53 protein-coding genes (2 of these 53 cut by a window edge) are annotated in these 56,864 nt (G+C 59.9%); 22 read left to right on the forward strand and 31 right to left on the reverse strand.

The window, feature by feature from the left end; genetic code table 11:
* From F6R97_RS20995 to F6R97_RS21020, 6 genes are all read right to left on the reverse strand, one after another.
* On the reverse strand, nt 1-382 hold the start of the coding sequence (locus tag F6R97_RS20995; RefSeq protein ID WP_315867025.1) for a di-heme oxidoredictase family protein. 1,046 nt of this gene lie to the left of the window's left edge; only the first 382 of its 1,428 coding nucleotides appear in the window; the start codon lies at nt 380-382; its stop codon lies off the left edge, out of view.
* A 268-nt stretch (nt 383-650) separates the two neighbouring features.
* Entirely contained in the window at nt 651-1,994 is a 1,344-nt protein-coding gene (locus F6R97_RS21000; protein WP_315867026.1) for an imelysin family protein, read from the reverse strand.
* Nucleotides 1,995-2,202: 208 nt separating this feature from the next.
* On the reverse strand, nt 2,203-4,251 hold the full coding sequence (locus F6R97_RS21005) for a putative bifunctional diguanylate cyclase/phosphodiesterase (protein ID WP_038981897.1): 2,049 nt from the start codon (nt 4,249-4,251) through the stop codon (nt 2,203-2,205).
* Nucleotides 4,252-4,634: 383 nt separating this feature from the next.
* Nucleotides 4,635-5,231: a superoxide dismutase gene (locus tag F6R97_RS21010; RefSeq protein ID WP_007898423.1), complete on the reverse strand. Its 597-nt coding sequence runs from the start codon at nt 5,229-5,231 to the stop codon at nt 4,635-4,637.
* A 176-nt stretch (nt 5,232-5,407) separates the two neighbouring features.
* Complete coding sequence (locus F6R97_RS21015; protein ID WP_315867027.1) at nt 5,408-6,010, reverse strand: LysE/ArgO family amino acid transporter; 603 nt, start codon at nt 6,008-6,010, stop codon at nt 5,408-5,410.
* Nucleotides 6,011-6,015: 5 nt separating this feature from the next.
* Nucleotides 6,016-6,417 (reverse strand): ACT domain-containing protein, encoded by a 402-nt coding sequence (locus tag F6R97_RS21020; protein WP_038981899.1) that lies wholly within the window; start codon nt 6,415-6,417, stop codon nt 6,016-6,018.
* 96 nt (nt 6,418-6,513) lie between these two features.
* Here F6R97_RS21020 and F6R97_RS21025 point away from each other — a divergent pair, with 96 nt between their 5' ends.
* From F6R97_RS21025 to F6R97_RS21035, 3 genes are all read left to right on the forward strand, one after another.
* A complete protein-coding gene (locus F6R97_RS21025; protein WP_315867028.1) occupies nt 6,514-7,407 on the forward strand; it encodes a LysR family transcriptional regulator ArgP in 894 nt (297 codons plus the stop codon).
* Between the two features lie 61 nt (nt 7,408-7,468).
* The gene (locus F6R97_RS21030; protein WP_038981901.1) at nt 7,469-8,461 is read left to right on the forward strand and encodes an NAD-dependent epimerase/dehydratase family protein; all 993 of its coding nucleotides are present in this window, start codon (nt 7,469-7,471) and stop codon (nt 8,459-8,461) included.
* Nucleotides 8,462-8,577: 116 nt separating this feature from the next.
* Nucleotides 8,578-9,444: an ATPase gene (locus F6R97_RS21035; RefSeq protein ID WP_315867029.1), complete on the forward strand. Its 867-nt coding sequence runs from the start codon at nt 8,578-8,580 to the stop codon at nt 9,442-9,444.
* Between the two features lie 54 nt (nt 9,445-9,498).
* On the opposite strand, the gene F6R97_RS21040 is transcribed toward F6R97_RS21035, so the two are convergent.
* Together F6R97_RS21040 and pobA are read right to left on the reverse strand one after the other, a co-directional pair.
* A complete protein-coding gene (locus F6R97_RS21040) occupies nt 9,499-11,016 on the reverse strand; it encodes an MDR family MFS transporter (RefSeq protein WP_315867030.1) in 1,518 nt (505 codons plus the stop codon).
* A gap of 78 nt (nt 11,017-11,094) precedes the next feature.
* Nucleotides 11,095-12,279: a 4-hydroxybenzoate 3-monooxygenase gene (pobA, locus tag F6R97_RS21045; protein ID WP_409999806.1), complete on the reverse strand. Its 1,185-nt coding sequence runs from the start codon at nt 12,277-12,279 to the stop codon at nt 11,095-11,097.
* A 188-nt stretch (nt 12,280-12,467) separates the two neighbouring features.
* On the opposite strand from pobA, the gene F6R97_RS21050 reads away from it, so the two are divergent.
* The gene (locus F6R97_RS21050) at nt 12,468-13,379 is read left to right on the forward strand and encodes a helix-turn-helix domain-containing protein (protein ID WP_048395592.1); all 912 of its coding nucleotides are present in this window, start codon (nt 12,468-12,470) and stop codon (nt 13,377-13,379) included.
* A gap of 21 nt (nt 13,380-13,400) precedes the next feature.
* Here F6R97_RS21050 and F6R97_RS21055 read toward each other — a convergent pair whose 3' ends face one another.
* Nucleotides 13,401-13,577: a hypothetical protein gene (locus F6R97_RS21055; protein WP_167344819.1), complete on the reverse strand. Its 177-nt coding sequence runs from the start codon at nt 13,575-13,577 to the stop codon at nt 13,401-13,403.
* Nucleotides 13,578-13,768: 191 nt separating this feature from the next.
* A complete protein-coding gene (locus tag F6R97_RS21060) occupies nt 13,769-14,674 on the reverse strand; it encodes a LysR family transcriptional regulator (RefSeq protein WP_204369459.1) in 906 nt (301 codons plus the stop codon).
* 114 nt (nt 14,675-14,788) lie between these two features.
* Here F6R97_RS21060 and F6R97_RS21065 point away from each other — a divergent pair, with 114 nt between their 5' ends.
* Both F6R97_RS21065 and F6R97_RS21070 read left to right on the forward strand, forming a co-directional pair.
* Nucleotides 14,789-15,670, forward strand: coding sequence for an MBL fold metallo-hydrolase (locus F6R97_RS21065; protein WP_048395594.1), 882 nt, complete (start codon nt 14,789-14,791; stop codon nt 15,668-15,670).
* Nucleotides 15,671-15,861: 191 nt separating this feature from the next.
* Entirely contained in the window at nt 15,862-16,476 is a 615-nt protein-coding gene (locus F6R97_RS21070; protein ID WP_315867031.1) for an NAD(P)-dependent oxidoreductase, read from the forward strand.
* A 122-nt stretch (nt 16,477-16,598) separates the two neighbouring features.
* On the opposite strand, the gene F6R97_RS21075 is transcribed toward F6R97_RS21070, so the two are convergent.
* Nucleotides 16,599-17,480 carry a LysR substrate-binding domain-containing protein gene (locus F6R97_RS21075; protein WP_315867032.1) on the reverse strand — a complete coding sequence of 294 codons (882 nt, stop codon included), beginning with the start codon at nt 17,478-17,480 and terminating at the stop codon, nt 16,599-16,601.
* A 159-nt stretch (nt 17,481-17,639) separates the two neighbouring features.
* Here F6R97_RS21075 and F6R97_RS21080 point away from each other — a divergent pair, with 159 nt between their 5' ends.
* From F6R97_RS21080 to F6R97_RS21105, 6 genes are all read left to right on the forward strand, one after another.
* The gene (locus F6R97_RS21080) at nt 17,640-19,277 is read left to right on the forward strand and encodes a 5-guanidino-2-oxopentanoate decarboxylase (RefSeq protein ID WP_315867033.1); all 1,638 of its coding nucleotides are present in this window, start codon (nt 17,640-17,642) and stop codon (nt 19,275-19,277) included.
* Nucleotides 19,274-20,734 (forward strand): aldehyde dehydrogenase family protein, encoded by a 1,461-nt coding sequence (locus tag F6R97_RS21085; protein ID WP_315867034.1) that lies wholly within the window; start codon nt 19,274-19,276, stop codon nt 20,732-20,734. The genes F6R97_RS21080 and F6R97_RS21085 overlap by 4 nt, the downstream gene beginning before the upstream one ends.
* Before the next feature lie 218 nt (nt 20,735-20,952).
* Nucleotides 20,953-22,056, forward strand: coding sequence for an ABC transporter substrate-binding protein (locus F6R97_RS21090; protein WP_030128157.1), 1,104 nt, complete (start codon nt 20,953-20,955; stop codon nt 22,054-22,056).
* Nucleotides 22,057-22,200: 144 nt separating this feature from the next.
* Entirely contained in the window at nt 22,201-23,109 is a 909-nt protein-coding gene (locus F6R97_RS21095; protein WP_315867035.1) for an ABC transporter permease, read from the forward strand.
* Entirely contained in the window at nt 23,106-23,954 is an 849-nt protein-coding gene (locus tag F6R97_RS21100; protein ID WP_038981913.1) for an ABC transporter permease, read from the forward strand. Before F6R97_RS21095 ends, F6R97_RS21100 begins: the two co-directional genes overlap by 4 nt.
* A gap of 15 nt (nt 23,955-23,969) precedes the next feature.
* Nucleotides 23,970-25,025, forward strand: coding sequence for an ABC transporter ATP-binding protein (locus F6R97_RS21105; RefSeq protein ID WP_052967300.1), 1,056 nt, complete (start codon nt 23,970-23,972; stop codon nt 25,023-25,025).
* A gap of 130 nt (nt 25,026-25,155) precedes the next feature.
* Here the strand turns inward: F6R97_RS21105 and F6R97_RS21110 are convergent, their stop codons facing one another.
* Nucleotides 25,156-26,085: an AraC family transcriptional regulator gene (locus F6R97_RS21110; protein WP_315867036.1), complete on the reverse strand. Its 930-nt coding sequence runs from the start codon at nt 26,083-26,085 to the stop codon at nt 25,156-25,158.
* Nucleotides 26,086-26,502: 417 nt separating this feature from the next.
* Here F6R97_RS21110 and F6R97_RS21115 point away from each other — a divergent pair, with 417 nt between their 5' ends.
* On the forward strand, nt 26,503-26,856 hold the full coding sequence (locus F6R97_RS21115; protein ID WP_007898360.1) for a putative quinol monooxygenase: 354 nt from the start codon (nt 26,503-26,505) through the stop codon (nt 26,854-26,856).
* A gap of 41 nt (nt 26,857-26,897) precedes the next feature.
* Nucleotides 26,898-27,128, forward strand: a complete 231-nt coding sequence (locus tag F6R97_RS21120) for a hypothetical protein (protein ID WP_008010028.1) — start codon at nt 26,898-26,900, stop codon at nt 27,126-27,128.
* Here the strand turns inward: F6R97_RS21120 and F6R97_RS21125 are convergent, their stop codons facing one another.
* The 5 genes from F6R97_RS21125 to F6R97_RS21145 all read right to left on the reverse strand — a co-directional run bounded on the left by F6R97_RS21125 (nt 27,129) and on the right by F6R97_RS21145 (nt 34,455).
* Nucleotides 27,129-27,758, reverse strand: a complete 630-nt coding sequence (locus F6R97_RS21125; RefSeq protein WP_050682562.1) for a flavin reductase family protein — start codon at nt 27,756-27,758, stop codon at nt 27,129-27,131.
* Nucleotides 27,759-28,023: 265 nt separating this feature from the next.
* A complete protein-coding gene (locus F6R97_RS21130; protein WP_038981918.1) occupies nt 28,024-29,343 on the reverse strand; it encodes an MFS transporter in 1,320 nt (439 codons plus the stop codon).
* Between the two features lie 256 nt (nt 29,344-29,599).
* Nucleotides 29,600-30,934 carry a sigma-54-dependent transcriptional regulator gene (locus F6R97_RS21135; RefSeq protein WP_050682560.1) on the reverse strand — a complete coding sequence of 445 codons (1,335 nt, stop codon included), beginning with the start codon at nt 30,932-30,934 and terminating at the stop codon, nt 29,600-29,602.
* Nucleotides 30,934-32,694 carry an ATP-binding protein gene (locus tag F6R97_RS21140; protein WP_315867037.1) on the reverse strand — a complete coding sequence of 587 codons (1,761 nt, stop codon included), beginning with the start codon at nt 32,692-32,694 and terminating at the stop codon, nt 30,934-30,936. The genes F6R97_RS21135 and F6R97_RS21140 overlap by 1 nt, the downstream gene beginning before the upstream one ends.
* Before the next feature lie 237 nt (nt 32,695-32,931).
* A complete protein-coding gene (locus F6R97_RS21145; RefSeq protein WP_038981925.1) occupies nt 32,932-34,455 on the reverse strand; it encodes a fumarate hydratase in 1,524 nt (507 codons plus the stop codon).
* Nucleotides 34,456-34,926: 471 nt separating this feature from the next.
* Here F6R97_RS21145 and F6R97_RS21150 point away from each other — a divergent pair, with 471 nt between their 5' ends.
* Genes F6R97_RS21150 through F6R97_RS21160 form a run of 3 tightly spaced genes read left to right on the forward strand, consistent with a single transcriptional unit; the run spans nt 34,927 to nt 37,740 of the window.
* A complete protein-coding gene (locus F6R97_RS21150) occupies nt 34,927-36,033 on the forward strand; it encodes a sensor domain-containing diguanylate cyclase (protein WP_038981926.1) in 1,107 nt (368 codons plus the stop codon).
* On the forward strand, nt 36,026-36,961 hold the full coding sequence (locus tag F6R97_RS21155; RefSeq protein ID WP_038981927.1) for an iron-sulfur-binding ferredoxin reductase: 936 nt from the start codon (nt 36,026-36,028) through the stop codon (nt 36,959-36,961). The genes F6R97_RS21150 and F6R97_RS21155 overlap by 8 nt, the downstream gene beginning before the upstream one ends.
* Before the next feature lie 29 nt (nt 36,962-36,990).
* Entirely contained in the window at nt 36,991-37,740 is a 750-nt protein-coding gene (locus tag F6R97_RS21160; RefSeq protein WP_315867038.1) for an enoyl-CoA hydratase-related protein, read from the forward strand.
* Between the two features lie 206 nt (nt 37,741-37,946).
* Here F6R97_RS21160 and pyk read toward each other — a convergent pair whose 3' ends face one another.
* Nucleotides 37,947-39,398 (reverse strand): pyruvate kinase, encoded by a 1,452-nt coding sequence (gene pyk, locus F6R97_RS21165; RefSeq protein WP_048395611.1) that lies wholly within the window; start codon nt 39,396-39,398, stop codon nt 37,947-37,949.
* Between the two features lie 172 nt (nt 39,399-39,570).
* On the opposite strand from pyk, the gene F6R97_RS21170 reads away from it, so the two are divergent.
* Nucleotides 39,571-39,945, forward strand: coding sequence for a tetratricopeptide repeat protein (locus tag F6R97_RS21170; RefSeq protein WP_038981930.1), 375 nt, complete (start codon nt 39,571-39,573; stop codon nt 39,943-39,945).
* A 233-nt stretch (nt 39,946-40,178) separates the two neighbouring features.
* On the forward strand, nt 40,179-40,538 hold the full coding sequence (locus F6R97_RS21175) for a PilZ domain-containing protein (protein ID WP_038981931.1): 360 nt from the start codon (nt 40,179-40,181) through the stop codon (nt 40,536-40,538).
* Between the two features lie 156 nt (nt 40,539-40,694).
* Here the strand turns inward: F6R97_RS21175 and F6R97_RS21180 are convergent, their stop codons facing one another.
* The 8 genes from F6R97_RS21180 to F6R97_RS21215 form a co-directional block, all read right to left on the reverse strand.
* Nucleotides 40,695-41,081 (reverse strand): DUF6124 family protein, encoded by a 387-nt coding sequence (locus F6R97_RS21180; protein ID WP_050682556.1) that lies wholly within the window; start codon nt 41,079-41,081, stop codon nt 40,695-40,697.
* 303 nt (nt 41,082-41,384) lie between these two features.
* Nucleotides 41,385-41,633 carry a hypothetical protein gene (locus F6R97_RS21185; RefSeq protein ID WP_050682555.1) on the reverse strand — a complete coding sequence of 83 codons (249 nt, stop codon included), beginning with the start codon at nt 41,631-41,633 and terminating at the stop codon, nt 41,385-41,387.
* Between the two features lie 142 nt (nt 41,634-41,775).
* The gene (locus tag F6R97_RS21190; protein ID WP_050682554.1) at nt 41,776-43,107 is read right to left on the reverse strand and encodes a DUF58 domain-containing protein; all 1,332 of its coding nucleotides are present in this window, start codon (nt 43,105-43,107) and stop codon (nt 41,776-41,778) included.
* A 130-nt stretch (nt 43,108-43,237) separates the two neighbouring features.
* The gene (locus F6R97_RS21195; protein WP_038981936.1) at nt 43,238-44,239 is read right to left on the reverse strand and encodes an AAA family ATPase; all 1,002 of its coding nucleotides are present in this window, start codon (nt 44,237-44,239) and stop codon (nt 43,238-43,240) included.
* Nucleotides 44,236-45,399, reverse strand: a complete 1,164-nt coding sequence (locus F6R97_RS21200; RefSeq protein WP_315867039.1) for a DUF4350 domain-containing protein — start codon at nt 45,397-45,399, stop codon at nt 44,236-44,238. Before F6R97_RS21200 ends, F6R97_RS21195 begins: the two co-directional genes overlap by 4 nt.
* Complete coding sequence (locus F6R97_RS21205; RefSeq protein ID WP_315867040.1) at nt 45,396-46,940, reverse strand: DUF4129 domain-containing protein; 1,545 nt, start codon at nt 46,938-46,940, stop codon at nt 45,396-45,398. Before F6R97_RS21205 ends, F6R97_RS21200 begins: the two co-directional genes overlap by 4 nt.
* Complete coding sequence (locus F6R97_RS21210) at nt 46,927-47,904, reverse strand: stage II sporulation protein M (RefSeq protein WP_315867041.1); 978 nt, start codon at nt 47,902-47,904, stop codon at nt 46,927-46,929. The genes F6R97_RS21205 and F6R97_RS21210 overlap by 14 nt, the downstream gene beginning before the upstream one ends.
* Nucleotides 47,901-48,626, reverse strand: coding sequence for an RDD family protein (locus tag F6R97_RS21215; RefSeq protein WP_315867042.1), 726 nt, complete (start codon nt 48,624-48,626; stop codon nt 47,901-47,903). Before F6R97_RS21215 ends, F6R97_RS21210 begins: the two co-directional genes overlap by 4 nt.
* A 170-nt stretch (nt 48,627-48,796) precedes the next feature.
* Here F6R97_RS21215 and sbcB point away from each other — a divergent pair, with 170 nt between their 5' ends.
* Nucleotides 48,797-50,227 carry an exodeoxyribonuclease I gene (gene sbcB / locus F6R97_RS21220; protein WP_315867043.1) on the forward strand — a complete coding sequence of 477 codons (1,431 nt, stop codon included), beginning with the start codon at nt 48,797-48,799 and terminating at the stop codon, nt 50,225-50,227.
* Nucleotides 50,228-50,325: 98 nt separating this feature from the next.
* Here sbcB and mvaT read toward each other — a convergent pair whose 3' ends face one another.
* Nucleotides 50,326-50,703, reverse strand: a complete 378-nt coding sequence (gene mvaT, locus F6R97_RS21225) for a histone-like nucleoid-structuring protein MvaT (RefSeq protein ID WP_007903853.1) — start codon at nt 50,701-50,703, stop codon at nt 50,326-50,328.
* A 327-nt stretch (nt 50,704-51,030) separates the two neighbouring features.
* Here mvaT and purU point away from each other — a divergent pair, with 327 nt between their 5' ends.
* The gene (purU, locus tag F6R97_RS21230; RefSeq protein ID WP_007903852.1) at nt 51,031-51,879 is read left to right on the forward strand and encodes a formyltetrahydrofolate deformylase; all 849 of its coding nucleotides are present in this window, start codon (nt 51,031-51,033) and stop codon (nt 51,877-51,879) included.
* Nucleotides 51,880-52,023: 144 nt separating this feature from the next.
* Entirely contained in the window at nt 52,024-52,281 is a 258-nt protein-coding gene (locus F6R97_RS21235) for a hypothetical protein (protein WP_315867092.1), read from the forward strand.
* Between the two features lie 23 nt (nt 52,282-52,304).
* Here the strand turns inward: F6R97_RS21235 and F6R97_RS21240 are convergent, their stop codons facing one another.
* The 4 genes from F6R97_RS21240 to F6R97_RS21255 all read right to left on the reverse strand — a co-directional run.
* Nucleotides 52,305-53,300, reverse strand: a complete 996-nt coding sequence (locus F6R97_RS21240; RefSeq protein WP_048395626.1) for a YbhN family protein — start codon at nt 53,298-53,300, stop codon at nt 52,305-52,307.
* Nucleotides 53,297-54,073 carry a polysaccharide deacetylase family protein gene (locus tag F6R97_RS21245; protein ID WP_315867044.1) on the reverse strand — a complete coding sequence of 259 codons (777 nt, stop codon included), beginning with the start codon at nt 54,071-54,073 and terminating at the stop codon, nt 53,297-53,299. Before F6R97_RS21245 ends, F6R97_RS21240 begins: the two co-directional genes overlap by 4 nt.
* A complete protein-coding gene (locus F6R97_RS21250) occupies nt 54,066-55,187 on the reverse strand; it encodes a glycosyltransferase family 1 protein (RefSeq protein WP_315867045.1) in 1,122 nt (373 codons plus the stop codon). The genes F6R97_RS21245 and F6R97_RS21250 overlap by 8 nt, the downstream gene beginning before the upstream one ends.
* Before the next feature lie 219 nt (nt 55,188-55,406).
* On the reverse strand, nt 55,407-56,864 hold the 3' portion of the coding sequence (locus F6R97_RS21255; RefSeq protein ID WP_315867046.1) for a methyl-accepting chemotaxis protein. Its footprint extends 432 nt past the window's final position; the window shows 1,458 of its 1,890 coding nt (coding positions 433-1,890); its start codon lies off the right edge, out of view; it ends in the stop codon at nt 55,407-55,409.

The following is a 56,864-nucleotide window of genomic DNA, read 5'->3' on the forward strand; positions in this document are numbered from 1 at the left end:
GAATCGACAGACGCACCAGCATCGACACTGCGTTCGGCGCATCGGGCGCGGGCGGGTGACCACGCCCGTCCTTGATGTGGCAGTTCTGGCAGGCGTTGGTATTGAACAACGGGCCAAGGCCATCGCGGGCGGTGGTGGTCGACGGCGCGATCACCCAAGGGCTGCGAAAGAAACTGTTGCCGACGCTGAAATCGACGCGCCGTGACGGCGGCAGATTGGCGGACGGCAGGGAGAATGCGTTCTGATCGGTCTTGCGCACCGTTGCGCTGCCGCCGGACCGGGCTTCACCGGGTTCGGCCTGGGTAAAACGCGGGGCGTCATCGCAGGCACTCAGGCCCAGGGCCAGCAACAGTGCGGACAAGCGAAGAGGCAGCGAGGGCATCGGACATCCTGCAAGACGAGCAAAACAAGGGCGCAAAGTCTAACAGGGCAGGGGAGTTGGAATAAGAGGAATTATCGTTTGGTTGATGTGGGGCAGGGTTTCACTTGAGACCGAGTCGCGGCCATCGCGGGCAAGCCACGCTCCCACAGGTTCAGTGCAAGCCCCTGTGGGAGCGTGGCTTGCCCGCGATGAGGCCATCAGCATCACTCAAAAATCAGGCATAAAAAAAGGCGACCCTGAGGTCGCCTTATAACTCAGCCAGCGTTGATCAGAACTCGTGATCAGCGTTGTCCGGGTTCAGGTCGCTGATGCCCAGTTTGCCAGCGGCCGCTTCGATCGAACCGGTCTGCTTGACCAGCGAGGCGATGGCGTCGCGCACGATCTGGTTGCCGGCAGCGTTGCCCGCAGCGATCAGTTGGTCGTAGTGCTCGCCCTTGTTGGCGTGATCGACCATGACCTGAAGCTTGGCTTCGGTGGCGGCCAGGTCGGCTTTCAGCGCGGTGTCGGCAGCCGGATCGGCTTTGGCGACCAGCGACGACAGGCTGGCGCCAGTCATTTTGCTGCCGTCTACGCGGGTGTATTCGCCCAGGTACACGTTACGCACGCCTTTGGCGTCGTAGAAGTGCGAGTTGTGGGTGTTGTCGCTGAAGCAATCCTGTTCGTCTTCCGGGGAGTTGGCTTCCAGGGAAACCTTCATGCGCTCGCCCGCCAATTCGCCCAAGGACAGGCTGCCCATGCCGAACAGCATTTTGCGCAGGCCGGTTTCAGCCGGTTCCGCTTCCAAGGTGGCGCGGTAGTTGTCGGCCACGTTCGGCTTCCAGTTACCGACCATTTCTTGCAGGTCGTTGACCAGCAGTTGGGTCACGGATTTCAGGTAAGCGCGGCGACGATCATTGTGACCGCCGGTAGCGCCTTTGCCTTCCAGGAAGTCGGTAGCTGGACGGTTGCCGGCGCCAGGGCCGGTGCCGTTCAGGTCCTGGCCCCAGAGCAGGAATTCGATGGCGTGGTAGCCGGTGGCGACGTTGGCCTCGGAACCGCCCAGCTCGTTCAGGCTGGCGAGTTTTTCCGGGGTGATGTCTTTCACGTCGACCTTGTCTTCGCCGACCTGAACTTTAGTGTTGGCGATGATATTGGCGGTGGCGCCGGGGTTACCCAGTGCGTGCTCGTAGGATTTGTCGACGTAGTCGATCAGGCCTTCGTCCAGTGGCCAGGCATTCACCTGACCTTCCCAGTCGTCGATGATGGTGTTGCCGAAGCGGAACACTTCGCTCTGCAGGTAAGGCACGCGGGCCGCGACCCAGGCAGCCTTGGCGGCTTTCAGGGTGTCGGCGTTCGGCTTGGCGAGGAATGCGTCGACGGCGGTTTGCAGGGTTTTCGCGGTGGATTCGGCATCGCTGTAAACGGCGAAGACGATGTCGGCGTAGTGCGCAACCACAGCCTTGGCGGCGGCTTCATCAATTTTACCGGTAGCAGCAGGCGCAGCCGGGGCAGAGGTGCTGGCGGCCGGGGTCGGCGCTTGTGGAGCGGCAGCCTTGTCTTTGCCTTCGCCGCAACCGGCGAGGGAAATAGCGATGGCCAGCAGACTGGCGGTGGCCAGAGGCATACGAATCATGGCGAACATCCTGCTTCGGTGATTGATGGACGCGCGTGGAGGGCGCGCAAAACTGCGACATAATGCAAATCTTTCGCATTATGTGTAAAGGGTTGTGCTTGTAAATATTTCTTATTCACGGGGACACGTGAGGTAGATCAAAAGATCGTAGCCTCGTTTCACTCGGCAGCTCCTACAGAGTGAAACGAGGCTGCGATCTTTTGATCTTCTACAAAATAACCGCGTTACTGCGCTGCGCCTGTTTCAGATAGACACTCAATTCCCGTGCCGGCAGCGGTTTGCTGTAGTGATAACCCTGACCTTCGTGGCAGCCTTCGGAGATGATGTAGGCCTCTTGCTCGGCAGTTTCCACACCCTCGGCAATCACCTGCATGCCCAGGCTCTTGCCCAGCTGGATGATGGCGCGAACGATGGTCGCATCGTCGTCGTCATCAAGCAGATCCTGAACGAAGCTCTTGTCGATCTTGATCTTGTCCAGCGGCAGGCTTTTCAAATAGCTCAGTGATGAATAACCGGTGCCGAAGTCGTCGATGGCGATCAGCGCGCCGGAGCGACGCAGGCTCAGCAGATGCTGGGCGGCGGTGCTGATGTCTTCCATCAGGCCGGTTTCGGTGACTTCCAGCTCCAGGCTGCGCGGTGGCAGGCGGTACATTTGCAGCAGGTTGTTGACCACCCGCGGCAACTCGGCGTGGTGCAATTGCACGGTGGACAGGTTCACCGCCATGCGCAGGTCGAAACCCTGATCGTGCCATTCGCGCAATTGTTTACAGGCCTGATCCAGCACCCATTCGCCGATGGCGATGATGGTGCCGTTCTGCTCGGCCAGCGGGATAAACAGGTCCGGCGGCACCAGCCCGTGTTCGGGATGCTGCCAGCGAATCAACGCCTCGACGCCCACCACGCGATGATCGCGGTAGCTGATCTGCGGTTGATAAACGAGGTAGAACTGGTCGCGGATCAAGGCATCGCGCAAGTCTTTTTCCAACTCGCGGCGCCGCCGCATTTCCGTGTCGACGCTGGCGATATAGAACTGATAGCGGTTGCGCGAGCGAGTCTTGGCCAGGGTCATGGTCTGCTCGGCTTTTTGCAGCAACTTCTCGGTGCTGTCACCGTCCTCGGGGAACAGGGTGATGCCGATGGTGGCGCGCAGGCGAATTTCCTGATGATCGAGGGCGAAGGCCGCTTCCAGATCATCGAGAATGCTTTGGGCCAGTTCGGCCGCTTCATAGGGTTGTTCGATGTCGGCCTGGACCAGTGCGAACTGGTCGCCACCCAAACGGGCGAGGGCGCCGAGGCGACCGCTGTGAGCCCGCAGGCGATCGGCCAGGGCCAGCAGCAACTGGTCGCCGGTCTGATAGCTGAACTGTTCGTTGATGCCTTTGAAGTCATCGAGCCCGACACACAGCACCGCAACCCGACGCTGCAATTTGCCAGCGTCGACGAGGATTTTGTCCAGTTGTTGCTGCAATTGCTGGCGGTTCGGCAAACCGGTGAGGAAGTCGTACTGGGCCATGCGCAGCAGGCTGTTTTCCGCTTCGTGGCGCAGGTGAGTGTTGCGCTCGATGGATTCGAGCAACTGGTTGGCAGTGTTGATCCAGACGCCCAACTCGTTTCTCTCATGACCCTTGAGCTGCGGAATCTTGTGGGCGCTGGGCCGGTCCGGGTTGATTTCGGTCAGGTGCTCGATAATCCGCGACAGCGGTTTGGTCAGCAGCCAGTGATAGACCAGATACAGCACCAAAGCCATGGCCAGGGCGCGCAATACACCAGAGATGAAGATGATCACCGAGCTGACGATGAATCCCTTGCCGTAGGTGGCCGTGTCGAGAGTAATGCTCAGGTCGCCGTAGTACTCGCTGTAGGGGCCGCGGCCCACCAGTTGGGTGGTGAAGGTGCGTTCGTTGCCGAGGATCAGGTCAGTCAGCCAGCGGCTGTTGGAGTGCTGCAGTTCACGGGTTTTTTGCGCAAGCATGGCTTCGTTAGGATGGCCGATGGAGGCCATGCGCACGGCATCGTCCTGAAACAGGCCTTCGATCACCTGCATGCCCATTTCCCGGTCCAGGCTGTAGACGGCCTGGGTCGAGGGGTCGCGGAACATGTCGAGGATGCGCTGGGCATCGCTGGCTACGGCCTGACGTGTTTTATAGGCATCGAAAACGATCTGCGCGCAGCTCAAGACTACGCCGACGATCAATGCCGACAGGAGCACGACCCGGAGCAACTTCACCGACAAGCTGTTCTTGAGTTCCAGCTTCAAAGGGTTATTCCTTGTTCCGTGCGGGTAGCGTCAAGTTGCCATGAGTATTGGCAATCCCGTGATGTCAGTCAAAGGGACATTCCAACCCAGGGGATTTTGCCGGTAGCTTGGCCGATATGCTGTTGTTTTGAGTATTTGCCCTATTAGTACTGTGTCGGTTGTTGGGGGCCTCAACTTGAGGGGAGCGGGACAATTTTTCCTTGTGGTTGATGTTAGACCGCTGCGATGTGAGGGCAAGAGGGCGAATGCCACTCGTGTTGTGGGAAAGCGCCCTCCTACTGTAGGAGCGAGGCTTGCCCGCGAAGGCGGCTGTAGGGATGTACCCATTTCCCCTGCCCATAAAAAAACCCGGCAAAAGCCGGGTTTCTTGACTGGCGCGAAGCTTAAGCGGTGAAGGTTTTGCCTTCGAACTGCTCAGCCACGAACTTCCAGTTGACCAGGTTCCAGAACGCTTCGACGTACTTCGGACGAAGGTTGCGGTAGTCGATGTAGTAAGCGTGTTCCCAGACGTCGCAGGTCAGCAGCGGGGTGTCGCCGCTGGTCAGCGGGTTGCCGGCGCCGATGGTGCTGGCCAGGGCCAGGGAACCGTCAGCCTTTTTCACCAGCCAGCCCCAACCGGAACCGAAGGTGCCGATGGAGGTTTTGCTGAACTCTTCCTTGAACTTGTCGAACGAACCGAAAGCTGCGTTGATGGCATCCGCCAGCGCGCCGGTTGGTTGACCGCCGGCGTTTGGCGCCAGGCAGTTCCAGTAGAAAGTGTGGTTCCAGACCTGAGCGGCGTTGTTGAAGATACCGCCCGAGGAAGTCTTGACGATTTCTTCCAGGGTCTTGCCTTCGAACTCGGTGCCTGGCACCAGGTTGTTCAGGTTCACGACATAGGTGTTGTGGTGCTTGTCGTGGTGGTACTGCAGAGTTTCCTCTGAAATGTGCGGCTGCAGGGCATCGTGTGCGTAAGGCAGCGGCGGCAATTCGAAAGCCATGATGATTCTCCTAATCAGGTCAGTTGCGGTGAGCGCAAGGCCGATCACGGGCGGCCAGACATGCGCCGGGGAGTTTGTACTCTTTGCGGCGCAGGGATCGGATCATAGCACCGGGGGGGCGGCATAACCACGCAACAACTGTGTGGAATAGAGGTTCCAGAGCCTTTTGGAATAAATCATGAAGCGATGATTAACTGGAACGCTACGGTGAACATCATGACGGCGACCAACAGGTCGAGGATTCGCCAGGTGCTTGGCCGTGCCAGCCATGGTGCGAGCCATGCCGCGCCAAGGGCTAAAGTGAAAAACCACAACAATGACGCACTGGCCGCGCCCACCACATAAGCACCGGGCTCGGTCTGTTGTGCGCCGAGAGAACCGATCAGCAACACGGTGTCCAGATAAACGTGCGGGTTGAGCAGCGTCACCGCCAACGCACTGAGCAGCACCGCCCGCAGCGAGCGTACCGTCTGATTTTCACCCTGTTGCAGGCTTTGTTTCGAGCAAGCCCGACGCAACGCCAGGCTGCCGTACCACAGCAAAAACACTGCGCCACCCCAACGGGCGATGGCCAGCAGGGTCGGGTTTTGCGCCAGCACCGTCGCCAGGCCGAACACTCCGGCGGCCACCAGCAACGCATCGCAGGTCACGCAAAGCGCCGCCACCGGCAGGTGATGTTCACGCCGAAGGCTCTGCGCCAACACAAATGCATTCTGGGTGCCGATCGCCATGATCAGCCCCGCGGCCACCAACAGGCCGTTCACATAGCTTTGCCACATACGTATTACTCCGCGTTGGACGCCAGATCCCGCAGTACCTGCAGGGCGCGTTCGGCATCGGCTTGGCCGACGAACAAATGGTCGTGGTAATAGCCGGCGATCACGTTGCAACTGATGCCGGCCTGGCCCAATGCGGTGGCGAACGCGGCGGTCAGACCGACGGCTTCGAGGGCCGAGTGCACGTTCAAGGTGATCCAGGCGGCGACATAGTCGAAGCTGAAACCGGCCTTTTCAGCGTGGGAACGTTCCAGAATCACCGTCAGGCCTTCCCGCTCGCGAAAGCTGCCGACAATCTCAAGGCCGGCAGGCAGCTTGCCGTCGCGCAATGTGCAAAACACGTATTCGCCGTCGTTGAGTTGCGGGCTCATGCTGCGCAGCAGGGTTGCCAATGACGTTTCGCCAGCCATGTCGGTGATCCTTGTTCAAGAGTTCTTGCTGGCCATTCTCCAGTTGAAGGCTGTATAAGAAAAACCAATAGTACTGATCGCCCATTAGGAAAACTGATGTTCGACTACAAATTACTTTCCGCGCTCGCCGCCGTAATCGAGCAGGCCGGATTCGAACGTGCCGCGCAGGTGCTGGGGTTGTCCCAATCGGCCATCTCTCAGCGGATCAAACTGCTGGAGGCACGGGTCGGCCAACCGGTGCTGGTGCGGGTCACACCTCCGGCGCCGACGGAGATTGGCCGGCGATTGCTTAACCATGTGCAGCAGGTGCGATTGCTTGAGCGCGATCTACAAACGTTGGTCCCGGCGCTGGACGAAGAAGGCCTGCCGGAACGCCTGCGTATCGCGCTGAATGCCGACAGTCTTGCAACTTGGTGGGCCGAGGCGGTGGGCGACTTTTGCGCGGAACAACATCTGTTGCTCGACTTGGTAGTAGAAGACCAGACCGTTGGCCTTAAACGCATGCGCGCAGGCGAAGTGGCGGGGTGTGTCTGCGCCAGTGAACGGCCGGTGGCCGGAGCGCGCAGCGTTCTGTTGGGGGCGATGCGCTACCGTGCGATGGCGAGCCCGGCGTTCATTGCCCGGCATTTTCCCGAAGGTGTGCGCGCCGATCAGTTAGCGAAAACTCCGGCTTTGGTGTTTGGGCCGGACGATTTCCTACAGCATCGCTACCTCGCATCCCTCGGTGTGGATGGCGGTTTCGAACACCATTTATGCCCATCGTCCGAAGGCTTTCTTCGCCTCACGGAAGCAGGGCTTGGCTGGGGCCTGGTGCCTGAGTTGCAGGTGCGCGAGCAACTGGAGCGCGGTCAATTGCAGGAGCTTTTGCCAGATAAGCCGATCGATGTGCCGCTGTACTGGCATCATTGGCGCAATGGCGGTCAGCTGTTGGGGTTACTCACCGATCAATTGGTGGGCTCGTCGAAGCAATGGCTGGTGCCGTTGGACTGACGGGCAGCGTCAAGACCTCACGCCCTATGCAATATGCAAAACGAAATATTCGGAGCAATTCATGAAGATTCTGGTCACCGGCGCAAGCGGCTTCATTGGCGGACGCTTTGCGCGTTTCGCCCTGGAGCAGGGCCTGGACGTGCGGGTCAACGGTCGCCGGGCCGAAAGCGTCGAGCATCTGGTGCGCCGTGGCGCCGAGTTCATTCAGGGCGACTTGAGCGACCCGCAACTGGCGCGCGACCTGTGTTCAGGCGTCGAAGCCGTGGTCCATTGCGCCGGCGCTGTCGGTTTGTGGGGGCGGTATCAGGACTTTCATCAAGGCAACGTCGAAGTCACCGAGAACGTGGTCGAGGCCTGTCTGAAACAGCGCGTTCGGCGCCTGGTGCATTTGTCGTCGCCGTCGATCTACTTCGATGGCCGCGATCACCTGGGGTTGACTGAAGAACAGGTGCCCAAGCGCTTCAAACATCCCTATGCCGCGACCAAATACCTGGCCGAGCAAAAAGTCTTCGGTGCGCAGGAATTCGGCCTCGAAACCCTGGCCCTGCGCCCGCGTTTCGTGACGGGCGCCGGCGACATGAGCATTTTCCCCAGGCTGCTGAAAATGCAGCGCAAAGGGCGGTTGGCGATTATCGGCAATGGCCTGAACAAGGTCGATTTCACCAGCGTGCAAAACCTCAATGAAGCGTTGCTCAGCAGCTTGCTGGCCAGCGGTTCGGCCTTGGGCAAGGCCTACAACATCAGCAACGGAGCGCCGGTTCCGTTGTGGGATGTGGTCAATTACGTGATGCGCCAAATGGATGTCCCACAGGTTACCCGTTACCGTTCCTACGGTTTGGCCTACAGCCTTGCCGCGCTCAACGAGGGTGTGTGCAAGCTGTGGCCTGGTCGTCCCGAGCCGACACTGTCGCGGCTGGGCATGCAGGTCATGAACAAAAACTTCACCCTGGACATCAGTCGCGCACGGCATTATCTGGACTACGATCCGAAAGTCAGCCTCTGGACCGCCCTCGATGAATTCTGCGGCTGGTGGAAGGCTCAGGACATTCGCTGACACACAAGGGCGGCCCTGACTGAACCGAGTTCGGGGTTCAGGGTCAACCGGTGCGGCAGCGGGGGTTATACTTCGCCGCATCAAGCCATCACCGCGTTTTACAAAGGTTGACCCTAATGCCCATGCGTAACGATGCCAACGACGACTTCGACGATGTCCCGAGCCTGCGCGCCAACAGTCTCGATGACGATGATTTTCCGACCACCGCTCGCACTTCCGTGCATTCGCGCACCACACCGGTGGTCAAGGTCAAAGGCCCGAGCACCGGCCCTCTGTGGGCATTGGTCGGCGCGTTGTTCTTTGCCTTCGCCGGCCTTGCCTGGTGGAGTTTTCAGCAGATCTCGCTGATGGAACAGCAACTGGTGGCGACCCAGGAAAGTTTTGCGCGCATCAGTGAGGAAGCGGCGGGGCGCTTGCAGGACATTTCCGGCAAGGTCGTGGCCAGCCAGTCCAACGTCAGCACTGGCAGTGAAGCGTTGAAGCTGCAAATCAAACAGCTCGAAAGCAAACTACAGGACCAGAGCAAACAGCTGGAAAGCAAGCTTCAGGATCAGAGCAAGCAGCAGCAAGGCGTACTCGGCCAGACCTCCGATCTGGACAAGCGCCTGGCGCAAATGACCGCGCAAGCCACCGAACAACAAACCGCCAATGCTCAGTTGCAGGCTCAGGTCAAAGCCTTGAGCGGCGAACTGGCCGCGTTGAAGAACGCGCCGGACGATACCAGCCAATTCGACGCCCAACTCAAAAGCCTGGGCGCTGACATCGTTGCGCTGAAGAAACAAGGCAATCCAAGCGCCGCCATCGAGCGCCTGGAGCAAGACATGATCGTACTCAAAAGCCAACAGGACAACCGCCCGGCCGCCACACCAGGTGGCACCAACACCGCCGAGTTCGACGCCTTCCGCGGCCAGGTCACCCGCAACATCAACACCCTGCAGGCGCAGATCCAGAATCTGCAGCAACAGCTGCGCGCCCGGCCTTAATAGGGGCCTGTTGATCGTTCCCACGCTCTGCGTGGGAACGATCGGTCGGAGGGGTTAGCGAACCGTGTCCTCCCGCCCTCGCAATACTCTGTTCGGCATGGCAATCGCCGCTGCCAGCCCCAACAGCGACACCGCCGCGCTGACCATCAGCAAATGCCGGAAGGTCAGCAACAGCTCAGCGCGCAGGGCGTTTTGTGCATCCCCCGGTGCGGCGTTCAAACCATCGAGCAAGACATTCCCCGAATGGCCCTCGGCAATCAGCGATGAGCCGGCCAGATGCGCGAAACTCGAATCCTGCAACAACGCCAGCAGCAGCGCCGACATTAACGCCACACCCACCGCGCCACCCAGGGAACGGAACAGATTCGTCGTGCTGGTTGCGACGCCGATATCCCGTTGTTCCACCGAGTTTTGTGTACCCACCAACGATGTCGGGAACTGCATACCGCTGGCGATCCCACTGAGCAACATGAACAGGCTGCTCAGCACAAACGCCTGAGGCGCACTGAACGCCATGCCGAGAATCGAGAATGGCATGAGCAGGGCGCCAGTCAGGATCATCGGTTTATAACGACCGCTCACCGAGGTCTGGCGTCCGGCGAAATACGCGCCTATCGGCAAACCCATGGCCAGCGGCAACAGGTGCAGCGCCGCGCTGTCGGCTCCGGCGCCGGTGACGCTCTGGAAGCGAAGGGGCATCAGCACGATCAAGGAAATCGCCTGGAAACTGGTGAAGAAAATCGTGCACCAGCAAAGAATCGCACTGCGGTTGGCGAACAAGTGCATCGGCAGCAACGGTTCCCGCGCCCGCCGTTCATGCCAGACGAACACGGCCAGCACCACCACCGCACAACCGAGCAAACCCGACACTTCGGTGCTGCGCCACGAATGGCCTTGGCCGACCTGAGTGATGCCCAGCAACAACGCCGTCAGGCCGATGATCATCAGCACGGTGCCGAAGTAGTCGATGATCGGCTTGCGCTGCGGCACTGGCAACCCCACCAGCGTGCGGTGGGCCACGAGCCAGGCACCTAGGCCCAATGGAAGATTGATCAGGAACACCCAGCGCCAGGACAGGTATTCGGTCATGTAGCCACCGAGTACCGGGCCGGCCACGCTGGCCACCGCGTACATGCTGCTGAAGTAACCCTGATAGCGACCGCGTTCGCGGGGCGGAACGATGTCGCCGATGATCGCCTGGCTCACCGAAATCATCCCGCCGGCACCGATGCCCTGAAGGATCCGCGCCAGCACCAGTTGCTCCATGCTTTGCGCCATGCCGCAGAACAACGACGCCAGGGTGAACACCCCCATGCCGAACAGCATCAACTTGCGGCGGCCATACAGATCGCCGAGTTTGCCGTAGATCGGCACCGCCACGGTCATCGCCACCATGTACCCGGAAATCACCCAGGCCAGCAGGCTGACATCCTTGAATTGCGCGGAAATGGCCGGCATCGACACGGCGACGATGGTCTGATCCAGCGCGCCCAGAAAGATCGCCAGCATCAGGGCGATCAGCACGCTGCGAATGGCCGGTTTGGGCGTTTCAGGCTGGTTGAGATTGGTCACGGGTAAAACCTGCGGGCAGTAATGGACCCGCAGCAGCCAAGGCGAGCGGGATGCTCGCCAGTGTAAGTCGGTAGCAGGCTATTCGATAGCCTCATAAGGAAGGCCGACGTAATTTTCTGCAATGGTTTTTCGGCCGGCCTCGGAGTCCACGAAATAGGCCAGCTCCGATTCGCTGATGCGCTGGCTGAACGCGTCATGCTCGTCGAAGCGATGCAGCATCGAGGTCATCCACCAGGAAAACCGCTCGGCTTTCCACACCCGCCGCAAGCAGACCTCGGAATACTTCTCCAGCAAATCCACACGGCCTTCGCGGTAAACCTTCAGCAGAATATTGAACAACGTACTGACGTCGCTGGCCGCCAGGTTCAACCCTTTGGCGCCAGTGGGCGGAACGATGTGTGCGGCGTCGCCGACCAGGAACATCCGCCCGTACTGCATCGGCTCGACCACAAAACTGCGCAGCGGCGCGATACTTTTTTCGATCGACGGGCCGGTCACCAGAGAGGCGGCGAGGGCAGTCGGCAGACGGGATTTGAGCTCATCCCAGAAGCGCTGATCGGACCAATCTTCGACTTTGTCCTGGGCCGGAACCTGGAGGTAATAACGGGTACGTGTCGGCGAACGCATGCTGCACAGCGCAAAACCCCGTTCATGCCGCGCGTAGACCAATTCTTCGTGGACCGGTGGCGTGTCAGCGAGAATCCCCAGCCAGCCGAACGGATAAACCCGCTCGAATATCTTCAGGCAATCAGCAGGTATCGATTGCCGCGCCACGCCATGGAAACCATCGCAACCGGCGATGTAGTCACAATCGAGTCGATACGTTTCGCCGTCCTTGTCGAAGGTGACAAAGGGTTCAGCGGTTTTCATGTCGTGGGGGGCGACATTGCTGGTTTCATAGATCGTCTGTGCACCGGCGTCCCGACGAGCGGCCATCAGATCGCGGGTGACCTCGGTCTGGCCATAGATCGTTACGGTTTTGCCGCCCGTCAGCACCTGCAAATCGATGTGTACCCGGCGCCCGTCGAGGGCCAGTTCGAAGCCTGCATGGACCAACCCTTCGGCGTCCATGCGCTGCCCCACCCCGGCCTGACGCAACAGCTCTACCATGCCTTGTTCGAGGACACCGGCGCGGATGCGTCCGAGCACATAGTCCGGGGTCTGGCGTTCGAGGATCAGGGTGTCGATGCCGGCGTTATGCAGCAATTGGCCGAGTAGCAAACCAGAGGGGCCGGCACCGATGATCGCGACTTGGGTTTTCAGTGTTTTCATTGTTTTTATGACTCGCAAGCTCCACACGGCCAAGACCGGTGAATGATTTTTATGGATCGAGTACTTGCATTTTTCACTTGCGAGTCTGTCAATTGAAGGGGAAAACTGAGCCGATACCTGTACATTCTGCCAATCGGTGCGATTATCGCCCCGTTACCCTCGAGGCCTGGATTGAAGTGATGAACAAGCCTGACCTGCCATCGATTCCGGTGTTCAAACTCTACGGTGAAAGCCTGGACTGGCCGACCCCTGACTTATTGCACTGTGAAACCATTTCCAAACGCAGCCGCGAACATCAATGGGAAATCAAACCCCACCGCCACGCCGATTTGTGTCAGCTGCTCTTCGTTTTCAAAGGTCAGGCAGAGCTTGAAATCGAAGGCAAACGCTCACAATTGACCGAGCCGGCAATCCTGATTCTGCCGCCGTTATCGGTGCATGGTTATCGGTTTTCCGAGAACGTCGAAGGTTTCGTCGTCACGCTGGCCGCGCCGCTGATCGCCCACCTGCAAGCACAATTGGGCAATTCGGTGAACGCTCTGGCACAGGCCGAAAGCTACCCGGCGGGCAAGGACAGCGAGTACCTCAACAGCCTGTTTTCAGCGCTGCAAAGCGAATACACCGGCCATCAACCGGCGCGCGAAATGCTCATGCATTCGCTGGTCAGCGTGATCATGGTGTGGATTAGCCGTCAGGTGATTCAGCGCCAAACCGCCACTCAGCGTCCGCAACGGGCCCGGGAATACCTCAATGGCTTTATTCAGCTGGTGGAAGAAACCTATCGCCAGCACGTCAAGGTCGAGGACCTGGCTCATCGGCTGGGAATTTCCGTGTCCCACCTCAACGGCACATGCCGTGAACTGGCGGGGCAACCGGCGTTGCAGATCATGCACGAGCGTCAATTGCTGGAGGCCAAGCGCTTGCTGACCTACACCAGCATGACCATTTATGAAATGTCCGACGTGTTGGGGTTTTCCGATCCGACCAACTTCACACGCCTGTTCAGGCGTCGCGTGGGGATTTCACCGAAGGCCTTTCGCGACCGTTTGAAGGCCGATCAGGACCATGCCGATCAGGACAACGAGGCCTGACCCCTCGCCACAGGGTGTTCGTTACCGGAGGGCATTGAGGGTCGCGTTGTGGGGAATGCAGCGTTCGAAGTTGCAGCTCGCGTATTCGCGGGGCACTTGTCGCAACTGCTCGACACGCCAGGCGGCTGTGCCATACAGCGCCAGCGTCGCCGCGCAAGTGATGAAAATGGCGAGGTATCTTTTTGTTTTGATGTTCATGGCGTTGACCTCTGAACGAATACCTTCCGGTACTGCTTTGAGCATAGGTCAGCGCGGGTGAGTTGTGTAGGAGCTGCCGAAGGCTGCGATCTTTTGATCTTAATCTTCTCGCCGCCGCTGAAGATCAAAAGATCGCAGCCTTCGGCAGCTCCTACAGGGTAAGCATTCAAACTCCAGGAGTTGGCGAAGCTTTAAAGCCCGATATCCCACTCCGGTTCTTCGGGAAATCTGAGCACCAAAAAATCCAGCATGCTGCGCAACGCCGCCGGCATGTGCTTGCGTGAGGCATACACCGCATAAATGTTCATCTGCCGAGGCTCGGCCTGGGGCAGCAGGCGGATCAGTTCACCGCTGTGGATATGCACTCCCGCCTGATAGCTGGGCAGCATCGCCACGCCGGCGCCGGCCATCGTCGCGCGCAACAGCGTGCTGGCTTCGTTGGCGCTGATATTGCCCTGCACCGGCACCGAAACAGGCTCTCCGTCCTGTTCGAAATGCCAGAGGCTTTTGCCGAAGTAGGAGTGGGTCAGGCAGTTGTGCAGGCTGAGGTCCTCGACCCGTTGCGGTGTCGGGTGCTCGCGCAGGTAAGCGGGGGAGGCGCAGATCACTGAGCGGCAGACCGTCAGCCGCCGGGCGATCAGGTTCGGGTCCAGGTCGTTGCTGGTGCGGATGGCCAGGTCGATGCGTTCGTCCACCAGGTTCACCGTGCGGTCGAGCATTTGCATATCGATGCTGACGCCGGGGTAACGTTTGACGTAGGCCGCCATGGCGTCCGCCAGTTGCGCTTGGCCGAATGAGGTGCTGACGCTGATCCGCAACAGGCCTCGCGGTGCGTCGTCCGGTTCGCTGACGGCGGCCTGCATGTCGGTGGACCAATCGAGCATCTGCCGACAGCGAGGCAGGATCTCACTGCCGGCGGCGGTCAGACTCAATTTGCGCGTAGTGCGGTGCATCAGGCGCGCGCCGACCCAGTCTTCCAGTTCCGCCAGATAGCGTGAAACCACCGGCCGTGACAGGTCCAGGTGATCGGCTGCAGCCGATTGGCTGCCCAGGTCCACCACCGTAACGAACACCCGCATTGCTTGTAGACGATCCATGATTTGCCCGCTTTCAGAAACAAACTATGTTCAAGCATCGCATTTTTTGTATCGAACCAGGCAACTAAGCTCTGTCCCATCGCCAAGCACGGCATTCGGACAACGGAGCAACAGATGATCGGCTTCACTTCAATCAAACGCATTCTTCTGGCAACCGCCACGCTCGGCTTCGCGGCCCATGCCGCTGCGGCATCCACTCTGACGCTGGACGTCTACAACCCAGGCACCAACGCGATCTTCCCGGTGACCTCGGTGCTGGTCAGTGGCGAGAAGGAAGCGATTCTGGTGGACGCGCAATTCGGCAAAGCCCAGGCCGAACAGGTGGTGGAAAAAATTCGCGCCAGTGGCAAGCAACTGACCACCATCTACATCAGCCACGGTGACCCGGATTACTACTTCGGTCTCGACACCGTCACCCAAGCGTTCCCGAAAGCCAAGGTGCTGGCCTCGCAACCGACGGTTGATCACATCAAAAAAACCGTCGACGGCAAACTGGCATTCTGGGGCCCGAAAATGGGCGCTGACGTACCGAACAAAACCATCGTGCCGCAGGTGCTCAAGGGCGACAGCCTGATGCTGGAAGGGCAAAAATTGCAGGTGATCGGCCTGGACGGCAAGCAGCCTGATCGCAGCTTTGTGTGGATCCCGTCAATCAAGGCTGTGGTCGGTGGCGTGGTGGTCGCGGAAAACATTCACGTGTGGATGGCCGACACCCAGACCCCGCAATCCCATGCCGATTGGCTGACGACGTTGCAGGCGATCGAAGCGCTGAAGCCGAAAACCATCGTACCGGGTCACTACCTTGGTGAGAGCGCTCGCTCTCTGGCGGCGGTGCAGTTCACTGCCGGTTACATCAAGGCTTTCGACGAAGAAACCGCCAAGGCGAAAGACGCTGCCGAACTGATCGCCGCGATGAAAAAACGCTACCCGACCCTGGGCGAAGAAAGCTCGCTGGAGCTGAGCGCCAAAGTCGCCAAGGGCGAGATGAAGTGGTAATCCGCTGAGCAGTGGAGAGGAGGATGACGAAAATCCTGTGGGAGCGTGGCTTGCCCGCGAAGAAGGCACCGCGGTTTTTCAGGGATTACGCGTCATCGTTCTTCGCGGGCAAGCCACGCTCCCACAGGTTCTGCGTCGCCCCATGCCGCACAACTCAATACAGATTCACCCAAGCCAACTGGAGAAACGTCATGAGCAACATCGCAATCATCGGTGCCACCGGTCGTGCCGGTAGCCAACTGTTGGAAGAGGCCTTGCGTCGCGGTCATAGCGTCACCGCCATCGCTCGCGACACTTCGAAAATCACCCCGCGTGCCGATGTCGTGAGCAAAAACGTCGATGTGCTCGACGCCGCAGCATTGCAAGCCGCCGTGGCCGGGCATGATGCGGTGATCAGCGCTGCGCATTTCTCCACCATCCGTGCCAGCGCGATTATCGAGCCGGTGAAGAAGGCTGGGGTCAAGCGTCTGCTGGTGGTCGGCGGTGCCGGTTCGCTGTTGCTGCCGGACGGCTCACGGGTGATCGACAGCGAAGGCTTCCCCGAGGAATACAAGGCCGAGGCCAGCGCCGGTGCCGCGTTCCTGAATACCTTGCGTCAGGAAAAGGACCTGGACTGGACCTTCCTGTCCCCGTCGGCGGAGTTCGTCGAAGGTGAGCGCACCTGCTCGTTTCGGGTTGGCAAGGATGACTTGCTGGTGAGTGCCGAAGGCCGTAGCTGGATTACCTTTGCTGACTTCGCGATTGCGCTGATCGATGAAGTGGAAACACCGAAGCATTCCCGCCAGCGGTTTACTGTCGGGTATTGATCGTCTGATCGTTCCCACGCTCTGCGTGGGAATGCCTCAACGGACGCTCCGCGTTCGGCTTTGGAAGGGACGCGGAGCGTCCCGGGCTGCATTCCCACGCGGAGCGTGGGAACGATCATCTCTTAGCGGCTCTGCGCCTGCTCCACCAACCACCCCATCAATTCACGCAACTTCGGCGAAGGTTCCGGTTTCTCGGGGAACACCAGGTAATACGCCAACCCGGTTTTCACCTTCAAGTCAAAGGGCATGACCAGCCGTCCGGCACTCAGGTCATCGCCGATCAACGACCAATCGCCAATCGCTACACCTGTCCCCTGGGACGCCATCGACATCGCCAAGTCCAGGGTTTCGAAATGCTGCCCCTTGCCGACATTGCTCAGCCGAATATCCGCAGCCTTCAGCCAGGCGTTCCAGTCCCGTTCATCGCGGGTGGGGTGCAGCAACAAGTGTTGCTGCAGGTCGGCCGGGGTCTGCAAAGCCATCGGCCCTTCAAGCATCGGTTGGGAACACACGGGCGTCAGTTGCTCATCGAACAGATGCCGGGAGGCCAGTGAGCTGTCCGGCGGCGGGCCATACATCACCGCCGCGTCGAACTGCTCGCGATGAAAATCCACGCCGTGTTTCACCGTGGTGGTCAATTCCACCGGCACGTCCGGGCGTTCCTTTTGCCACTGCAACAGGCGTGGCAACAGCCAGCGCATCACGCAGGTCGGGGCTTTCAGTTGCAGGGTTTCGCGCTTCTCGCCGATCTGCTCCACCGCCTCGTCGATCAGGCTGAAAATCTGCTGCACCCGTGGCAGCCATTCCCGTCCTTCGGCGGTCAGGCTCAAGCCCCGCGCCTGGCGAATAAACAGCTCATAACCCAGATGATCTTCCAGCCCGGCGATCTGCCGGCTTACCGCGCCTTGGGTGATGTGCAGCTGTTCGGCGGCCCGGGTGAAGTTGCAGCACTGCGCGGTGATCAGAAAAGTGTGCAGCGCCGGCAGGGGAGGCAATCGTTTCATTGGGATCCAAGGTATGACGTGAGGACATGGCTAGTATGACTTTTTATCCATTGTTGCGGCTACGCGTCGCCCGTTCCAATGAGGCCATCCCTGGACCTGCCAACCCATCATAAACACTGCGCAGGCCCGGCGTCTCAAACGAACAAAAAGGGCAAAGACATGGCGACGTGCGGCGAAGTATTGGTCAAGTTACTCGAAGGTTACGGGGTCGAGCAGGTGTTCGGCATTCCCGGGGTGCATACCGTGGAGCTGTATCGCGGGCTGGCCCGTTCGAGCATCAACCACGTCACTCCGCGTCACGAACAGGGCGCCGGTTTCATGGCCGACGGTTATGCGCGCACCAGCGGCAAACCGGGTGTGTGCTTCATCATCACCGGTCCTGGCATGACCAACATCACCACCGCCATGGGCCAGGCTTACGCCGACTCTATCCCGATGCTGGTGATTTCCAGCGTGCAATCGCGCAGCCAATTGGGCGGCGGTCGCGGCAAGCTGCATGAACTGCCAAACCAGAGCGCGCTGGTCGGCGGCGTGGCGGCGTTCTCCCACACCTTGATGTCGGCGGCTGAATTGCCGGGCGTGTTGGCCCGCGCCTTCGCGCTGTTCCAGGCTGGCCGTCCGCGTCCCGTACACATCGAAATCCCGTTGGACGTGTTGGTCGAAGAGGCCGATGACTTGCTCGCCAGCGTGCCGGTGAACATCGATCGCGCTGGTGCTTCGCCAAGCGCGATCAGCCGCATGACCGACTGGCTGGCCGGTGCCAAGCGCCCATTGATTCTCGCCGGTGGTGGCGCCATCGATGCCGCGGCCGAACTGACTGAACTGGCGGAACTGCTGGATGCGCCGGTGGCCCTGACCATCAATGCCAAAGGCATGCTCGAATCCAGCCACCCGCTGCTGATCGGTTCGACCCAAAGCCTGGTAGCCACTCGCGCGCTGGTCGCCGAAGCCGACGTGGTGCTGGCCATCGGCACCGAACTGGCCGAAACCGATTACGACATCACCTTCGCTGGCGGCTTCGACATTCCCGGCGTGCTGCTGCGCGTGGACATCGACCCCGACCAGACCGTGCGTAATTACCCGCCGAAAGTCGCGTTGGTCGCCGACTCGCGCAACGCCGCTCAGGCCTTGCTGAGTGCGCTGTCCCACCAGTCGCTGGCCGAGCGTCGCAACGATTGGGGCCAGGTGCGTGCCGCGCGTTTGCGCGATGAATTGGCCGCATCCTGGGACGCCCCGACGCTGGCCCAGACCCGCTTCCTGGAAACTGTTTTGCACGAATTGCCGAACGCGGTTTTTGTCGGCGATTCGACCCAACCGGTGTACACCGGCAACCTGACCTTCAACCCGGAACGCCCGCGCCGCTGGTTCAACTCGTCCACCGGTTACGGCACCCTCGGTTACGCCTTGCCGGCGGCGATTGGCGCCTGGCTCGGTGGCAGCGTCGAAGGCGGCGCACGCCCTCCGGTGGTGTGCCTGATTGGCGACGGTGGTCTGCAATTCACTCTGCCGGAACTGGCCAGTGCGGTGGAAGCACGCACCCCGGTGATCGTCCTGCTGTGGAATAACCAGGGCTACGAAGAGATCAAGAAATACATGGTCAACCGCGACATCGAGCCGGTTGGCGTGGACATCTACACCCCGGACTTCATTGGTGTGGCCAAGGCGCTGGGCTGCGCGGCCGAGGCGGTCAGCGGTGTCGAAGAACTGCGCAGCGCGCTGCGTCTCGCCACCGATCGCCAAGGCCCGACCCTGATTGAAATCGATCAGACCCAGTGGATGAAGGCGGTGTCGAAATGAGTTTTTCTGCGACGTTCCCGACCACGCTTGATGGCCTTTACATCGATGGTCAATGGTCGGCCGGCAACGAACACTTACGCGTGATCAACCCGGCGACCGAAGCGCTGCTGACAACCGTCAACGGCGGCGATGAACACGCTGTCGATCAGGCCGTCACGGCGGCGACCAACGCTTTCAAAGAATGGTCGAAAACCACCGGCGCCGAGCGCGGGGCGATCCTGCGCAGAATCGCCGCAGGCGTGCAGGCTGGTCGTGAACAGTTGATGAAGTTGCAGTCGAGCAACAACGGCAAACCGCTGTTCGAAGCGGCCATTGATGTCGACGATGTAATCGCCACGTTCGAGTATTACGCCGATCTGGCCGAAGGCCTGGACGCGAAACAGGACAACGCCGTGGCGTTGCCGAGCGACGAGTTCAGCGCCCGTTTGCGCCGCGAGCCATGCGGTGTGGTGGGGCTGATCGTGCCGTGGAATTTCCCGATGGTCACCACCGCCTGGAAACTCGCCCCGGCCCTGGCCGCCGGTTGCTGCGTGGTGCTCAAACCGTCGGAAGTGACGCCGCTGCCGGAGCTGGAACTGGCGACGATCATTGCCGAGGCCGGTCTGCCAAACGGTGTGTTCAATCTGGTCTGCGGCACCGGCCTGGCTGTTGGCGCACCACTGTCGGCTGACCCACGCATCGCCAAGATTTCCTTCACCGGCAGCAACGCAGTGGGGGTGCAGGTGATGCAGCGGGCGGCGGAAACCGTGAAGGGTGTGAGCCTGGAATTGGGCGGCAAATCTTCGCTGCTGGTGCTCGCCGATGCCGACATCGAGCTGGCCGTGGAAGTGGCCTGTGGCGGTGGTTTCTTCAACGCCGGGCAGATGTGTTCCGCCACCAGCCGCGTGCTGGTTTCCGATGAGCTGGCGGATAAATTTGTAGCGCGATTGAAGGCGCGCGCCGAAGCCATTCGCGTGGCCGACCCGTTCGACCCGAACGTGGAAATGGGCGCACTGGTCAATCAGGCGCAATACCAACGTGTGCTGGGGCACATCGATCGCGGTTTGAGCGCTGGGGCGAAGTTGATCTGCGGCGGTAATCGTCCGGCGGACCTGTCACACGGCTATTTTTTGCAGCCGACCATTTTCGTCGACGTGCCCCTCGACAGTGCGCTGTGGTGCGAAGAGATTTTCGGCCCGGTGATCTGCGTGCGCAGTTTCAGCTCTGAAGCCGAGGCGATTGCCCTGGCCAACGACAGCCAATTCGGCCTGGTGGCCAGCGTGGTCACGCGCGACGCCGAAGCGGCTGATCGGGTCGCCAACGCTTTGCAGGCGGGGCTTGTGTGGATCAACGCGCCGCAAGTGATCTTCCCGCAGACCGCTTGGGGTGGCTACAAACAGAGCAGCATCGGCCGCGAATTGGGGCCATGGGGCTTGCAGGCTTTCCAGGAAATCAAACACGTGATTCGGGCCGTCTGAAGGCACGAAAAAAGGCCGCGCATGCCTCGTGATGAGGCATGCGCCAGCGTCATGGCTTCAATGAGTTTTTATCGATAGTCAGGTGTTTTGCACGACCTCAGGATGAACCCGCTGGCATCGCCAAGGCCCATTGAAACCGGGGGCTTGAAGCTGATCTGGCCGCGCGGATGCAACGGTTGCGACCAACCTCATACTTAAAAAAACAAAGGGAGTCCTTCATGGGCGAGCACGATCTGAACAGACGTCAATTCATCAAAACCGTGGGCGTGGCGTCCGTGGCGGCGGCGGCCATGAGTATGCCGTTCATCAAGGCCAATGCCAGCGACACACGTTTCCAGGGCAAGACCCTGCGCTTGCTGACCTGGTCCGATGACACCGGCCTTGCAGCATTGCGCAATATCGCGGCAACCTTCGAAGCCAAGTACGGCTGCAAGGTCATCGCTGACCGCACCGGCAGCACTTCGGAAATGGTCGCCAAACTCAAGGCCGGCGGTGATCGTCCGCAGTACGACATCATCACTCTGGCCGGCGTCGGCGCCGAAGGTCTGGCCGCCGCCAACCTGCTGGAAAAACCCGATCTCAACCGCATCCCTAACCTGATCGACGTGCCGGAGAAATACCGCACTGGCGCCAACGGTCACGGCATCGGTTACCTGCTGTGGTGCAACAGCCTGGTCTACAGCACCCGCACCATCAAAGAAGCGCCAGACAGCTATGCCGCCCTGTGGGACGCGGAGCTGTCGCCGAACATCTTCCTGCCGCCGCCGAACTGGACCGAGGCCATGGACCTGATCATCATCGCCGCCAAACTGGCCGGTGGTGACGAACACAACATCGAGCCAGGCTTCAAGAAACTCGCCGAGCTGAAAGATCGCGTCGTGACCTTGGGCGAAAACCCGAACCAGATCGCCGAGCTGTTCCGCACCGGTTCTCTGGACATGGGCGGTTTGTACGCGCCGGCGTTTTTCCCGAAACAGATTCGCGATCCGGCCTACGGTCTGGGCGCTACGTTCGGCATGAAGGAAGGCTTCTACACCGACCTGATGTTGTCGGTGATGCCGAAAAATCGTCCGGGCGATATCGACCTGGCCTACGCCTTCATCAACCACTCTCTGGACCCGCTGGTGCAGGGCAAGATGGCCGAAGACATCTACAACGGCCCGGTCAACGCCAAGGCGATCATCTCCGCCGAAGCACGCAAGAGCCCGTACATCCTCACGCCGGAGCAGATTGCCGAGAAGGCGATCATGCACGACAACGCCTTCCTGGCCTCCGTACATGACCAATGGATTCGTCGTTACACGGAAATCTTTTCTTCCTGATCCGTAGGAGCTGCCGGAGGCTGCGATCTTTTGATCTTGCTCTTCGGTGGCTCTGAAAAAGATCAAAAGATCGCAGCCTTCGGCAGCTCCTACACGGGCCGGGCGCGAGATATTCCTGATCTTCCATTGACGAGACCCTTTGCTATGGAACACCAACCTCTGACCCATCCGGTAAGCGCCGCACCCGTGCGCCTCAATCGGGGTGTCTCACCGACGGCGCGCGCCTGGCTTTTCCTCTCGCCGTCGATGCTGTTTCTCGGCGTGCTGATTGCCGCGAGCCTCTTGGTGCTGCGCATGAGCGTCGGCACCAAAGGCGCGGAATGGACCGGGTTCAGCCTGGCCAGTTACGCGCAATTGCTGGAACCCTATTACCTCAAATCGTTGCTGCTGACGTTGCGCCTGGCGCTGATCAGTGCGGTGATTGCGGTGCTGCTGGCGATCCCCGTCGCCTACACCATGTCGCGGTTGACCTCGCCGTTTGTGCGGCGGATCTTCCTCGCGGCGGTGCTGCTGCCATTGCTGGTCAACCTGCTGCTGCAAAGCTACGGCTGGCTGGTGATTCTCGGCCCCGGCGGCATGCTCAATCAGGCGCTGATGGGCCTGGGCCTGATCAAGCGCCCGATCATGCTGCTCTACAACCAGAACGGCGTGTTGATGGGCCTGGTGCAAACCGCGTTCCCGTTGGCCGTGCTGCCGATTGCCAGCGCCATGCGCGGCGTCGCCCGCACTTACGAAGAAGCCGCTGCCACCCTCGGCGCCAGTCGCTTGCAGGTGTTTCGCCAGGTGGTGTTGCCGATGAGTTTGCCGGGGATTATCACTGGCGCGACATTGGTGTTCGCCTACAACGCCAGCAGTTTTGTGGTGCCGCTGCTGCTCGGTGGTCGGCGCGTGCCGATGCTGGCGGTGATGGTGCATGACCAGATCGCCCCGCTGATGAACTGGCCCGCCGCGTCTGCTGCCGGTGTGGTGCTGATCGTTACCACCCTGGCGATCATGACCTTGTCCGAATACATCACTGGCCGTCGTCGGCGCATGCTGGAGGCTTCGCAATGAGTACCCTGATCAAGAAGCGCCACTCGCTGCTGCCGGGCGATACCGGCAAGTTCGCCGGCATCCTGTCGGGCTTCATTTTGCTGCTGGCGGTGCTGCCGATTCTGACCATGATTGTCATGTCGTTCAGTGGCGCATCGAACCTCGACTTCCCGCCCAGCAGCTACAGCCTGCAATGGTACGAGGCCGCCTGGAACACCTTCGTATCGCCAGATTCCAGCGATGTGCTGAGCCTCGGCAAAGCCATGACCACCAGTTTGATGGTGGCCTGCCTGACCATGATTTTCGCCACGATTATCGCGGTGCCGGCAGCCTATGCCCTGACCCGTTGCGAGTTTCGCGGCAAGGCCGTGGCGCTGCAATTGATGTCGCTGCCACTGGTGTTCCCGATGGTGGTGTTGGGCCTGGCCTTGCTGCTGGTATTCGACAGCCTGCCTTTCCACATCACCACCTCGCGACTGGTGATTGCCCACGTGATTCTGGCGCTGCCGTTCGTGGTGAAAAACTGCACGGCGGCGATGCTCTCCATCGGCAGCGAAGTCGAGGAAGCCGCGCAAATGCTCGGCGCTTCACCGCTACGGGCGATTGTCGATGTGGTGGTGCCGCTGATGAAATCGGGGATTCTGGCGGGCATGTTGCTGGCGTTCATCGTCTCGTTCAACGAATTCACCGTGACCTATTTCCTCTACACCATCGACGTCATGACCGTGCCGATCTGGATGTACAGCCGCACAGTGTCTTCGCTCGACCCTACCGTTTTCTCGTTTGCCGTGCTGATCGTGCTGATCGACTTCGTCCTGATCTGGGCGTTGGAGAAGCTGGTCGGTGAAGGTGGCGTTTCGTTCTGATTCTTGAGGTGCAACATGACTGGTCTGATTCTGGAAAACGTCGAGAAACATTACGGCTCGGCCTGCGCGGTAAAAGATGTGAACCTGCATTTGCCCGAGGGCAAACTGGTGTGTTTCCTCGGCCCTTCGGGCTGCGGCAAAACCACCTTGCTGCGGATGATTGCCGGGCTTGAAACCCTGACCGGCGGCGAGATTCGCCTGGACGGTGAAGACATCGGCCATACGCCGGCGCATCAGCGTAATTTCGGCATGGTGTTCCAATCGCTGGCGCTGTTTCCGCACATGACGGTGGGGGAGAACATCGCCTATCCGCTGAAACTGCGTGGGGTCAGCAAGGCTGATCAACAGGCGCGGGTGGTGGAGTTGCTGGAGCTGATTCAGCTGCAGGAAATGATTGATCGCCCGGTGGCAAAACTCTCCGGCGGTCAGCGTCAGCGTGTGGCGATTGCCCGGGCGATTGCTTCGCGGCCGAAAATCCTCCTGCTCGACGAACCGCTGTCGGCGCTGGACGCCAAGCTGCGTGAGTCGATGCAGGTGGAAATCCGTCAGCTGCAACAGCGTTTGAACATCACCACCATCATGGTCACCCATGACCAGCGCGAAGCCATGACCATGGCTGACATCGTGGTGGTGCTGGGTGAGCATCGGGTGCAGCAGGTGGGTACGCCGATTGAAATCTATCGGCATCCGGCCAATGAGTTTGTCGCGGACTTTATCGGTTCGGGCAATATTTTCCCGGCCACGGCGCTGGGCAACGGCAAGGTCAGCTTGCCCGGTGGCGATGCCCTGCAAGTGCCGATCTGCAGCAGCATTGTGGTGGGGGAGAAGGTGAAAATGCTGATCCGCCCGGAAGACCTGCAACTGTCGCAACCCCAGGCCACGGCGGGGAATCGCTTGCTCGGGAAGGTGACGTTTGTGCGGGATATCGGTGCGACGATTGAAACGACTGTTGAGTGTTCCGGGGTGTCGTTTACTGCGTTGAGCACGCCGTGTCAGGGAGTTGGGTTGAGCATTGGCAATCCGGTGTCGGTGACATTGCCGGCTGAGGCGTGCCGAGTACTAAGCGCCTGATCCAGATTTGATATTGGCCTTCCTGGCCTCATCGCGGGCAAGCCCGCTCCCACAGGTTTCCGTGTACACCGGACCTTGTGGGAGCGGGCTTGCCCGCGATGGGGTCATCAGCCACACAACAAAAGTCAGATCAAACCGACAACCGCAACCGCGCCAAATCCCGGAGCGGCGGCGCCCCGAACAATCGGCTGTACTCCCGGCTGAATTGCGAAGGGCTTTCATACCCCACCCGATAACCCGCCGCCGAAGCTTCCAGCCCTTCAGCCAGCATCAACCGCCGCGCCTCTTGCAGGCGCAACTGCTTCTGATACTGCAGCGGACTCATCGCCGTCATCGCCTTGAATCGGTGATGCAATGTCGACACGCTCAGGTTCACTTCCCGCGCCAGATCATCGATGCGTAGCGGTTGCTCATAATTGCCGTTGAGCCATTTGATCGCCTGGCTGATGCGATGGCTCTGGCTGTTGGCGATGGCAATCTCATACAGCCGATGACCCTGCTGGCTGCGTAACAGCCGATACAGAATCTCTCGACGAATCAGCGGCGCCAGCATGGCGATGTCTTTGGGTGTATCCAGCAAACGCGCCAGACGCAGCACGGCATCAAGCATTGCCGTGTCGATCTGCTCCACATACAGGCCGCGGCCAGTGGGACGTGTGGGGACGCCGATGGGCCCGGCGTCGGCAATCAGCGCGCTGATTTCCGCCGGGTCGATGTCCAGCCGCACGGCGAGGATCGGTTCCTCGGGCGAGACGTTCACCACCCGCCCGCTCAAGGGCATCGAGACCGACACCACCAGGTAATTCAGTGGGTCGTAATTGAAGTATTCATCCGCCAGCCGCACTTCCTTGCGCCCCTGGGCCATGATGCACAGGGCCGGTTGCGCCAGCACTGGAGCGAAGTCGTGGTTTTTACTGTGGCGCGACATGAACAGCGAACCGACGGCGGTGGCATAAGTGCCATCCTCCATCGTGTTACGGCGGATGAGGGCGGCCAGTTCCGCGCGCTGTTTTTCCATGTCGGCATCCAGCGGGGCTTGAAAATGATCGAGCGACGACATGCAGGGCATCCTCGGTGACGCGTTGGTGATGGGCTGAGCTTAAATTTGTGCAAGGGACAACGGTAGACACATCCTGCCAAAAGCTTGCCTGATTCTGCACGGGGTGGATCTGCGCTCCAACGTTTGCCGGGCGCGGCTTTGCTTTTGTAGGAGCTGCCGCAGGCTGCGATCTTTTGACTTGGTCTTTCAAAATCAAAAGATCGCAGCTCCTACATGAGTTCAGCACACTTGCCCGAATCTCATATGACAGTGCCATGACCATGGTTTACATGCTGTTACAGACGCTTTCTGCAGCCGCGCAGGATTGTGCAACAAGCCGGCAGAAATCGACTAACGACGACCAGGGCGCGCCGCCTAATCTTGGATCCTGTCGCAGCCCGTCCTCGGCTGCCACTGGATGACCTAGGAGGGTTGAACATGTCTACGCAGATCCCCGTCAGTCATATGGCCTTCGTCCGCGCCCGCGCCGGGCGTTCGGCAGAACTCGGTGCGCGCCTGAGCGCCCTGATCGAGCCGTCGCGCAACGCGCCGGGTTGCCTGAGCTTCGCCCTGCAGCACTCGCAATGCGATCCAGAGCTGTGGCTGGTGTCCGGTTTCTGGGACAACCAACAGGCCATGACCGCTTACTTCGGCAGCCCGGCAATGCAGATTTTTGCCGAGCTGGTGCAGGAGCTGGTGGTCAATAGTCTGGATTTCCATACCTTCAAGGATGTCTCGGCGGCCCAGGCCCTTGGCCAGTCCCAGGCAGCGGTACACAAACTCGTCGGTTGAGGGTTTAATGGCGCAATTCTCCATTAGCCAGGATCCGCGACATGGCACGCAAAGCCTTTGAACACTTCGAAGCCGTTTCAGCAGTAGTACCGGGCGAGGGCGGTTACCACGCCGCGATTGCCGTCAAAGCCCTCGGTGGTTCCGGTGCCCCGACTTTTCACAAAGTGCTGGAAGGCCAGACTTTCAAGACCGCTCATGAAGCCGACGAGGCCGCGGCCAAAGAGCTGACCCGCCTCAAAGACGTTAAAGAAGACGCCGACCTGCTCTGGTAATTACTTGACCGCCCCCGGGCGGAACATCTTGAACAATGCCTCTGGCCCCAGCTGAAAGTAATCCGCCGGCCCGCCGCCGCGCAGAATCGGTTCTGCCGCGGCGGTGTCGTATACCCCATCCTTCAGCAGCCGCTTGGCGATATGCACGGCGACCACTTCGCCGAGAATCAGCCAGCTCGGCACCACTTCCTTGTTTGCACGCTGCAACTGAATGATCTGCGTGACCTTGCACTCAAAGGACACCGGGCTTTCGGCGACCCGTGGCACCTGAATGACTTTCGAGGCGACGGTGGTCAGCCCGGACAGTTCGAACTCATCGACCTCCGGCCCGACCATGGCGCAGCTCTGATTCATCTGCTCGGCCAATGGGCGGGTCGCCAGGTTCCAGGCGAATTCACCGGTTTGCTCGATGTTATTCAGGCTGTCTTTGCGCCCGACGCTGGAAAACCCAATGATCGGCGGGATGTAGTTGAAGGCGTTGAAAAAGCTGTAGGGCGCCAGGTTCAGGCGACCATTGGCGTCCTGGGAGGAAATCCAGCCGATAGGACGCGGGCCGACGATGGCGTTGAACGGGTCATGCGGCAGGCCGTGGCCGTTGGCGGGTTCGTAGAAATGGATGTCGTCGGGCATACAGTGAATTCCTGGGGCGTTCGGGAGGCGGTCATGGTGCAAGGGCCGGCGGCATATTTCCAGCCCATCCTCAATCACTGTGCTCCCCAGAAGCGACTAAGCCCGGCGAAGGCCGGGCTGTGGTGTTGCAGATTGCGGGGGCTGTTCAGGTGAGACCGAGTCATGGCCTTCGCGGGCAAGCCTCGCTCCTACAAGGGCACCACAATCCCTGTAGGAGCGAGGCTTGCCCGCGAAGAGGCCATAACAGCCTCCATCAATGTAACTGTCAGTCCGTCTCGATCCGCGAATGCTTGCGGGTGTCTTTCATGGTCACGTACACCAGCAACGACACCGCGATGCACGCCGTGACATACCAGTAGTAACCGGTTTCCATGCCGATGCTCTTGAACCACAGCGCGATGTATTCAGCGGTGCCGCCAAAGATCGACACGGTCAGCGCGTACGGCAGGCCGACGCCCAGCGCACGGATTTCGGTCGGGAACAATTCAGCTTTAACCACCGCGTTGATCGAGGTGTAGCCGCTGACAATGATCAGCGCTGCCATGATCAGGAAGAACGCGCCCCACCAGGTCTGGATGGTGTGCAGGGTGGTCAGGATCGGCACGGTGAACAGTGTCCCGAGAATACCGAAGGCGATCAGGATCGGACGACGACCGACTTTATCCGACAGCCCGCCGATGATCGGTTGCAGGCACATGAACAGGAACAGCGTGGCGGCAGAAATCGTGGTGGAGTCGGAAATGCTCATGCCGACGGTGTTCACCAGGTATTTCTGCATGTACGTGGTGTAGGTGTAGAACGCCAGCGTGCCGCCCATGGTCAGGCCGACCACGGTCATCAGTTCCTTCGGATGGCGCATCAAGGTGCGCATCGCGCTTTCCTTGGCTTTCTCTTTCTTGGTGAACGACTCGGTTTCTTCCATGCCACGACGCAGGTACAGCGCGACCACCGCACACAGTGCGCCGATGGCAAACGGAATGCGCCAGCCCCAGGCGTACAGCTCTTCGGTGGTCAGGGTCTGTTGCAGCACGATCAACACCGCCAGGGCGATGAGCTGGCCGGAGATCAGGGTCACGTACTGGAAGCTGGAGTAGAAGCCGCGACGATCCTTGGTCGCCATCTCGCTGAGGTAAGTCGCCGAGGTGCCGTACTCGCCACCGACCGACAGGCCTTGCAGCAAACGGGCGAAAATCAGCAGGATCGGTGCGCCGATGCCAATGGTTTCATAACCCGGGCTCAGGGCGATCAGCAGCGAGCCAAAGCACATCAGGTACACCGAAGCCATCAGCGCTTTCTTGCGACCGGCCTTGTCGGCGTAGAGGCCCATCAGCCAGCCACCGATCGGGCGCATCAGGAAGCCCACGGCGAAGATCGCGGCGGTGTTGAGCAGTTGTGCGGTGGTGTCGCCTTTGGGGAAGAAGGCTTTGGCGAAGTACAGGGAGAAGGCGGCGTAGACGTACCAGTCGTACCACTCGACCATGTTGCCGACAGAGCCGCTGAAGATCGATTTGATCCGGCTAGCGGTGGTTCTTTCTGTAGCCGGCGCGGCAGCCGACCCAAGAGGCAAGGCGTTGGAGTTATCCATTGAAGGATCCTTCGTTTAATTGTTTTTGTGGAGCGCGTTAAAACGCAGCCTGCTGGAGCTATAGCAGGAGCTGTGCCAAGGAGAGGAGGGCCGGTTTAGAGGGGGTGGCGGGTTCTGTTGAGCGGAAATCCGCTTATCTGTCGGAGGGTGGTGAGCGGGAAACCGCCGAAAAGATCGCAGCCTTCGGCAGCTCCTACGTGGGATTGGCGTACACCCGTAGGAGCTGGCGAAGCCTGCGATCTTTTGATCTTAACGATCATGATTCGCCGAGAAACATCTCGCGACTCAACCCATGCCGCTGCATCTTTTCATTAAAGGTACGGCGCGGCAGTTGCAGTTCTTCAAGCACCGCTTTCACATCACCTTTATGCCGGGTCAACGCCGCGCGCAAGCAATGCGCTTCGAAGGCTTCCTGCTGCGCCGCCAGTGACTGGCCAGGATCGATCCCCACCGGTTCCGGTTCGCCAAGGCCCAGCACTTGTCGTTCGGCGACGTTCGCCAGTTCGCGCACATTGCCCGGCCAGTCGTGGCTCAGCAGATGGCTCAGTTGCGGCCCGCTCAAGGGCGCAAAGGTGCGGCCCAAACGCTCGGCGGCACTCTGGGCGAAGAATTCGAACAACAGTGGAATGTCTTCACGCCGGTCACGCAACGGTGGCAGACGCAACTCGGCGACGTTCAATCGATAGGCCAAATCTTCGCGAAAACGTCCGGCCCGGGCTTCATCCAGCAAGTCGGGTTTGGTCGCGGCGATGATTCGCAAATCCACGTGGATGCTCTGGTTGGAACCCAATCGCTCAAGCTTCTGCTCCTGCAACACCCGCAGCAATTTCACCTGCTGGGCCAGCGGCATGCTTTCGATTTCATCGAGAAACAGCGTGCCGCCGTCGGCGTATTCGAGCTTGCCGATGCGTTTGCCCTGGGCGCCGGTGAACGCGCCGCTCTCATGGCCGAACAGTTCGGCCTCGAACAATTGCTCGGGAATCGCCGCGCAGTTCAGCGCCACGAAGGGCTTGTCCGCGCGGGGACCGAAGTCGTGCAGGCAACGGGCAACCAATTCCTTGCCGCTGCCCGTTTCGCCCCGGATCAGCACATTGACCGGCAACGTCGCCAGGTCCAGCACCTGCCGACGCAACGTCTGCAAACCACGGGACACCCCCAGCAGGGTGGCGTCGAGTTTGGCGCGATTGTCCGCCCGCTCGTGCAGGGCGCGGTTTTCCAGCACCAGCCGGCGTTTGTCCAGAGCGCGGCGCAGGCTGCTCAGAAGGGTTTCCGGGCTGAAAGGTTTTTCGAGGAAATCGTACGCGCCATCGCGCATCGCTTCGACGGCCATCGGCACATCACCGTGACCGGTCAGCAATATCACCGGCAAGTCGGCATCGCGGCGCTGGACTTCGGCCAGCAGCTCCAGCCCGGTCATGCCAGGCATGCGCACGTCGCTGAGAATCACCCCGGGGAAATGTTTCGGCAGTTGCGCCAGACACTCGTCGGCGCGACTGAACAGTTGCACTTCGAACCCTGAGAGGCTCAGCCACTGTTCGACGGCGCTGCGGATGCTGCTTTCGTCATCGACCACCATCACCGAATTGAGCATCAGCCAGGCACCTCCAGATCAATGGGCAACGTCATAGTAAACACCGCGCCGTTTTCACCATTATCGACACTCAGGCGTCCGCCCGATTCGTGGACGATGGCGAAGGAGACCGCCAGCCCGAGGCCCAGGCCATCGCCCACCGGTTTGGTGGTGAAGAACGGATCAAACACGTTGGCCAAGTGCTCTTCGGCAATGCCGCCACCGTTATCGGCGACGGTCAGGCGCCACAATTGTTCATCGGCTTCGAGGCGGATTTCCAGACGCTTGCAGGGTTTGTCGTGCATCGCATCCAGGGCATTGCGCAGCAGGTTGATCAGCACCTGTTCCAGACGAATCGCATCGCCACGCACCCAGGCCGGACGGGTCAGATGTAGCACGGTGCTGATGTGCTCGTCACGCAGGCGCGCATCCAGCAACTGCAGGGATTGGTCGACGACCGCCGCCAAATCCAGCCGTTCGCGCAAACCGCTGGGGCTTTTGCGGGCGAAGGTTTTCAGGTGGCCGGTGAGGGCGGCCATGCGCGTGAGCATGTCGTCCACCGGTTTGAGCGCCTTGTAGGCGTCTTCGACACGGCCGTGATCGAGCAGCAGCCTCAGAGTAGCAAGCTGCATGCGCTGGGCGGTCAATGGTTGATTGATTTCATGGGCCAGCGCCGCAGACATCTGGCCGAGGGCTGCGAGTTTGGCTGATTGCACCAGCCCGTCCTGAGCGGTGCGCAAATCCCGGGTGCGTTCTTCCACCAGTCGCTCGAGTTCTTCACGGCTACGCTGACGCAGTTTGGCCAGGCGCCAGCGCTGGTTGAGGAACAGCAACAGAAACACCAGCGTTAGCCAGGCACCAGCGGCGGCGAGCCCTGCGTTGCGGCGGTCTTCGAACGCGACCTGCGGGCGACGCAACAGATGTAGCGTCCAGCCTTCGGCGGCCAGCGGCAGCGATTCCCAGAGGTAATCCGCCGTCCCGTCGGGGCCAACGACGCGAGTCAGCGCACTGTTGTCGTCAAAGCGTCGCACCGGTTGATAGTCAAGCGGGGTCAACGGCTGTTTGTCGTATTGGCGGGTAGCTTTGAGCTCGGCGTGATCGCTGTCGCTCAGCGGTTTCAATTGGCGATAACGCCAGCCCGGCTGGTTGGCGATGAAAATGATCCCGCGCGCATCGCTGACCAGCAACGTGTCGCTACCCTGACGCCATTCGCGCTCCAGTTCCGGGAATTCGAGTTTGACCACCATGGCCCCGAGGAACTCACCACCGTCGCCGGTCACCGCGCTGGACAGGAAGTAGCCGGGAATGCCGCTGGTCACACCCACCGCATAAAAGCGCCCGGTGCCTTGGGTGCGGGTCTGGCTGAAGTAGGGGCGAAAGCCGTAGTTGTGGCCGACGTAGCTGCTGGGCAAACGCCAGTTGCTGGCGGCCACGGCCAAGCCGGTACGGTCGAGCAACTCCAGGGTCGAGGAGTGTGCGGCGCCGTTGATTTTTTCCAGTTTGCGATTCAACGCAAGCTGCTCTTCGGGGCTCACTTCACCGTTTAGCGCGGCGCGCAATTCCGGGTCCAGCGCCAATACGGCGGGCAGGGCGCGGTAGCGGTCGATCAGGGTGTGCAGCGAGTTGGCGTACAGCGCCAGTTGCTGATTGGCCCGCGCGGCATCTTCCACCAACGCCTGGCGTTCGGTGTGACGGATGGCCAGGGTCGCGGCCAAGGCTGCACCCGCGATGATCAGCAGGATATAGAACGACAGACGCAAGGTACGGGAAGTCGGCAGCATACTGTGGGAAACAGGTTGAAGGACGGGCGGGCACCATACCATGGGCCCGCGTTTCCTTCGTCCCGACATCATGTGTTCAGACGGAAGTAAATTTACTCGATCGAGAGCGCAACATGGTCTGGGTATACGCCAATTCGTTAGTGACCTCTGCTTAGATCGAAGGGTTAAATCGATATCCAAAAAAAAGCCGGGTCGTCTGGGGAGACGGCCCGGCCTTTTTGGCAGTGAGGGAGGTGCTTACTGCACTTCTACCGCCAGGCTTTCACTGATCTTTTGCTGCCAGATCGCAGGGCCGGTGATGTGCACCGACTCGCCCTTGCTATCGACCGCAACGGTCACAGGCATGTCTTTGACGTCGAACTCGTAGATCGCTTCCATACCCAGTTCGGCGAAAGCTACCACGCGGGATTTCTTGATGGCTTGCGCCACCAGGTAAGCCGCGCCGCCGACAGCCATCAGGTAAACGGCTTTGTGGTCCTTGATCGCTTCGATTGCGGTCGGGCCGCGCTCGGATTTGCCGATCATGCCCAACAGGCCGGTTTGCTCGAGGATCTGACGGGTGAACTTGTCCATCCGCGTCGCGGTGGTAGGACCAGCAGGGCCGACCACTTCGTCACCGACCGGATCGACCGGGCCGACGTAGTAGATGAAGCGACCTTTCAGATCCACCGGCAGGGTTTCACCCTTGTTCAGCATCTCGACCATGCGCTTGTGCGCAGCGTCGCGACCGGTGAGCATTTTGCCGTTGAGCAGGACGGTTTCGCCCGGCTTCCAGCTCTGCACTTCTTCCGGTGTCAGGGTATCGAGGTTGACGCGACGGGCCGACGGACCTGCTTCCCAGACGATTTCCGGGTAGGCGTCCAGCGGTGGCGCTTCCAGCGAGGCCGGGCCGGAACCGTCGAGCACGAAGTGGGCGTGACGGGTGGCGGCGCAGTTGGGGATCATGCACACCGGCAACGAAGCGGCGTGGGTCGGGTAATCCATGATCTTCACGTCGAGCACGGTGGTCAGGCCACCCAGGCCCTGGGCGCCGATGCCCAGTTGGTTGACCTTCTCGAACAGTTCCAGGCGCATCTCTTCGATACGGTTGGACGGGCCGCGCTTCTTCAGCTCGTGAATGTCGATGGACTCCATCAACACTTCCTTGGCCATGACGGCGGCTTTCTCGGCGGTGCCGCCGATGCCAATGCCGAGCATGCCCGGTGGGCACCAGCCGGCGCCCATGGTCGGAACGGTCTTCAGCACCCAGTCGACGATCGAGTCGGATGGGTTGAGCATGGCCATTTTCGACTTGTTCTCGGAGCCGCCGCCCTTGGCCGCCACGTCCACTTCCACGGTGTTACCCGGAACGATGGAGTAGTGGATAACGGCCGGGGTGTTGTCCTTGGTGTTTTTGCGAGCGCCCGCCGGGTCGGCGAGGATCGAGGCACGCAGGACGTTTTCCGGCAGGTTGTAAGCCCGGCGCACGCCTTCGTTGATCATGTCGTCCAGGCCCATGGTGGCGCCATCCCAGCGAACGTCCATGCCCACGCGCACGAACACGGTAACGATACCGGTGTCCTGGCAGATCGGGCGGTGGCCGGTAGCGCACATGCGCGAGTTGATCAGGATCTGCGCCATGGAATCGCGGGCTGCCGGCGATTCTTCACGCAGGTAGGCCTCGTGCATCGCCTGGATGAAATCCACGGGGTGGTAGTAGGAAATGAATTGCAGGGCGTCGGCAACGCTCTGAATCAGGTCGTCTTGCTTGATCACGGTCATGAGTCGCGCTCCTCTAAAAGACGGGAACATTCAATAAGGTGCTTGCAGCTTGGGTGCATCGGTCGGTTGCAAGCACCTTTCAAGGCACGCCGGGCATGCTGGCGCGACGCTAAAAAGGCGCGGCAGTATACCGCGCCTCGATGGCCTGTACACGCACCTGATTTTGTGGCGAGAGGGCTTGCCTGTGGCGAGGGGGCTTGCCCCCGTTGGAGTGCGAAGCGCTCCCCGACATTCTTTCTGGTACACACACACACACACACACATACCGCATTGGCAGGTTTTACGACTGCTGCGCAGCCGAACGGGGGCAAGCCTCCTCGCCACAGGTTATCCCGAACTCGGGTCATGGCTTTGACGCCAGTTTTTTGCCCCAAAAATTGAATGGTCATTTATCAGACTCGCCACTAAAGTGGCATTCGGCTTGTAGAGTAGGACACTCGGGCAGCCTCCTTTCTCACGGTGAATCAACGATTGACCCATAACGCCATCCAGCGGCTTTTGCTCAAACGCTTTGCCCTCGCAGCTGGCACCTACGCCCTGGCTTTGCTGCTGCTGTGGCTGGCGTTTTTCACCGGTCACTACCAAGAATCCGCCACCGGCATGGCGATCGGCAGCGCGTTGGTAGTGCTCAGCCAGGCGGCGTTGTTCGCGGTGTTCTCCAGCGGCCGCAACCTGCGCTTTTCCGACCCGAGCCTGACCGAAGTGCAAATACTGCTGGGGCTGGGTTGGCAAACCTGGCTGATCGCCCATCTGGACGAGGCACGCGGCGCGTTTCTGGTGTTTTACCTGCTGATTCTGTTGTTCGGGTTGTTTCATCTGTCGCGCACGGCTTTCGCCCGTTGCGCGTTTCTGGTGTTTTTCAGTTTCAGCGCCATCACCTTGTGGGAGGGCTACCACTTTCAGCTGCCCGATCCGACGCTGGCCCTGTTGCAAGTGTGCGTGCTGTTTGTGGTGCTCGGGTGGCTGGTGTTTTATGCCCGCTACGTGCAGATGTCGCGCCAGCGTATGCGTCAGCGGCGGTTCGCCTTGCAGGCGCATCAAGACACCCTGCGCGGAATGATGCGCCAGCTCGAAGACCTGGTGGCGACCGACGAACTCACCGGGCTGTTTAACCGCCGACATTTCCTGCGCCTGGCCTCCCGCGAGTTGAACGCCATGGAAACCGATGTGGTGCATGGCCTGGCGTTGATCGACCTCGATCACTTCAAACGCATCAACGATGTTCACGGCCATGCCGCCGGCGATCAGGTGTTGCAAGCGTTCGCCGGGGTGGCCACCGCCTGCCTGCGCGATGGCGATATTCTGGCCCGCTATGGCGGTGAAGAGTTCGTGGTGCTGTTGCCCGATTGTGATCCCGAACGTCTGACCGCTTGCTGCGAACGATTGCGCGTTGCCTTTATGGATGTGGAGATGATCGGCCTCAATGTGCGTCACCTCAGCCTGTCGGCGGGCATGACGTTGCTGGAACTGGGTGACGATCTGGATGACGCCTTGCACCGCGCCGATCAGGCGCTGTACCGCGCCAAGCGGGATGGCCGTAACCGTTGCGCGGCGGCCTGGGAGAATGTCGATGCCTGAGTTACGGGTCGGCGAACGCCAATGGACGGTGGCGCCGGGCAGCAACCTGCTCGATGCCTTGAATCAGAACGGCGTGTCGGTGCCCTATAGTTGCCGCGCCGGCAGTTGCCATGCGTGCCTGGTTAAATGTGTCGAGGGCTTGCCCAGCGACAGCCGTCCAGATGCCTTGAGCAATGAGCAGCGTCAGCAGGGTTGGCGGCTGGCCTGTCAGTGCCAGGTGGTCGATGATCTGCAAATCGAAACTTTTGACCCGCTGCGTGACGGGCTTGCCGCTCAGGTAGCCGCCAGCGATTGGCTGAGCCCCAGCGTTTTGCGTTTACGGCTGACCAGTGAGCGACCGTTGCGCTATCAGGCGGGGCAGCATCTAGTGTTGTGGGCGGGCCAGGTGGCGCGGCCGTATTCTTTGGCCAGTCTGCCGGAAGAAGACCGCTTTCTGGAGTTCCACCTCGATTGCCGTCAGCCGGGGGAATTCAGTGATGCGGCGCGTTGCTTGAAAATCGGCGACCCGATCCGCCTCGGCGAGTTGCGCGGCGGGGCACTGCATTACGATCCGGACTGGTACACCCGACCGCTGTGGTTATTGGCGGCTGGCACCGGTCTGGGGCCGTTGTTCGGTATTTTGCGCGAAGCGTTGCGTCAGGATCACCAGGGCGCCATTCGTGTCATTCATCTGGCCCATGATGCCGATGAACATTATCTGGCCAAACCCCTGCAAGCCATGGCCGCCAGCCGTCCGAACCTGAACATCGAGCTGTGGACGGCGGCCGAGTTGCCCGCGGCTTTGGCGCAACTGCGCCTTGTTTCGCGGCAAACCCTGGCCTTAGTCTGCGGGGCCCCCGACAGCGTCGACGCCTTTGCCCGGCGCCTGTACCTGGCCGGTTTGCCGCGCAATCAACTGCTGGCGGATGTCTTTCTACCCCGTGGTTGAGCGCATCGTTTAACGACGCGAGACTCACCATGCCCGATACCATCCGATTTGAACGCGAGCGCGGCCTGCTGACCCTGCGCATCAATCGCCCCGAGAAGAAAAACGCCCTGACTCGCGCGATGTACAGTCACCTGGCCGAGGCCCTGAAACAAGCCGATACCGATCCTGAAATCAATGCGGTGTTGATCACCGGTAGCGCTGAGTGTTTCACCGCCGGCAACGACATCTTTGATTTCCTTCAGCAACCCCCAAGCAACCTCGACAGCCCGGTGTTCCACTTCATGCTCAATTTGCTGGAGTGCCGTAAACCGGTGATCGCCGCCGTGGCCGGTGCGGCGGTGGGGATCGGCACGACGATGCTGCTGCATTGCGATCTGGTTTACGTCAGCTGTGATGCGCGGTTGCGCATGCCATTCGTCAATCTTGGGTTGTGCCCGGAGTTTGGTTCCAGCCTGATCCTGCCGCGTCTGCTCGGGCATGCCAAAGCCGCGCAGTTGTTGCTGCTCGGCGAAGCGTTCAGTGGTGAACAGGCGGCCGAGTGGGGGATCGCGACTGAAGCCTTGGGCAGTGGCGAAGCGGCGTTGGCCAAGGCGCGGGAGATGGCGTTGCGATTTGAATCGCTGCCAGCGGAGGCGGTGCGGATCAGCAAGCAATTGATGAAAGCACCGGATCGAGAACTGGTGCGCAAGGTAATAGAAGAGGAGGGCGCGTTGTTCACCCAGCGGCTGCGTTCGCCGGAAGCGATGGCGGCGTTGACTGGATTCATCAAACGCCATTGAATTTTTCGCTGACTGTACTGGCCTCATCGCGGGCAAGCCCGCTCCCACAGGGATTGCGGGTGTCCACAAATCGAATTTCAACACAAATCCTGTGGGAGCGGGCTTGCCCGCGATGAGGCCCGCCCAGGCAACACAACTTTCGGATCAAAAACCAAAAAGCCCCACCATTCACATGGCGGGGCTTTTGTTTTTCAGCGAGCGATCACTCAGACCATCGGGTCGCCAACGTGCAGGATTTTCATCCCGTTGGTGCCGCCGGTGGTGTGGTAGCTGTCGCCCTTGGTCAGGATGACCCAGTCGCCTTTCTCGACCACACCCAATTTGAGCAACTCGTCGATCGCGGCCTGGCTGACTTGCTCAGGCGGCAGCGATGCCGGGTCGAACGGTACGGTGTAGACGCCACGGAACATGGACGCGCGGGCCTGTGTTTCGCGGTGCGGGGAGAACGCGTAGATCGGCACCGAGGAACGGATGCGCGACATGATCAACGGCGTGTAGCCACTTTCGGTCAAAGCGATGATCGCCTTCACGCCCGGGAAGTGGTTGGCGGTGTACATGGCCGCCAGCGCGATGCTCTGGTCGCAGCTTTCGAAGACTGTGCCGATACGGTGGCTGGAGGTCTTGCTGGTCGGGTGCTTTTCAGCACCGACGCAGATGCGCGCCATGGCCTGTACGGCTTCCAGCGGGTACAAACCGGCAGCACTTTCGGCCGAAAGCATTACGGCGTCGGTGTAGTCGAGCACGGCGTTGGCTACGTCGGACACTTCGGCGCGGGTTGGCATCGGGTTCTGGATCATCGACTCCATCATCTGGGTCGCGACGATCACAGCCTTGTTGTGGCGGCGTGCATGCAGAATGATTTTCTTCTGAATGCCTACCAGCTCGGCGTCGCCGATTTCCACACCCAAGTCACCACGGGCAACCATCACCGCGTCGGAGGCTTTGATCAGGCCGTCGAGGGTTTCGTCGTCGGCCACGGCTTCGGCGCGTTCGATCTTCGCCACCAGCCAGGCAGTACCGCCGGCTTCGTCGCGCAGTTGACGGGCGTATTCCATGTCGGCGGCGTCACGTGGGAAGGACACCGCGAGGTAGTCGACTTCCATTTCGGCTGCGAGCTTGATGTCGGCCTTGTCTTTCTCGGTCAGGGCCGGTGCGGTCAGGCCGCCACCGCGACGGTTGATGCCTTTGTGGTCCGACAGCGGGCCGCCGATGGTCACGGTGCAATGCAGCTCGGTGGCGGTGGCGGTATCGACGCGCATGACCACGCGGCCGTCGTCGAGCAGCAGCTCGTCGCCCACGCCGCAGTCTTTCACCAGGTCCGGGTAGTCGATGCCGACCACTTGCTGGTTGCCTTCGGTCAACGGATGGCTGGTGGAGAAGGTGAATTGATCACCGATCTTCAGCTCGATCTTTTTGTTGGCGAATTTGGCGATACGAATTTTCGGGCCTTGCAGGTCACCCAGCAGGGCGACGAAGCGGCCATGCTTGGCGGCTAGGTCACGCACCAGCTTCGCGCGAGCCTTGTGCTCGTCGGGGGTGCCGTGGGAGAAGTTCAGACGGGCGACGTCCAGGCCAGCAAGAATCAACTGTTCGAGAACTTCCGGCGAGTTACTGGCCGGGCCAAGGGTAGCGACGATTTTGGTACGACGGACGGACATGCAAAGACTCCTGAGTTCAAGCGCAAGCAGAGGCTACTATGGTCTTTGGGTGTAGTCATTGTTCGTTTGCACTACTTATTGCTTTCTTTATTGAACCCGACAACTTTGCAGCAAGCCCTCCTGAAGATTTCCGACAACGGGTCGATACAGAGCTCAAGACAGGAGATCCCCCATGCGATTCGTGCTCATTGCCGTTCTTGCCCTCAGTGTTGTGGGCTGCACCCGTTGGTCGATGAACCATCATTTGAATAACGCCTACAGCGCCTATGAGCGCGGCAACTGCGAGCAAGTGATGCTCGAACTGTCCAAGGTCGAGCGCGCCAGCCGCGCACGGCCTTATGTGTGGCCGGAAGTGTCGATGATGCGCGGCCAGTGCCTGGAGCGGCAGAAAATGTTTGTCGACGCGGTCCAGACTTACCAGTTCATCATCGCCTCGTACCCGCAGAGCGAATACGCGTATCGCGCCCGTGCCCGCCTGGAAACCTTGCAGAGCCTGGGGCATTACCCGACTCGCAGTGCGGCGGCGGTGCGCCCGACCCGGTTCTGATTGAAGCGGCTGGCTGACCGGCGGCGGTGAGCTATAGTCGAATAGATCGGTTTAGAGCCTTGTTTCTAATTCGAGGTAACACCTGTGATCGGCAGCAGTAAGCGGCAGCGGATGGATGGACTGTCGCACCAGGATCGGGGAGAGCGCGGCTTATGCCTATAAAGCAGTAGAGCAGGCCCCGTTCCGAAGCATTAGTGCGGCCCTGCTTAAGGGCCTTGCGTAGCGAAATCAGCATGTTCACTGACCGCCGGATCGAGCGGCATCAACTGCCGTATTTTCTCAAAGTGTTCAACAGCGTCACCGACAAGCCCATTGGCTTTCTGGGCAATCTGTCCGAGGACGGGCTGATGTTGATCAGCCAGTTGCCAATGATGGTGGGCGCCGATTTTAATCTGCGCCTGAAAATCCCCATGGATGGCCATTGTCAGCAGGTGATCGACCTCAATGCCTGCTGCCTGTGGTGCCACGAGGACGAAACCCCTCACCACTATGACGCCGGCTTCAGCCTGCAACAGGCACCGCCGGAATATGGGCAATTGGTCGAGGCACTGAAGCAGTACTTCAGTTTTCAGCCTTTGCCGGCCTCTGCCTGAACAGCAAAAGATCGCAGCCTGCGGCAGCTCCTACATTGAACGTATTCGCCGCCATTAACTGCGGATGAACATAGAGATTGATGCTCACCGCACTATCGCGGATGAACATCAATCCCTGTAGGAGCTGCCGAAGGCTGCGATCTTTTGATCTTGACGTTACGTCGGCTTAATCGCCCGCTCGCTTTCCAGCAACCTTTCCGCCAACAACAACCCCATCTCACTCATCTGATAAATCGCCATCGCCAGATGCCGCGGCTTGTCGTCCAGGCTTTCAGCCAGGTCGAGCAGCAGAATGCTCACCGAAGAAAAGGTTTCATAGGTTTGGATGGCGAGGGCTTCGGGATTGGCATTGGCTACGACGGTAAACATCTTCATGGATCGTTCCTCTGTGGTGCGTTCGTCGGCAAAGCACGGTTTAGTGTTTTCCCGTTTGAGATAGTGATCTAGGGCCCTGTCGGCAGCTTCGCGGAGTTTTCTCAAGTCGAGGGTGGGGTAGGGCGAACGGGAGGTGGTTTTGAGTGGGTTGAGTCGGGGCGTTATCACGGTTAACTCCTTGTTGGGGCTGCCACCGATTCGGAAATAACGAATGGGCGGCGGCGACAGGAGAACCTTATGTCGGGATGGACACCACCCACAATCAGACTGGGTCGCTGATATTTGTAGGCAGAGGCGCTTCATTCTGTAGTCATTAGCGCAGTTATTTGAGAAGCCTGATGGGAGAGGACAACAGGCAAATTACCGGCCATGAACGTCAGTTTTTACACGGCAGAGCTTATTGCCCCTCGTTACTGCACGATCAGGAGCATCGGGTAATGCTTAGGAGAAACTACAAATATTGAAGGTTAGCTAGCCATTAGAGTCAGGTTTTTTTGGGATCTGTAATTCTTTAAAATCGGTTGAGATAGAAATAAGTGCCAAAGAGATAAAGTCTTGGTTTACATCTAGCGTTTGTAAGGCACATCGGACGTTATCCGATATTTCGGCAGCCCCTTGCTGCGCCACCCAATTCGATAGTTCCTCTACAGCGGCACGCAATGCCAGTTGGTTCTCATTGAGCTGCGTTAGCACTGAAGCGAATAGTTTTGGCTCGTCCATGATTGATTCCTTGTGATAGAGATATCAGATTCTTAAGTGGGGCTGCTTCTCGTAATTACTCTGGGATGAGAGCTAGTCATACGTGCTCGCACATCATATTCATATGGAGTCGCGACACGACTATTTTATATCAGATTGGCCATTACATCGTTCCAGCCTTTTTCCATCCCAAATACCGCGACACCATCTCGGCCCCCAGTTCTGAGGGCCGAGCATCCAGCACCGGAACTCCATGAGCACTCAACCGCTCATGGAGCTCTGCCCGTACATTCATATAATCCACTGTCCCGCAATAGGCCAGTGCCTCGGGCAATGTTTGTACCGGAGCGTGCCGCAGACTGTCGAGCACCTCTTCATGCAGGCTGCCTACTAACACCCGATGCTGACGGCTCAGCCGTTTGACGGCGGCAAGAAGTTCTTCGTCGTCTTCATCCCTCAGGTTAGTTACCAGCACCACCAGTGCCCGGCGTTTTTGTCTGGTTAATAACTGGTTGGCGGCGGCCAGATAGTCGGCGGGGCATTGTGTGCTGTCGAGATCGTAAACGCTGTTGAGCAATACGTTGAGTTGACCAGTGCCTTTGATCGGGGCGAGGTAGCGCGGCTGATGGCTGGCGAAGGTGCTCAGGCCCACCGCATCGCCTTGGCGTAGAGCGACGTAGCTGAGCAACAGGCAGGCATTGAGTGCATGGTCGAAGTGCGACAGTTCATCATCCTGGCTACGCATGCGCCGCCCGCAATCGAGCATGAAAATGATCTGCTGATCACGCTCGTCCTGATACTCACGGGCAATCGGTGTGCGTTGGCGTGCAGTGGCTTTCCAGTCGATCTGGCGCAGACTGTCGCCTTCTCTGAATTCGCGCAGTTGATGAAACTCCAGACCCAACCCGCGGCGTTGACGTTGGCGCACGCCGAGTTGGCTGAGCCAGTTATCCACCGCCAGCAGTTGGCCACCGTAGAGGCGAGCGAAGTCGGGGTAGACGCGGGTGTTGTCGACTACGTTCAGTAGACGTTTGCCTGACCATAGGCCCATTGGGCTTGGCAGGCTGATTTCGCAGTGTTCGAAGGTGAAGTGGCCGCGCTTGAGTGGGCGCAGGCGATAGCCGATCTGGCTCTGTTGGCCGGGTTGCAGTTCGACGGACAATGGAAGGTATTCAAAGTCCAGGCCGTGCGGCACATGGTCGAAGATGTGCACGTTCAGCGGTTGTGCAAAATCGTGCTCGACCTCCAGTCGCACTTCGCCCCATCGACCGAGCGCCAGGCTGCCAGGCATTTGCCGTTGTACGTGAGGCGAGGGCAGGTTTTTGAGGCGGATGGCGTCGATGATCGCCAATGCCAGCAGTGCTGACAGTAATCCCCAGTTGATCGCCAAAAGGCTCGATGGAACTGCGATGTCCAGCGCCCGCAATGCGCCCAGCACGATGCCGATGGCCAGCAGGGTTGCGAGCCAGATCAGCAGCAGCCGGGACGGTTTCATGGTGTGACACCGTGTTGCCTGCTGAAAAGATCGCAGCCTTCGGCAGCTCCTACAGGAGACCGCATTCGGCGTAGGAGCTGCCGCAAGCTGCGATCTTTTCTTGGGGCGACGCGGATCTCGATCATGGTGTTCACAGCCGTGGCGCCGGTACTTGATCGAGCAATTGCCGGAGCACCTGATCGACTTCCAGCCCTTCGATGTCCAGCTCCGGGGCAATTCGCACACGGTGACGCAGAACGGCCAGTGCGCAGCCTTTGATGTCATCGGGAATCACGAACTCGCCGCCGCGCAACAAGGCCCGGGCGCGGGCGCAACGCACCAGGGCGATTGATGCGCGTGGCCCGGCGCCGAGGGTCAACCCCGGCCAGGTCCGGGTGGTGCGGGCCAGGCGCACCGCGTAATCGAGTACCTGATCGTCCATTGGCAGATCGCTGGCAATGCGCTGTAAGGCCAGCACGTCCTTGGCTTGCAACACGGTGCGCAATGGTTGCACATCAAGCATGTCGGCCCGGGTCGAGCGGCTGACCTGGCGCACCATGTTCAATTCCTGCTCGGCATCGGGGTAGTCCATGCGCACCTTGAGCATGAAGCGGTCGAGTTCGGCTTCCGGCAGTGGATATGTGCCTTCCTGCTCGATGGGGTTTTGCGTGGCGAGCACCATGAACGGTTGCGCGATGGGCAGGGCGCGGCCTTCGAGGGTGACTTGGCGTTCCTGCATGGCTTCGAGCAGCGCCGCTTGGGTTTTCGCCGGAGCGCGGTTGATCTCGTCGGCCAGCAGCAGGTTGGTGAATAGCGGGCCTTTGCGCAGTTTGAATTGCTCGGTTTGCAAGTCATACACCGCGTGCCCGGTGACATCGCTGGGCATCAGGTCCGGGGTGAACTGGATGCGTGCGAATTCGCCGCCGAAGCAGCGGGCGAGGGCGCGCACCAACAACGTCTTGCCCAACCCCGGCACGCCTTCGAGCAGTACATGGCCGCCGGCGATCAGGGCGGTAAGCACATCGTCGATCACGATGTTCTGGCCGATCACGGCTTTTTGCAGTTCCGTCCTTATCGCTTGGGCCAACTGGCTGGCGCGCTGGCGCTGCTGGGCGGCGTGGGTCTGTGTGCCGGGCTCGATCTGTTCACTCATAAGGCGTTCCTCAAGGTTTGCAGGTGGGCGACCTGACGGCTGAATTCAGCGCTGGGCAGCCGCTGCTTCGGTCGCGGGCTCATGGCCTGGCTGATGGCGCGTGTGGGTTGGCCAGTCAGGCGTGCGAGCACCAGCCATTGTTCGGCAACGCCGAGTTGTTCAAAACCGGGATGACGGTGACGGACACGACGCAGGATGTCTTGTTGCAAGGCTTGCAACAGGCTGTGCTGACCGTTGTGGCGGAGCATGAAATCAGCGCTGGCACGCAGGTGTTCCTGAAGCTGGCGGCGGGCTCTCGGGGCCGGCTCCAGCAACGGGCCGTTGCGCACGCCGACGTGCCAGAATCCAAAAACGATCAAGGCGATCAGGGCCACCAAGGCTTGTGGAAAGTAGCGCCACAGCAAGGTCAGCAAGCTGTCGTGATCGGTATTGAACAGCAGGGTCACGGCTGTGTCGGCCGTCAGGTACCACAGCAGCCAGGCGTTGTCGTACTGGTCGATGGCCGGGGTTTTCCAGAGGTCGGCGTCGGTGACCACGGTGATCGAACCGAGCCCGTGAGTCAGCTGCATCATGTGCGTGGCTTTGCCGCTGTTGGCCCAGGCCTGGGCGAGGTTTTTCGGGTCGTCGAGGTGGAACGCGGTATCGAAGCCGACGTAGGCCGGCGCCTCTTCGTTTTCCAGGTAGAGCTTGGTCAGTTTGGGGTAGGGGTCGTCGACAGGATCGGGCGGCGGTTCCTTGAGGTCTTTGCTCAGGGACTGGTGAAGCTGCACCCGGTCGAGCAGCAGGTCATTGCTCTGACCGGTCTTCTCATCCCACAGGGCTTCGGCGACGAATAAAAGGCGCCCACCGGCGCGGGTCCAGTTCAGTACCTGATCCACCTGTCGTGGTGACATGTTCGACCGATCGCCGAGCAGCAACAAACTGCGCTGGTGAGGTTCGAGGGTCGGCAGGATGTCGAGGCTGTTGGCATGGCTGACGGTCAGGCTCTGTTTGCGCAGAAAATGCTCGGCCGCCAGATAGGGGTTGGCTTGGGCTTCGGGGGATGGGCCGTGATCGATTTCTGCTGGATAGGGTATGGCCTTGAAATACAGGTAAACGCTCAGCGCACACACTAGCAGGGCGATGAACGCACCGACTGAAAGCCACAAGCGCCGGTTCAACGCGCCGCTCCCGGGCCGAACAACGCGCGCCAGCCATCACAGAGTTCCTGTTGCAAATGCGCGGGGGGCAATCGATGCCCATAGGCCATGTTCTGCCAGTGCCCAGTGAGGTTTTTACTGAAAGCCAGCAACGCAGGTTGTTGCAATTGTTCAACGCGCTGAAGAACTTCGCCTTCGGTGTCGGCGGGTTTGAGCGCCATGTTGAAATCGTGCAGCAAGTGGCTGAGCAGGGCGCGATAGAGCAACCCGAGGGCTTCACGGGGATTGGTTTGCCAGAGGCTTTCGGCGCTGGCTGCGATGTCGGCGGGCAGGGTTTCGCGGTTGAGGTCCAGGCCGAATGCCTGCTGCGGTAATGGCCGCGCGACTTTGCGATTTAACGTGGGTCGGCGGCTGACGAAGGCCTGTAGCCAGTCGCGGTAACGCCAGATCAACAGCCCAATGGCACCGATTACTGTGCCCCACAGCAACACCTCGATCAGGTTGGCCAATACGCCAAAGCGTTGGCTGTCCATCAAGCTGAGCAGCGCCTTCAGCCATGCGGGCGTTTGACCATTGTCCGCAGTGTCGGAGGCGGGTTTGTCTTCGCCAAAACGATAGCGCGTTACCGTTTCCTTGTTCTTGAAGGGGGGCTGATCGAGGATGGCCTTGATGCTGTCCCGGGAGGCCTGGCTGGTCAGTGGTTGTTCCAGCAAACGCGGACTGTCCGGCGTGATAACCGGTTCGGCGGCCCAGACGCTTTGCGTCGTCGGCACCAGCAGGATCGCGGCCAGCAGCAGCGTGACAACCGCGCTGGCCAAGCGTTGGCGCAATCGGCGAAAGACCAGCTCGATATCCCAGGCTTCCAGCCGCGTGCGCCGGTTCAGATAAAGGCTGAAACCGCAGGCCACATAGATCGGTTCCCAGACAATCAGCACCAGAACGTAAAAGGTATTGGTCAGGTGTTCCAGCCAGCGCCAGTCTTGGGTGGCGGCGGTGATCAGGGTCTGCCAGCCCCAGTCGAGTTCGACCTGTTGCGGCAAGAGCATATAGAACAGCACCATCAAGCCGATCCACAGCGCGGTTTCCAGATGCACGCCGATGATCGTCAGCCACTGGGCGGCGCCCGCGTTGCGTTGCAGCAACACGCGCAAACGTTGTTGGCGTTCTTCGCCCGCCAGACCTTCGAGTTGCACCACCGGCATCAGAAAACTGCGGCTCAGGCTCAGGCGGCGCCAGGTCAGGCTGGCCAGCAGTTGCGGTTTGAGCAGCCGTGGCCATTGGTGCAAGGCCTGTTTCAGCGTGGGGGTTTCGCCGAACATGGCTTTGGACAGGATGTACAGCGGCAGCCGATCGAACGCCGGTTTGAGCCACCAAAACAGGAACACGGCGAGGGAGGGCGAATCCCACAGCAGCAAGGTGAGCAGGGCGAAGACCGGCAAGGTCACGATCGCCCAACTGGTCATCAACAGGCGTCGATGGCGCTGACTCAGCAGCACTCCCAGGTCCATGGCTTCCCAGGTCGTGCGCGGGCGGATCACCACAGTGGCATCACTCAGGCGCATGGCGAGTCCGTCCGGCGAACAGCAGATAAGTCGCCACCAGGCACCAGAGCGCTGCGCCGACCAGGTATTTGGTCAGCGGCGCGAGCCCGGTCCGCGACGACCAGTAGGCTTCGATAAACGCCGCAATCAGCAGAAACAGCATGACCCCGCAAATCAGCAACACGCTCTTGCGCGCTGCCAGTTGCAGGGCTTCGGCGCGGGGCAAACGCCCCGGCGCGATCAAGGCCCAGCCCAGTTGCAGGCCTGCGGCGCCAGCCAGGGCAATGGCGCTCAGTTCGAAGGCGCCATGGCCAATCACGAACGACCAGAAGGTTTGCCCATAGCCGATGTGCGTCAGGTGCCCGGCCACCGCACCGATCATCAACCCGTTGAAGAACAGGAAAAACGCGCTGCCCAGGCCAAACAGCAAACCGCTGGCGAAGGTCTGAAAGGCGATGCCGATGTTGTGCATGATGTAGTAACCGAACATCACCCAGTCTTCACTGGCCGCCCGTTCGGCCGAACGTCCCAGGTGGCCGGCGACGGGGTCGTACATGCTTTGCATCTCACTGACCTGCTCGGCCGGGATCAGGTTGTAGATCAGGTCCGGGAACAGATACACCAGCAACGCGATGCCGATCAGGCTGCCAAAAAACATCAGGCTGGCGGCAAGCACGAAACGCCACTGCTCACGCACCAGTCGCGGGAAATCGGCGAGGATGAAACTCAACACGTTGGCACCCAGTCGACTGCGATGCCGATAAAGCTGTTGATGCCCGCGCAGGACTTGTTGCTGCAATGAGTCGATCAGGAAACTGCTGTAGCCGCGCTCCTGAGCCAGGGCCAGGTGTTGGCAGATCCGTCGATAATCGCTGGGGAAACTGGCGACTCCAGAGGCGCTCTTGCCTCGTTCCAGCCGTTCAAGCATGAGTGCAAACTGCTCCCATTCGGCGCTGTGGCGACTTTCGAACAGGCTTTGCTTCATGTGGGACCCAACAGGCGACGGGCGATGCCGTTGAGTTCGGCCTTGGCCTGTGGCTTCGATACCTGCAACGGTTGCGCGAGTATCGAGGCGAGCTCGTTGGCCCGCGCCTCGGAGAGTTCACCTTGGCGTTCGGCAAACCCGAGGATGGCGCGTTGTTCGGTCAGCGTCAGCGCGAAAGCAGCGCGCCGCGGCGGGACGTCGGGCAGCTGCGGTCGGGTGAGCGGTTGTTCGCGGTAGATCACCAGCGTACCGGCGGCCAGGTCGCCGAGGCGTTTGAAGGAGGGATGTTGCAGGCAGCTGATCGCCCCGAGAAAGTAGCCGAACGGCAACATGTCGACAAATCGCAACAGGTTGCGCAACAAGGACGCGGACCAGCCGATCGGCGTGCCATCGTCATGCACTACGCGCAACCCCATCCATTGCTTGCCCGGCGAGCGGCCCTGATTGAGCACCTCGAACAGCACCATGTACCACCAGCTCACCACGAACAGCAAAATCGAGCCAAGCCCTGCACCGAGTTTTCCCAGAAACGCCAACACCATAAACAGCAGGCCCAGGATCAAACCGCGCAGACCCAGGTCGATGGCGAACGCCAGCGCACGTACCATCAACCCGGCCGGGCGCAGCGGCAAGTCGATGCCTTCGGGCGTTTCGACGTGATACCGCGTGTCCAGTGGCGGGGCCAGCGTCGCGTTCCTTTGCAGTGCTGTGGTCTCGAGCATGGGCAACCTTGATGTGGCCTGGTCCGTCGGATGCTAGCAGCCTCTCGGGGGAAAACGACATAACTATGTATTGCACAGTGCGTGGTCAGAGATGATTGAATGACAAGATTGCTGGTCGGGGCGCCGTGTGTGCGCCTAGACTTCGCCGGTCTTCAGTTCAGGAACAACCCGTGACCTCGATCTTCTGGTACGACTATGAAACCACTGGCATCAACCCCCGTTGCGACCGCCCGCTGCAAGTGGCGGGGATTCGCACCGACTTCGATCTCAATGAAATAGACGAACCGGTCAATCTCTACTGCCAGCCCAGCGACGACATCCTGCCTCATCCGGCGGCGTGCGCGATCACCGGTATTACGCCCGGCTGTCTGGCTGAACGGGGTTTGAGCGAAGCCGATTTCATGACACGGGTTCATGCCCAACTGGCGGCGCCGGGCACTTGTGGGGCCGGGTACAACACGCTGCGTTTTGACGACGAGATGACCCGTTACAGCCTGTATCGAAACTTTTTCGATCCTTATGCACGGGAGTGGCAGGGCGGCAACAGCCGCTGGGACTTGATCGATGTGGTGCGCGCAGCCTATGCCTTGCGTCCCGATGGCCTTGTCTGGCCCAAGGACGACGAAGGGCGAGTCACGCTCAAACTTGAACGTCTGACCGCCGCTAATGGCATCGATCACGGGCATGCACACGAGGCGCTGTCGGATGTTCGCGCCACCATCGCCCTGGCGCGTCTGATTCGGGAAAAACAGCCGAAGTTGTATGACTGGCTGTTTCAACTGCGAAGTAAACAAAAGGTCATGGATCAAATTCGGCTGTTGCAGCCGATGGTGCATATTTCCGGGCGCTTCTCGGCTGCCCGCAGCTATGTGGGGGTGGTGCTGCCGTTGGCCTGGCATCCACGTAATCGCAACGCGCTGATTGTCTGTGACCTGCACCTGGACCCTCAGGGGTTGCTTGATCTGGATGCCGAAACCTTGCGTCAGCGGCTTTATACCCGTCGCGATGACTTGGCCGAAGGTGAACTGCCGGTGCCGCTCAAGCTCATACACATCAACAAGTGCCCGGTAGTGGCGCCGTTATCGGTACTTCGTCCTCTGGACCAGCAACGTTTGGGACTGGATATGGCGCTTTATCAGGAGCGGGCGCTGCGGCTAAGTGACGCACAACAAGTTTGGCGAGATAAAGTGTCAGACATTTACTCCAGCGACGATTTCTCTCCGAGCCAAGACCCCGAGCAACAGTTATACGACGGTTTTATCGGTGATCGGGACCGGCGTCTATGTGAGCAAGTCAGAGCCGCCGACCCTGCGCAATTAGCACAAGAACAGTGGCCTTTCGATGATGAACGTTTGCCTGAATTATTGTTTCGTTATCGCGCACGCAACTTTCCCGATACGTTGAGCCTGGAAGAGCAAGAACGCTGGCGAATATTCTGTCAGAAACGTTTGTGTGCACCTGAGTGGGGCGCGCCAAATACGCTGGATAGTTTTCTGGAGGTGGCGGCTCAATTGATGACTAGTGCTACATCGTTTCAGCGAGAGGTTCTGGATGAATGGCAGAATCATGTCCAGACATTACGCAAACGTTTGAGTCTTTGAAAACGACAATAGTCTGCGCTTGAATTCCAGGCATAAAAAAACGCCAGCATTTGCTGGCGTTCTTTTGGTCGCGGATGAGTCTGCGACACGCTTGCGGCTTAGCCCAGCAGGGTAGCCCAGCTTTCAACCACGTCACCGCCCCACTTGGCTTTCCACTCTTTCAGAGTCTTGTGGTTGCCACCTTTGGTTTCGATGACTTCGCCGTTGTGCGGGTTTTTGTATTGTTTAACTTTGCGAGCACGCTTGGTGCCGGTAGTTTTTACTGCGCCGCCACGTGGAGCCTTGGTTTTGGACTCTGGATCCAACAGCGCGATGATGTCACGCAGGGATTTGGAGTATTCGCCCATCAGGGTGCGCAGTTTGCCTTCGAATTCCAGCTCGGTTTGCAGTTTGTCGTCTTGGGACAGATTCTTCAAACGGGCTTGCAGCTCTTTGATAGCTTCTTCGGTGGCGCGATATTCGTTGATCAAGGACATGAGGACTACCTTATGTTGGGCGCTGGATGGCAGGGTGACAGTGCGACAATAATAGTCAGGGTGTTTCATCAAGTAAACATTTAACCGGAGTTTTATTTAAATTAGTTGCGGCATAGGACACACATTGGAGTGACAGTTAAATAGCGTCACAAATATTCACAGTTGAGCTCTTGAAGATTGCCCGCAAGAACACCATCGCGTGGGGCAGCCTGGTGCTTGCAGAACCTGTACCGGACCTGCGGGCAAAGCCAAACGTCATCAATACTGCAGTTTTGCTGCGTAATCGCTAGAATAGCGGCCTTTGCGAAGTTCTGGAGTTTCCCCCTCATGCGCACTTTTCGGCTAGTGATTGCTTGCCCGGACCGCGTCGGCATCGTTGCTAAAGTCAGTAACTTTCTGGCGTCACATAACGGCTGGATCACTGAAGCGAGCCATCACTCGGATAATCTCAGTGGCTGGTTCTTCATGCGTCACGAAATTCGTGCCGATTCGCTGCCTTTCGGTATCGAAGCCTTTCGCGAAGCGTTTGCACCGATTGCCGAAGAGTTCTCGATGGACTGGCGCATCACCGATACCGAGCAGAAGAAACGCGTGGTGTTGATGGCCAGCCGCGAATCTCACTGCCTGGCCGACTTGCTGCACCGCTGGCACAGCGACGAACTGGACTGTGAAATCGCCTGCGTGATTTCCAACCATGATGATTTGCGCAGCATGGTCGAGTGGCACGGTATTCCTTATTACCATGTGCCGGTCAACCCACAGAACAAGGAGCCGGCCTTCGCCGAAGTCTCGCGTCTGGTTAAGCAGCACGAGGCCGAAGTGGTGGTACTTGCCCGTTACATGCAGATTCTGCCGCCCGAGTTGTGCAGCGAATACGCCCATAAAGTCATCAATATTCATCACAGCTTCTTGCCGTCGTTTGTCGGCGCCAAGCCGTATCACCAGGCTTCGATGCGCGGTGTGAAGTTGATCGGCGCCACTTGCCACTATGTCACCGAAGAGCTGGACGCCGGTCCGATCATCGAGCAAGACGTAGTGCGCGTGAGTCACAGCGATAGTATTGAAGACATGGTGCGCTTCGGCCGTGACGTCGAGAAAATGGTGCTGGCCCGTGGTCTGCGTTATCACCTGGAAGACCGGGTGCTGGTGCATGGCAACAAAACCGTCGTGTTCTGATGGTCTGCTGATCATTGCTGATCGTTCCCACGCTCCGCGTGGGAATGCATCCTGTGACGCTCTGCGTCACCCCCGGCAGCAGACGCGGAGCGTCGAGGGCTGCATTCCCACGCAGAGCGTGGGAACGATCCAGAGGACATAACCATGGCCGATCCATTGGACAAAGCCACTTCCAAAGCACCCGCCATATTGGGTGAGGGATGTTTGAGTCGCTATGACCCGGATGACCTGAGCCCCGAAGACGGCACGGAGTTTCCCGGTGCCGCCGAGTTGTGGGAGCAGTTAAGTGGCGAGGGGGCTTGCCCCCGTTCGGCGGCGCAGCCGTCGCAGGGTTTGCCTGAACGAATGCCGGGGGCCGCTTCGCAGCCCAACGGGGGCAAGCCCCCTCGCCACAGTGTGTAGGAGTTGCCAAAGGCTGCGATCTTTTAAGCCTGTTTGAGCTTCATCAACTTCCTGAGCAATGGCCGCCCTAGCATCAGTAAAAACACCGGGCCACCGACCACCAGGTAGAAGTAATAGGTCACTGTCCGCCAGATCAGAATCGCCGCCGCCGCGGTGGATTTCCCGACCATGGGCGCCAGCAGCGCCGCCGATGTCAATTCCGCCGCCCCGGCACCGCCCGGCAACAGGCTGAACTGCCCCGCACTCAGCGACAGCATCTGGATCAGAAAGCACCAGGCCCACTGTAAATCCACGCCCAGCCCACGCAACGCCAGATACAACACGCTATAGCGCAAGAGCCAATGCAGGCAGGTCAGTGCAAACACTGTGATCAACGTCTGAAAGGGCAACTTCAATGTGTCAGTAAAGGCCGCCAGAAAGTGCAGGAGCTTTCGCGCCCAGCGCATCCGGGTGGTGCCTTTGACATTGAGGCGAGCGAGCAACCGACCACTCAGACGAATCAGCGAGCGGTGGTAGCGAGCCGCTAATACGCAACTGAACAACCCGCCGAACATTGAGATGGCGCTGACCGTCAGCAGCCATTCCATGCGCTGACTGAGATGCTGGAACAGTGCGTAAATCAGAATCCCGCTCAGCGCGCAGAGAAAAAACAGCAGATCGCTCAACTGATCCATGGCGAACACGGCGCTGCCCCTGGCCGGCCGCACGCCGTGACGTGCCAGCAGCGCCATGATGGTCAGCGGTCCGCCACTGCCGCCGGGGGTGGCGCAGTAGGCGAACTCGGCGGACATGACCACCCCAAGGCTTTTGAAGCGACTGACCTTGCCGCACTGATCCCCCAACAGCAGGCGCAAGCGCTGGGTGTTGAGCATCCAGCAGAGCAGGATCATGCCGAACATGATCAGCAGCCATTTCAGCGGAAAGCTTTGCAACCGCGACCATGTCTCTCCGCCGCCCAGCAACGACGGGATGAGCACCGCAGCGAGCAGGGCGACGACTAGCAAAATCCCGCGGCTCATGCGGCGCGACCGATGGGGTCGCGTTGCTGTGCCAGCCAGTTGGCCTTGGTCATCGGCACACGGCCCTCGTCGAGCAAGCGCTTGAGGGTTTGCAGCCAGTAGTGACGCGAGAACTCATGGCGCATGTCCACGGGGTGCAGGCCAAGACGGATCACCGGCGCCTGGCGCCAGCGTTGTTCGCGCTGATCGCTGACGATTTTCGACAGACCGCGACGCCAGGCGCTGCGCGCGCTCCAGACCAGGCACGGAGCATCGATCGCGGTGAAATCCGGCAGTCGATACAGATGCTGCGAGTCGCTGGTGTAGCGCAGCGGTACCTGACGCAAGGCTTGGCGGGTGCCTTCGCTCATCAGCCAGGCCGGAGCGACGAAACCTTGCAATGGCCAGTTGTAGCGGTGGAACACCTCGATTCCGGCACGCAGGCGGGTGAGGGCGGCGGCCTCTGACAGGTCGTAGAACTCGCCTTCATGGGTGTAGATTCGGCGCATGAACCAGTCTCGGGGAGTGATGGGGATCGGTCCTTCATCGCAATGAAAGTAACCATGCAGTGCCAGTTCGTCACCGCGAGCGACGCGACGGGTCAACAAACGTCGAAACGCCGGATACGCGTCCAGGTCGTTATGTTTGTGGAAATTCGGCACCACCAGCCAAGTGATCGGCACCTCACCCAGCGCGTCGACGGTTTCGACGAAGGCTTGGTAATCGGGCCAGGTTTGCGGCGCAACGTCGTGTAATACCAGTAACAGGCTGGGCGCGTTCATGGGCTCAACCATTGGCGGTCAGTGACCATTGAGTGCCGAGTACGGCGTGATAGTGCCCCAACAGGCTGTCGACCACGATGTCCCAGGCGTAATGCTGTTCGACATGGCTGCGGGCTTGTTTGCCCAGCGCGGCGCTGCCCTGACTGAACAGTTCGCGCACAGCGTTGGCCATCGCTGCTGGATTGTTCGGCGCGCAAAGCAGGCCGCATTGATCGGTGACAATTTCCTGAAAAGCCCCGGCCGCCACGGCCACCACCGGAATGCCGCTGGCCATGGCTTCAAGGACCACCAGGCCAAAGGTTTCCTGATCACCGGCATGCACCAGCGCATCGGCACTGGCCATCAAGCGCGCGACTTGCGCCGCCGGGTAGAACTCATCGAGGACGGTGACATTGCGCGGTACCAGGGTCGGCATCGACGAGCCCACCAGTAACAGGTGATAGCGACGACCCAGGCGTTTCATGCATTTGAGCAGCACTGGCAGGTTTTTTTCCTTGGATCCACGGCCGGCGAAGATCAGCAGATGAGTGTTTTCATCGATGCCCAATTCAGCCCGTAAACCTGGATCCCGTTTACTGGGGTTGAACGTTTGCAGGTCGACGCCCAGAGGTTGTACGAAAACATTCTTTACGCCCAACCCGATCAGCTTATCGGCCATGATTTGACTCGGCGCCAGAACCCGATCGAAGTTGCCATAGAGTTTGCTGACATAAGCTTCAACATTGGGGGTAACCCAATTGCCCATGCGATTGCTGACCAACAGCGGCAGGTCCGAATGATAAAAGCCGATCACCGGCACATCGAGTTGCCGCTTGGCGTCCAAAGCAGCCCAGGCAGTCAGGTATGGGTCGCCGACTTCGATCAGATCAGGCTGCAAATCCTGCAGGACGTTGCGCCAAGGCGCGAGACGGAGGGGGAAGCGATAACCCTTGCCAAAGGGCAGGGCAGGGGCCGGAACCGTGTAGATACCGTCCCGTTCACTGAAATGAGCCCCGGGAATCAGCAGGCTGTGGCGAATGCCCGGTTTGATGCCCAGACGACGGTGTTTGGCATCCAGATAAGTGCGCACGCCACCGCTGGCAGGGGCGTAGAACATGGTTATGTCAGCGATATGCACGATGAACATTCCTCCGGTCCGTTTGTTCTCCCTTGGTTGACCTATATGAAGGATAGATGTTCGATTGGGGTTTTGCGGCGGGGGTGTCAGCGAGGTTTAGCGGGGTTTTGCAGATCGCCATCGCGGGCAAGCCCGCTCCCACAATGATCTTCGATGAACACAAATTTTGTGTACGACAGAGATTACTGTGGGAGCGGGCTTGCCCGCGAAGAGGCCGGTGAGAGCGCCTTAGATCCTGAAGCTGCCGACCAACTGCTTCAACCGCGCCGCCTGCTGCTCAAGGTCCGAGCACGCCCGCAATGTCGATTGCAGGTTTTCCACGCCTTCCTGGTTCAACGTATTGATCTCGGTGATGTCCACGTTGATCGATTCCACCACCGCCGTCTGTTCCTCGGTCGCTGTCGCCACGGACTGGTTCATGCCGTCGATTTCGCCGATGCGCAACGTCACGCTGTTCAAGCGTTCACCGGCCAGGTTGGCGATTTCCACGCTGTCCTGGCTGTGGCGCTGGCTGTCGCTCATGGTGCTGACGGACTCGCGGGCACCGACTTGCAACTCCTCGATCATGGTTTGCACCTGTTGCGCCGACTCTTGCGTGCGATGCGCCAGGTTGCGCACCTCGTCCGCCACCACGGCAAAACCACGCCCGGCTTCACCGGCACGCGCCGCTTCAATGGCAGCGTTGAGCGCCAGCAGGTTGGTTTGCTGGGAGATGCTGGTGATCACTTCGAGAATCTGCCCGATGTTCACGGTTTTGCTGTTCAGCGATTCGATGTTGGTACTCGAGGCGCTGAGCATGCTTGACAGCTGATTCATCGCGGCAATGCTGCGATCCACCACTTGCTGGCCGTCTTCGGCCAGGCTGCGCGCGTCGCTGGCCTGACTTGACGCTTGGGCGGCGTTACGGGCGATTTCCTGGGCCGCGGCACCGAGCTGGTTGATTGCCGCGGCGACGCTGCTGGTGCGCGAGGCTTGCTGGTCGGAATTGAACATCGACGAATTCGAGGCGGCCACTACACGCAGGGCCACTTCGTTGACCTGGCCGGTGGCCGAGGACACTTCGCGGATCGACGTATGAACCCGTTCCACGAAACGGTTGAACGCCGTGCCAAGGATGCCGAATTCGTCCTGATTCTGGATGGTCAGGCGCTTGGTCAGATCGCCTTCACCGTCGGCGATGTCTTCCATGGCGCGGGTCATGACGTGCAGCGGCTGGATCAGGATGCGGATCAACATGCCGAGCAGGGCGATGATGATTGCCACGGCAATGATGGTTGCGACGACCGCCGAGGCGCGGAACTCGCTGAGCATCGAGAAGGCTTTGTCTTTATCCACCGACAGGCCGATGTACCAATTGACCGAAGACAAACCTTTGATTGGGGTGAACGTGACGATACGGGGCTTGCCGTCGACGTCGATTTCACTGAGTTCGCTGCTGATGCGCGGGGTGTTTTTCGGAAACGCCTCGCTCAGGGACTTCATCGCCAGGGTTTTGTCCGGGTGAACCAGGATCTTGCCATCGGCGCTGATCAGAAAGGCATAACCCATGCCGTCGAAGTCCAGCGCGTTGAGGCTGTCGGCGATCACCTGCAAGCTCAGGTCGCCACCGACCACACCGATGCTTTGACCGTCCTTGAGCACACTGTTGACGATGGAAATGACCAGTTGGCCGGACGCGAGATCGAT

The sequence above is a fragment of the Pseudomonas sp. JV414 genome, assembly GCF_032424305.1.
Lineage (GTDB): Bacteria > Pseudomonadota > Gammaproteobacteria > Pseudomonadales > Pseudomonadaceae > Aquipseudomonas > Aquipseudomonas lini.

What these genes read in the sequence shown, in the direction of transcription:
- F6R97_RS21210 (WP_315867041.1), bottom strand. Translation starts at nt 47,904, where the DNA reads ATGAAGCAAAGCCTGTTCGAAAGTCGCCACAGCGCCGAATGGGAGCAG.
- F6R97_RS21065 (WP_048395594.1), top strand. Translation starts at nt 14,789, where the DNA reads ATGATCGGCTTCACTTCAATCAAACGCATTCTTCTGGCAACCGCCACG.
- F6R97_RS21215 (WP_315867042.1), bottom strand. Translation starts at nt 48,626, where the DNA reads ATGCTCGAGACCACAGCACTGCAAAGGAACGCGACGCTGGCCCCGCCA.
- F6R97_RS21250 (WP_315867045.1), bottom strand. Translation starts at nt 55,187, where the DNA reads ATGTTCATCGTGCATATCGCTGACATAACCATGTTCTACGCCCCTGCC.
- F6R97_RS21080 (WP_315867033.1), top strand. Translation starts at nt 17,640, where the DNA reads ATGGCGACGTGCGGCGAAGTATTGGTCAAGTTACTCGAAGGTTACGGG.
- F6R97_RS21240 (WP_048395626.1), bottom strand. Translation starts at nt 53,300, where the DNA reads ATGAGCCGCGGGATTTTGCTAGTCGTCGCCCTGCTCGCTGCGGTGCTC.
- pyk (WP_048395611.1), bottom strand. Translation starts at nt 39,398, where the DNA reads ATGTCCGTCCGTCGTACCAAAATCGTCGCTACCCTTGGCCCGGCCAGT.
- F6R97_RS21110 (WP_315867036.1), bottom strand. Translation starts at nt 26,085, where the DNA reads ATGTCGTCGCTCGATCATTTTCAAGCCCCGCTGGATGCCGACATGGAA.
- F6R97_RS21090 (WP_030128157.1), top strand. Translation starts at nt 20,953, where the DNA reads ATGGGCGAGCACGATCTGAACAGACGTCAATTCATCAAAACCGTGGGC.
- F6R97_RS21245 (WP_315867044.1), bottom strand. Translation starts at nt 54,073, where the DNA reads ATGGTTGAGCCCATGAACGCGCCCAGCCTGTTACTGGTATTACACGAC.
- F6R97_RS21170 (WP_038981930.1), top strand. Translation starts at nt 39,571, where the DNA reads ATGCGATTCGTGCTCATTGCCGTTCTTGCCCTCAGTGTTGTGGGCTGC.
- F6R97_RS21175 (WP_038981931.1), top strand. Translation starts at nt 40,179, where the DNA reads ATGTTCACTGACCGCCGGATCGAGCGGCATCAACTGCCGTATTTTCTC.
- F6R97_RS21055 (WP_167344819.1), bottom strand. Translation starts at nt 13,577, where the DNA reads ATGAACATCAAAACAAAAAGATACCTCGCCATTTTCATCACTTGCGCG.
- F6R97_RS21050 (WP_048395592.1), top strand. Translation starts at nt 12,468, where the DNA reads ATGAACAAGCCTGACCTGCCATCGATTCCGGTGTTCAAACTCTACGGT.
- F6R97_RS21060 (WP_204369459.1), bottom strand. Translation starts at nt 14,674, where the DNA reads ATGGATCGTCTACAAGCAATGCGGGTGTTCGTTACGGTGGTGGACCTG.
- F6R97_RS21125 (WP_050682562.1), bottom strand. Translation starts at nt 27,758, where the DNA reads ATGCCCGACGACATCCATTTCTACGAACCCGCCAACGGCCACGGCCTG.
- F6R97_RS21155 (WP_038981927.1), top strand. Translation starts at nt 36,026, where the DNA reads ATGCCTGAGTTACGGGTCGGCGAACGCCAATGGACGGTGGCGCCGGGC.
- F6R97_RS21010 (WP_007898423.1), bottom strand. Translation starts at nt 5,231, where the DNA reads ATGGCTTTCGAATTGCCGCCGCTGCCTTACGCACACGATGCCCTGCAG.
- F6R97_RS21030 (WP_038981901.1), top strand. Translation starts at nt 7,469, where the DNA reads ATGAAGATTCTGGTCACCGGCGCAAGCGGCTTCATTGGCGGACGCTTT.
- F6R97_RS21085 (WP_315867034.1), top strand. Translation starts at nt 19,274, where the DNA reads ATGAGTTTTTCTGCGACGTTCCCGACCACGCTTGATGGCCTTTACATC.
- F6R97_RS21025 (WP_315867028.1), top strand. Translation starts at nt 6,514, where the DNA reads ATGTTCGACTACAAATTACTTTCCGCGCTCGCCGCCGTAATCGAGCAG.
- mvaT (WP_007903853.1), bottom strand. Translation starts at nt 50,703, where the DNA reads ATGTCCTTGATCAACGAATATCGCGCCACCGAAGAAGCTATCAAAGAG.
- F6R97_RS21105 (WP_052967300.1), top strand. Translation starts at nt 23,970, where the DNA reads ATGACTGGTCTGATTCTGGAAAACGTCGAGAAACATTACGGCTCGGCC.
- F6R97_RS21095 (WP_315867035.1), top strand. Translation starts at nt 22,201, where the DNA reads ATGGAACACCAACCTCTGACCCATCCGGTAAGCGCCGCACCCGTGCGC.
- F6R97_RS21115 (WP_007898360.1), top strand. Translation starts at nt 26,503, where the DNA reads ATGTCTACGCAGATCCCCGTCAGTCATATGGCCTTCGTCCGCGCCCGC.
- F6R97_RS21075 (WP_315867032.1), bottom strand. Translation starts at nt 17,480, where the DNA reads ATGAAACGATTGCCTCCCCTGCCGGCGCTGCACACTTTTCTGATCACC.
- F6R97_RS21035 (WP_315867029.1), top strand. Translation starts at nt 8,578, where the DNA reads ATGCCCATGCGTAACGATGCCAACGACGACTTCGACGATGTCCCGAGC.
- F6R97_RS21070 (WP_315867031.1), top strand. Translation starts at nt 15,862, where the DNA reads ATGAGCAACATCGCAATCATCGGTGCCACCGGTCGTGCCGGTAGCCAA.
- F6R97_RS21185 (WP_050682555.1), bottom strand. Translation starts at nt 41,633, where the DNA reads ATGGACGAGCCAAAACTATTCGCTTCAGTGCTAACGCAGCTCAATGAG.
- F6R97_RS21190 (WP_050682554.1), bottom strand. Translation starts at nt 43,107, where the DNA reads ATGAAACCGTCCCGGCTGCTGCTGATCTGGCTCGCAACCCTGCTGGCC.
- purU (WP_007903852.1), top strand. Translation starts at nt 51,031, where the DNA reads ATGCGCACTTTTCGGCTAGTGATTGCTTGCCCGGACCGCGTCGGCATC.
- F6R97_RS21145 (WP_038981925.1), bottom strand. Translation starts at nt 34,455, where the DNA reads ATGACCGTGATCAAGCAAGACGACCTGATTCAGAGCGTTGCCGACGCC.
- F6R97_RS21160 (WP_315867038.1), top strand. Translation starts at nt 36,991, where the DNA reads ATGCCCGATACCATCCGATTTGAACGCGAGCGCGGCCTGCTGACCCTG.
- F6R97_RS21120 (WP_008010028.1), top strand. Translation starts at nt 26,898, where the DNA reads ATGGCACGCAAAGCCTTTGAACACTTCGAAGCCGTTTCAGCAGTAGTA.
- F6R97_RS21130 (WP_038981918.1), bottom strand. Translation starts at nt 29,343, where the DNA reads ATGGATAACTCCAACGCCTTGCCTCTTGGGTCGGCTGCCGCGCCGGCT.
- F6R97_RS21195 (WP_038981936.1), bottom strand. Translation starts at nt 44,239, where the DNA reads ATGAGTGAACAGATCGAGCCCGGCACACAGACCCACGCCGCCCAGCAG.
- F6R97_RS21015 (WP_315867027.1), bottom strand. Translation starts at nt 6,010, where the DNA reads ATGTGGCAAAGCTATGTGAACGGCCTGTTGGTGGCCGCGGGGCTGATC.
- F6R97_RS21235 (WP_315867092.1), top strand. Translation starts at nt 52,024, where the DNA reads ATGGCCGATCCATTGGACAAAGCCACTTCCAAAGCACCCGCCATATTG.
- F6R97_RS21100 (WP_038981913.1), top strand. Translation starts at nt 23,106, where the DNA reads ATGAGTACCCTGATCAAGAAGCGCCACTCGCTGCTGCCGGGCGATACC.
- F6R97_RS21000 (WP_315867026.1), bottom strand. Translation starts at nt 1,994, where the DNA reads ATGATTCGTATGCCTCTGGCCACCGCCAGTCTGCTGGCCATCGCTATT.
- F6R97_RS21135 (WP_050682560.1), bottom strand. Translation starts at nt 30,934, where the DNA reads ATGCTCAATTCGGTGATGGTGGTCGATGACGAAAGCAGCATCCGCAGC.
- F6R97_RS21020 (WP_038981899.1), bottom strand. Translation starts at nt 6,417, where the DNA reads ATGGCTGGCGAAACGTCATTGGCAACCCTGCTGCGCAGCATGAGCCCG.
- F6R97_RS21140 (WP_315867037.1), bottom strand. Translation starts at nt 32,694, where the DNA reads ATGCTGCCGACTTCCCGTACCTTGCGTCTGTCGTTCTATATCCTGCTG.
- F6R97_RS21205 (WP_315867040.1), bottom strand. Translation starts at nt 46,940, where the DNA reads ATGCGCCTGAGTGATGCCACTGTGGTGATCCGCCCGCGCACGACCTGG.